General features: G+C 73.9%; 51 protein-coding genes and 1 pseudogene (2 of these 52 cut by a window edge). 23 read left to right on the top strand and 29 right to left on the bottom strand.

Annotation, left to right across the window (positions count from 1 at the left end; genetic code table 11):
* Together ACIGEZ_RS23500 and ACIGEZ_RS23505 are read right to left on the bottom strand one after the other, a co-directional pair.
* Positions 1–575, bottom strand: the 5' portion of a protein-coding gene (locus ACIGEZ_RS23500) for a transcriptional regulator (protein ID WP_399834119.1). Its footprint begins 130 nt before the window's first position; the window shows 575 of its 705 coding nt (coding positions 1–575); it begins with the start codon at positions 573–575; its stop codon lies beyond the left edge, outside the window.
* Between the two features lie 60 nt (positions 576–635).
* Positions 636–2,012: a nucleobase:cation symporter-2 family protein gene (locus ACIGEZ_RS23505; RefSeq protein ID WP_399834121.1), complete on the bottom strand. Its 1,377-nt coding sequence runs from the start codon at positions 2,010–2,012 to the stop codon at positions 636–638.
* A 646-nt stretch (positions 2,013–2,658) separates the two neighbouring features.
* Here ACIGEZ_RS23505 and ACIGEZ_RS23510 point away from each other — a divergent pair.
* The 3 genes from ACIGEZ_RS23510 to ACIGEZ_RS23520 are packed head-to-tail and all read left to right on the top strand — an operon-like array spanning position 2,659 to position 6,124.
* The gene (locus ACIGEZ_RS23510; RefSeq protein WP_399834236.1) at positions 2,659–3,951 is read left to right on the top strand and encodes a uracil-xanthine permease family protein; all 1,293 of its coding nucleotides are present in this window, start codon (positions 2,659–2,661) and stop codon (positions 3,949–3,951) included.
* Complete coding sequence (locus ACIGEZ_RS23515; RefSeq protein WP_399834123.1) at positions 3,948–5,417, top strand: amidohydrolase family protein; 1,470 nt, start codon at positions 3,948–3,950, stop codon at positions 5,415–5,417. The genes ACIGEZ_RS23510 and ACIGEZ_RS23515 overlap by 4 nt, the downstream gene beginning before the upstream one ends.
* Positions 5,414–6,124 (top strand): TSUP family transporter, encoded by a 711-nt coding sequence (locus ACIGEZ_RS23520; RefSeq protein ID WP_399834125.1) that lies wholly within the window; start codon positions 5,414–5,416, stop codon positions 6,122–6,124. Before ACIGEZ_RS23515 ends, ACIGEZ_RS23520 begins: the two co-directional genes overlap by 4 nt.
* A 48-nt stretch (positions 6,125–6,172) precedes the next feature.
* On the opposite strand, the gene ACIGEZ_RS23525 is transcribed toward ACIGEZ_RS23520, so the two are convergent.
* Together ACIGEZ_RS23525 and ACIGEZ_RS23530 are read right to left on the bottom strand one after the other, a co-directional pair.
* The gene (locus ACIGEZ_RS23525; protein WP_399834127.1) at positions 6,173–7,213 is read right to left on the bottom strand and encodes a LacI family DNA-binding transcriptional regulator; all 1,041 of its coding nucleotides are present in this window, start codon (positions 7,211–7,213) and stop codon (positions 6,173–6,175) included.
* 112 nt (positions 7,214–7,325) lie between these two features.
* Positions 7,326–8,123 carry a VOC family protein gene (locus tag ACIGEZ_RS23530; protein ID WP_399834130.1) on the bottom strand — a complete coding sequence of 266 codons (798 nt, stop codon included), beginning with the start codon at positions 8,121–8,123 and terminating at the stop codon, positions 7,326–7,328.
* Positions 8,124–8,281: 158 nt separating this feature from the next.
* On the opposite strand from ACIGEZ_RS23530, the gene ACIGEZ_RS23535 reads away from it, so the two are divergent.
* The 3 genes from ACIGEZ_RS23535 to ACIGEZ_RS23545 all read left to right on the top strand — a co-directional run bounded on the left by ACIGEZ_RS23535 (position 8,282) and on the right by ACIGEZ_RS23545 (position 10,228).
* A complete protein-coding gene (locus tag ACIGEZ_RS23535; RefSeq protein WP_399834132.1) occupies positions 8,282–8,641 on the top strand; it encodes an ArsR/SmtB family transcription factor in 360 nt (119 codons plus the stop codon).
* Positions 8,638–9,048, top strand: coding sequence for an SRPBCC domain-containing protein (locus tag ACIGEZ_RS23540; protein ID WP_399834134.1), 411 nt, complete (start codon positions 8,638–8,640; stop codon positions 9,046–9,048). The genes ACIGEZ_RS23535 and ACIGEZ_RS23540 overlap by 4 nt, the downstream gene beginning before the upstream one ends.
* Before the next feature lie 118 nt (positions 9,049–9,166).
* The gene (locus tag ACIGEZ_RS23545; RefSeq protein WP_399834136.1) at positions 9,167–10,228 is read left to right on the top strand and encodes an NAD-dependent epimerase/dehydratase family protein; all 1,062 of its coding nucleotides are present in this window, start codon (positions 9,167–9,169) and stop codon (positions 10,226–10,228) included.
* Between the two features lie 79 nt (positions 10,229–10,307).
* On the opposite strand, the gene ACIGEZ_RS23550 is transcribed toward ACIGEZ_RS23545, so the two are convergent.
* Together ACIGEZ_RS23550 and ACIGEZ_RS23555 are read right to left on the bottom strand one after the other, a co-directional pair.
* Positions 10,308–11,420: a sensor histidine kinase gene (locus ACIGEZ_RS23550; RefSeq protein WP_399834138.1), complete on the bottom strand. Its 1,113-nt coding sequence runs from the start codon at positions 11,418–11,420 to the stop codon at positions 10,308–10,310.
* Complete coding sequence (locus ACIGEZ_RS23555; protein WP_399834140.1) at positions 11,417–12,187, bottom strand: response regulator transcription factor; 771 nt, start codon at positions 12,185–12,187, stop codon at positions 11,417–11,419. Before ACIGEZ_RS23555 ends, ACIGEZ_RS23550 begins: the two co-directional genes overlap by 4 nt.
* 134 nt (positions 12,188–12,321) lie before the next feature.
* Between ACIGEZ_RS23555 and ACIGEZ_RS23560 the strand changes: the two genes are divergently transcribed.
* The 3 genes from ACIGEZ_RS23560 to ACIGEZ_RS23570 are packed head-to-tail and all read left to right on the top strand — an operon-like array spanning position 12,322 to position 14,359.
* Positions 12,322–13,068: a glycosyltransferase family 2 protein gene (locus tag ACIGEZ_RS23560; protein WP_399834238.1), complete on the top strand. Its 747-nt coding sequence runs from the start codon at positions 12,322–12,324 to the stop codon at positions 13,066–13,068.
* On the top strand, positions 13,065–13,697 hold the full coding sequence (locus ACIGEZ_RS23565) for a DUF2064 domain-containing protein (RefSeq protein ID WP_399834142.1): 633 nt from the start codon (positions 13,065–13,067) through the stop codon (positions 13,695–13,697). The genes ACIGEZ_RS23560 and ACIGEZ_RS23565 overlap by 4 nt, the downstream gene beginning before the upstream one ends.
* Before the next feature lie 2 nt (positions 13,698–13,699).
* Positions 13,700–14,359 carry a class I SAM-dependent methyltransferase gene (locus ACIGEZ_RS23570; protein WP_399834240.1) on the top strand — a complete coding sequence of 220 codons (660 nt, stop codon included), beginning with the start codon at positions 13,700–13,702 and terminating at the stop codon, positions 14,357–14,359.
* On the opposite strand, the gene ACIGEZ_RS23575 is transcribed toward ACIGEZ_RS23570, so the two are convergent.
* Positions 14,332–14,775, bottom strand: a complete 444-nt coding sequence (locus ACIGEZ_RS23575) for a hypothetical protein (protein ID WP_399834144.1) — start codon at positions 14,773–14,775, stop codon at positions 14,332–14,334. The two genes, ACIGEZ_RS23570 and ACIGEZ_RS23575, sit on opposite strands and share 28 nt — an antisense overlap.
* A gap of 1 nt (position 14,776) precedes the next feature.
* Positions 14,777–15,946, bottom strand: a complete 1,170-nt coding sequence (locus ACIGEZ_RS23580) for a molybdopterin-dependent oxidoreductase (RefSeq protein WP_399834146.1) — start codon at positions 15,944–15,946, stop codon at positions 14,777–14,779.
* 113 nt (positions 15,947–16,059) lie between these two features.
* Here ACIGEZ_RS23580 and ACIGEZ_RS23585 point away from each other — a divergent pair, with 113 nt between their 5' ends.
* On the top strand, positions 16,060–17,484 hold the full coding sequence (locus ACIGEZ_RS23585) for a glycosyltransferase 87 family protein (protein WP_399834148.1): 1,425 nt from the start codon (positions 16,060–16,062) through the stop codon (positions 17,482–17,484).
* Here ACIGEZ_RS23585 and ACIGEZ_RS23590 read toward each other — a convergent pair.
* On the bottom strand, positions 17,474–17,746 hold the full coding sequence (locus ACIGEZ_RS23590; RefSeq protein ID WP_399834150.1) for an aldehyde dehydrogenase family protein: 273 nt from the start codon (positions 17,744–17,746) through the stop codon (positions 17,474–17,476). The genes ACIGEZ_RS23585 and ACIGEZ_RS23590 overlap by 11 nt on opposite strands.
* A 557-nt stretch (positions 17,747–18,303) precedes the next feature.
* On the bottom strand, positions 18,304–19,470 hold the full coding sequence (locus tag ACIGEZ_RS23595; RefSeq protein WP_399834152.1) for an aromatic ring-hydroxylating dioxygenase subunit alpha: 1,167 nt from the start codon (positions 19,468–19,470) through the stop codon (positions 18,304–18,306).
* 379 nt (positions 19,471–19,849) lie between these two features.
* Between ACIGEZ_RS23595 and ACIGEZ_RS23600 the strand changes: the two genes are divergently transcribed.
* The 6 genes from ACIGEZ_RS23600 to ACIGEZ_RS23625 are packed head-to-tail and all read left to right on the top strand — an operon-like array spanning position 19,850 to position 22,335.
* Complete coding sequence (locus ACIGEZ_RS23600) at positions 19,850–20,368, top strand: hypothetical protein (protein WP_399834154.1); 519 nt, start codon at positions 19,850–19,852, stop codon at positions 20,366–20,368.
* Positions 20,365–20,670 (top strand): hypothetical protein, encoded by a 306-nt coding sequence (locus ACIGEZ_RS23605; protein WP_399834156.1) that lies wholly within the window; start codon positions 20,365–20,367, stop codon positions 20,668–20,670. The genes ACIGEZ_RS23600 and ACIGEZ_RS23605 overlap by 4 nt, the downstream gene beginning before the upstream one ends.
* Positions 20,667–20,858 (top strand): ferredoxin, encoded by a 192-nt coding sequence (locus ACIGEZ_RS23610; RefSeq protein WP_399834158.1) that lies wholly within the window; start codon positions 20,667–20,669, stop codon positions 20,856–20,858. Before ACIGEZ_RS23605 ends, ACIGEZ_RS23610 begins: the two co-directional genes overlap by 4 nt.
* Before the next feature lies 1 nt (position 20,859).
* Positions 20,860–21,432, top strand: a complete 573-nt coding sequence (locus tag ACIGEZ_RS23615; protein ID WP_399834160.1) for a CoA-binding protein — start codon at positions 20,860–20,862, stop codon at positions 21,430–21,432.
* 57 nt (positions 21,433–21,489) lie between these two features.
* Complete coding sequence (locus ACIGEZ_RS23620) at positions 21,490–21,672, top strand: acyl-CoA dehydrogenase family protein (RefSeq protein ID WP_399834162.1); 183 nt, start codon at positions 21,490–21,492, stop codon at positions 21,670–21,672.
* 48 nt (positions 21,673–21,720) lie between these two features.
* Positions 21,721–22,335 (top strand): TetR/AcrR family transcriptional regulator, encoded by a 615-nt coding sequence (locus ACIGEZ_RS23625; protein ID WP_399834164.1) that lies wholly within the window; start codon positions 21,721–21,723, stop codon positions 22,333–22,335.
* 11 nt (positions 22,336–22,346) lie between these two features.
* Here the strand turns inward: ACIGEZ_RS23625 and ACIGEZ_RS23630 are convergent, their stop codons facing one another.
* From ACIGEZ_RS23630 to ACIGEZ_RS23640, 3 genes are all read right to left on the bottom strand, one after another.
* On the bottom strand, positions 22,347–23,303 hold the full coding sequence (locus ACIGEZ_RS23630) for an SMP-30/gluconolactonase/LRE family protein (protein WP_399834166.1): 957 nt from the start codon (positions 23,301–23,303) through the stop codon (positions 22,347–22,349).
* 110 nt (positions 23,304–23,413) lie between these two features.
* Complete coding sequence (locus tag ACIGEZ_RS23635; RefSeq protein WP_399834168.1) at positions 23,414–25,507, bottom strand: FUSC family protein; 2,094 nt, start codon at positions 25,505–25,507, stop codon at positions 23,414–23,416.
* A 69-nt stretch (positions 25,508–25,576) separates the two neighbouring features.
* Positions 25,577–26,374, bottom strand: a complete 798-nt coding sequence (locus ACIGEZ_RS23640) for a hypothetical protein (protein ID WP_399834170.1) — start codon at positions 26,372–26,374, stop codon at positions 25,577–25,579.
* Between the two features lie 470 nt (positions 26,375–26,844).
* On the opposite strand from ACIGEZ_RS23640, the gene ACIGEZ_RS23645 reads away from it, so the two are divergent.
* Positions 26,845–27,048: a cold-shock protein gene (locus ACIGEZ_RS23645; protein ID WP_030069301.1), complete on the top strand. Its 204-nt coding sequence runs from the start codon at positions 26,845–26,847 to the stop codon at positions 27,046–27,048.
* An 86-nt stretch (positions 27,049–27,134) separates the two neighbouring features.
* Positions 27,135–28,820 (top strand): DEAD/DEAH box helicase, encoded by a 1,686-nt coding sequence (locus ACIGEZ_RS23650; RefSeq protein ID WP_399834173.1) that lies wholly within the window; start codon positions 27,135–27,137, stop codon positions 28,818–28,820.
* Between the two features lie 70 nt (positions 28,821–28,890).
* On the opposite strand, the gene ACIGEZ_RS23655 is transcribed toward ACIGEZ_RS23650, so the two are convergent.
* Positions 28,891–29,286: an iron chaperone gene (locus tag ACIGEZ_RS23655; protein ID WP_399834242.1), complete on the bottom strand. Its 396-nt coding sequence runs from the start codon at positions 29,284–29,286 to the stop codon at positions 28,891–28,893.
* Between the two features lie 184 nt (positions 29,287–29,470).
* Complete coding sequence (locus tag ACIGEZ_RS23660; protein WP_399834175.1) at positions 29,471–29,872, bottom strand: nuclear transport factor 2 family protein; 402 nt, start codon at positions 29,870–29,872, stop codon at positions 29,471–29,473.
* 181 nt (positions 29,873–30,053) lie between these two features.
* Here ACIGEZ_RS23660 and ACIGEZ_RS23665 point away from each other — a divergent pair, with 181 nt between their 5' ends.
* The 4 genes from ACIGEZ_RS23665 to ACIGEZ_RS23680 all read left to right on the top strand — a co-directional run bounded on the left by ACIGEZ_RS23665 (position 30,054) and on the right by ACIGEZ_RS23680 (position 35,358).
* The gene (locus ACIGEZ_RS23665; RefSeq protein ID WP_399834177.1) at positions 30,054–30,890 is read left to right on the top strand and encodes an FAD binding domain-containing protein; all 837 of its coding nucleotides are present in this window, start codon (positions 30,054–30,056) and stop codon (positions 30,888–30,890) included.
* Entirely contained in the window at positions 30,887–33,667 is a 2,781-nt protein-coding gene (locus ACIGEZ_RS23670; RefSeq protein WP_399834179.1) for a molybdopterin-dependent oxidoreductase, read from the top strand. Before ACIGEZ_RS23665 ends, ACIGEZ_RS23670 begins: the two co-directional genes overlap by 4 nt.
* A 138-nt stretch (positions 33,668–33,805) precedes the next feature.
* On the top strand, positions 33,806–34,660 hold the full coding sequence (locus tag ACIGEZ_RS23675; RefSeq protein ID WP_399834181.1) for a metallophosphoesterase family protein: 855 nt from the start codon (positions 33,806–33,808) through the stop codon (positions 34,658–34,660).
* Positions 34,657–35,358 carry a 4'-phosphopantetheinyl transferase gene (locus ACIGEZ_RS23680; protein WP_399834183.1) on the top strand — a complete coding sequence of 234 codons (702 nt, stop codon included), beginning with the start codon at positions 34,657–34,659 and terminating at the stop codon, positions 35,356–35,358. The genes ACIGEZ_RS23675 and ACIGEZ_RS23680 overlap by 4 nt, the downstream gene beginning before the upstream one ends.
* Before the next feature lie 9 nt (positions 35,359–35,367).
* Here the strand turns inward: ACIGEZ_RS23680 and ACIGEZ_RS23685 are convergent, their stop codons facing one another.
* The 4 genes from ACIGEZ_RS23685 to ACIGEZ_RS23700 all read right to left on the bottom strand — a co-directional run bounded on the left by ACIGEZ_RS23685 (position 35,368) and on the right by ACIGEZ_RS23700 (position 38,119).
* The gene (locus ACIGEZ_RS23685) at positions 35,368–35,940 is read right to left on the bottom strand and encodes an SRPBCC domain-containing protein (RefSeq protein ID WP_399834185.1); all 573 of its coding nucleotides are present in this window, start codon (positions 35,938–35,940) and stop codon (positions 35,368–35,370) included.
* 91 nt (positions 35,941–36,031) lie between these two features.
* Positions 36,032–36,724, bottom strand: a complete 693-nt coding sequence (locus ACIGEZ_RS23690) for an alpha/beta fold hydrolase (protein ID WP_399834187.1) — start codon at positions 36,722–36,724, stop codon at positions 36,032–36,034.
* A gap of 40 nt (positions 36,725–36,764) precedes the next feature.
* Positions 36,765–37,208 (bottom strand): type II 3-dehydroquinate dehydratase, encoded by a 444-nt coding sequence (locus tag ACIGEZ_RS23695; RefSeq protein ID WP_399834189.1) that lies wholly within the window; start codon positions 37,206–37,208, stop codon positions 36,765–36,767.
* Positions 37,209–37,333: 125 nt separating this feature from the next.
* Positions 37,334–38,119, bottom strand: coding sequence for a thioesterase II family protein (locus tag ACIGEZ_RS23700; protein WP_399834191.1), 786 nt, complete (start codon positions 38,117–38,119; stop codon positions 37,334–37,336).
* A 214-nt stretch (positions 38,120–38,333) separates the two neighbouring features.
* Between ACIGEZ_RS23700 and ACIGEZ_RS23705 the strand changes: the two genes are divergently transcribed.
* Positions 38,334–39,995: a bifunctional 3-(3-hydroxy-phenyl)propionate/3-hydroxycinnamic acid hydroxylase gene (locus ACIGEZ_RS23705; RefSeq protein WP_399834193.1), complete on the top strand. Its 1,662-nt coding sequence runs from the start codon at positions 38,334–38,336 to the stop codon at positions 39,993–39,995.
* A gap of 66 nt (positions 39,996–40,061) precedes the next feature.
* Here ACIGEZ_RS23705 and ACIGEZ_RS23710 read toward each other — a convergent pair whose 3' ends face one another.
* The 10 genes and pseudogenes from ACIGEZ_RS23710 to ACIGEZ_RS23755 form a co-directional block, all read right to left on the bottom strand.
* Positions 40,062–41,012, bottom strand: coding sequence for an ROK family protein (locus tag ACIGEZ_RS23710; protein WP_399834195.1), 951 nt, complete (start codon positions 41,010–41,012; stop codon positions 40,062–40,064).
* Positions 41,013–41,018: 6 nt separating this feature from the next.
* Positions 41,019–41,717 (bottom strand): HAD-IA family hydrolase, encoded by a 699-nt coding sequence (locus tag ACIGEZ_RS23715; RefSeq protein ID WP_399834197.1) that lies wholly within the window; start codon positions 41,715–41,717, stop codon positions 41,019–41,021.
* Entirely contained in the window at positions 41,714–42,817 is a 1,104-nt protein-coding gene (locus ACIGEZ_RS23720; protein WP_399834199.1) for a Gfo/Idh/MocA family protein, read from the bottom strand. The genes ACIGEZ_RS23715 and ACIGEZ_RS23720 overlap by 4 nt, the downstream gene beginning before the upstream one ends.
* A complete protein-coding gene (gene rifK, locus ACIGEZ_RS23725; protein ID WP_399834201.1) occupies positions 42,814–43,974 on the bottom strand; it encodes a 3-amino-5-hydroxybenzoate synthase in 1,161 nt (386 codons plus the stop codon). Before rifK ends, ACIGEZ_RS23720 begins: the two co-directional genes overlap by 4 nt.
* Positions 43,975–44,177: 203 nt before the next feature.
* Positions 44,178–45,047, bottom strand: a complete 870-nt coding sequence (locus ACIGEZ_RS23730) for a shikimate dehydrogenase family protein (protein ID WP_399834203.1) — start codon at positions 45,045–45,047, stop codon at positions 44,178–44,180.
* On the bottom strand, positions 45,044–46,372 hold the full coding sequence (locus ACIGEZ_RS23735; RefSeq protein ID WP_399834205.1) for a 3-deoxy-7-phosphoheptulonate synthase: 1,329 nt from the start codon (positions 46,370–46,372) through the stop codon (positions 45,044–45,046). Before ACIGEZ_RS23735 ends, ACIGEZ_RS23730 begins: the two co-directional genes overlap by 4 nt.
* The gene (locus ACIGEZ_RS23740) at positions 46,369–47,430 is read right to left on the bottom strand and encodes a 3-dehydroquinate synthase family protein (protein ID WP_399834207.1); all 1,062 of its coding nucleotides are present in this window, start codon (positions 47,428–47,430) and stop codon (positions 46,369–46,371) included. The genes ACIGEZ_RS23735 and ACIGEZ_RS23740 overlap by 4 nt, the downstream gene beginning before the upstream one ends.
* A gap of 119 nt (positions 47,431–47,549) precedes the next feature.
* A complete protein-coding gene (locus ACIGEZ_RS23745; protein ID WP_399834209.1) occupies positions 47,550–48,893 on the bottom strand; it encodes an NAD(P)/FAD-dependent oxidoreductase in 1,344 nt (447 codons plus the stop codon).
* Between the two features lie 64 nt (positions 48,894–48,957).
* Positions 48,958–49,746, bottom strand: a complete 789-nt coding sequence (locus ACIGEZ_RS23750; RefSeq protein ID WP_399834211.1) for an arylamine N-acetyltransferase — start codon at positions 49,744–49,746, stop codon at positions 48,958–48,960.
* A gap of 56 nt (positions 49,747–49,802) precedes the next feature.
* A pseudogene (locus tag ACIGEZ_RS23755) lies at positions 49,803–55,179 on the bottom strand (SDR family NAD(P)-dependent oxidoreductase); its annotated part runs 5,375 nt beyond the window's last position; the annotation flags it as partial.

A 55,179-nucleotide genomic window follows, 5' to 3' on the forward strand; every position in this document is an offset into this window, starting at 1 on the left:
ATGTAGGCCTCGTTGAAACGGCCGTGCTCCTTGTGGAGGGTGCGCAGGGCGCGGGCCACGGTGCGTTCGGGGGCGTTGACGAGTCGGGCCAGGGGGGCCGTGTGCTGCTTCCAGCGGCCTTCCACGGCCTGGCGGAGGAGAGTGTCGAGGTCGCCCGCCTGGCGGATGACGCGCAGCAGCTGGTCGGGTTCCAGGCCCAGGGCCTCCGCGAGGAGGAGGGTCTGGCGGTTGGTTCCGGCCCAGTGGTGGTCCTGCTCGGCGCGGGCGTAGGTGGGCGCGTCCATGCCGATGCGCTCCGCCAGGCGGTCGGCGGTGAACTGCCGGGCCAGGCGGTGTTCGCGCAGGGACCTCGGGTGCAGGGCCATGAGTTCCGGTACGGGGCACCACAACGCACTGGCCAGGGCGAAGAGTTCGGTCTCCGAGGGGGCCAGGACGCCCTGCTCCCACGACAGGACGGCGGCCGCCGGGCGGTACAGCCCCAGTTGGGCCATGGCGGCGACGACCTGGTCGGGGGTCAGGCCGATGCGCAGGCGGGCGGCGCGGGCCTGTGCGGGGGAGAAGGGAGGGTGGGGCACGGGCGGTTCACCTCGGTAGACGGCTCCGCGGAGCGGGGGCTGCGCGGCACGGGAGCGGGGTCAGCGGGCCCCGGCGGACCGCGGTCCCGTCCCGTCGTCGTACGAGGCCAGCGCCTCCCAGTCGATGTCCCGGCGTTTGCGACGGTTCTCGAACAGGTGGAAGAAGAGGTTCAGCAGGACCGCCGACAGCGTGCCGAGGGTGATGCCGCTTCCGAGGACGGCCCGTACCTCGGTGGGCATGCGCTCGAAGAAGGGCGCGACGGCGGTCGGGAGCATCGCGGCGCCGAGGCTGACGGCCAGGATGAGGGCGTTGCGTTCCTGCTTCAGGTCGACCTTGGCGAGGATCTGGATGCCGACGGTCGCGACCATGCCGAACATCACGACGGCCGCGCCGCCGAGCACGGGGTGGGGCACCGAGGCCACCACGGCGCCGGCCTTCGGCACCAGGCCGAGGAGGATCATGAAGACTCCGGCCGCCACGACGACGTACCGGCTGGTGACGCGCGACATCCGGACCAGGCCGATGTTCTCCGCGAAGGCCACGTAGGGGAAGGAGTTGAAGACTCCGCCGAGCACGGTGGCCACGCCGTCGGCCCGCAGCGCGCGGCTGACCGTGTCGCCGTCGACCTCCCGGCCGGTGATCTCGCCCATCGCGTACACGTCTCCGGTGGTCTCCACCATGGTGATGAGCATGACGACGACCATCGCCAGCATGGGAAACACCGAGAAGTGCGGCAGCCCGTAGTGGAACGGCGTGCTGACGCCGAGCCAGTCCGCCTGGTCGACCGTCCCGAGGTCGGCGTCGCCGAGCAGCCAGGCGACGGTGGTTCCGCCGACCAGTCCGAGCAGGACCGCGACGCTGCGCAGGAACGGACCGCCGAAGCGCACCACCAGCAGGATGAACAGGAGGGTGCCTCCCGCGTACGCGAGGTGCGCGGCGTTCCCGTACTGCGGCCCGCCGACGAGCGCCGAGCCGCCTCCGACGTCCTGGAGTGCCACGGGTATGAGGACGATGCCGATGACCGTGAGGAGGGTGCCGGTGACGATCGGGGGGAAGTAGCCGGTCAGTCTCCCGGCGAAGGGGGCGAAGAGGAAGGCCGCGACCCCGCCGGTGATCACGGCGCCGTACACCACGAGCAGCCCTGCGGTGCCGCCTCCCGCGCCCTGGCCGATGGCGATCATCGGCGGTACGGCCGTGAACGTGGCGCCCTGGACGAGCGGCAGCCTGGCGCCGATCCGCCAGAAGCCCCATGCCTGGATGACGGTGGCGATCCCGGCCGTGACCAGGTCGGCGTTGATCAGGTAGACGAGCTCCTGCCGTGAGAGGCCGAGGCTGCTCCCCAGGATGACCGGGACCAGCACCGCGCCGGCGTAGAAGGCCAGGACGTGCTGGATTCCGTAGAGCGAAAGGGTGGGAAGCGGGAGGATCTCGTCCACCGGGTGCGTGGTGGTGCGGGATCGTCGGCCTGAGGCCAGTGGTGCCATCTCTGCCTTGCCTGAGGGTAGGTGAATGAGAGGGGGAGGGCGGCACCGGGTCGCAGGAGAGCGCCGGGCCGCGAGGAGAGCCTCGAAGGAGGGGCATCCGGGCGGCCGCGCGGATCGGGCGGTTCACCGGCTGGCGGCACGGGGTTGCCGGTGCGCGACCAGGCGTCCAGACAGGAGGCATGGGGCCGGGCGGAGAGACCCGGGCCGGACACAGATCCTGGCGGATGGACAGGCCCGCACGCAAGGCGTGTGCTCATGTTTTTGAAGGAACACCGCGCGGTAACTTACGAATCGATGGCAAATCGCCGCTGTGGCTACGGAATCCGTTGTCTCTACCCGGTGAACTCCCGGCAGCCGGAACCCTTGACGCCTCCGGCGCACACTCCCATACTGACGGCCAAATCGATTTGGCCACCTCGATTTGGCTCCCCGTCCAGGGCCGGATCGCGGCTGAACCCCCGACGTGTCGAACGCCGATCGGAGCTCGAACGTGTCCAGTCCCCGCCAGTCCCCGCCCAGCACGGATCAACCGCCGCTGCGGCAGGCCCCCCGCACCGCCGACGTCCACCCCGTCGACGAGTCCCGCCCCTTGGGCCGGATCCTCCTCTTCGGCATCCAGCACGTCCTCGTCATGGCCGCCACACCGATCTCGGCGATCTTCCTCATGAGCGCCACCCTGCGGCTCGACGCCGGCCTGACCGTCGACCTGCTCTCCGCCGCGTTCGTGCTCTCCGGCGTCGGATCCCTGATCCAGTCGCTCGGTCCGTGGAAGTTCGGGCCCCGGCTGCCCTTCATGATGCTGCCGGGCGGCGCCCCGCTCGTGCTCTTCCTCGCCATCGCCGGACAGCACGGGCTGCGCACGGCGTGCGGCGCGGTCATCCTGACCGCCCTGTTCACCTTCGTCGTCCTGCCGGTCTTCTCCCGGCTGCTCCGCTTCTTCCCCGCCCTCGTCATCGGCACGATGATCGTCATCGTCGGCGTCAACCTCGTGAAGGTCGGTGCCGTCCTGGTCACCGGCCGCCCCGGCGCACCGGGCTTCGCCGAGCCGATGAACCTCGTGCTCGGCATCGCGACGATCGGCTTCACCGTCGTCTTCTACCTGCTGTTCAGCGGGGTCGTACGCCAACTCGCGGTCATGCTGGGGCTGCTCGCCGGCACCGCGCTCGCGGCCGCGCTCGGTCGCGTCGACCTCGGCCAGGCCGCCGAGGGCGGCCTGCTCAGCCTGCCACACCTGATGCCGTTCGGCTCCCCGCAGTTCAACCTGCTCGCCGCGCTGCCCCTGATGCTCTACAGCCTCGCCTCCATGGCGGAGGCCACCGGTCAGACCGTCATCAACGCCGAAGCCGTCGGCAAGGAGATCGACCGGCGCACCGACGTACCCAAGACCGTGCGCGGGGACGCCCTCACCTCGCTCTTCGGGGGGTTCTTCGGCCTGCCGCTCATGGTCACCAGCGGCGAGAACATCGGGATCGTCCGGGTCACCGGCGTGCGCAGCCGCTACGTCACCGCCACGGCCGGCCTCGTCCTGATCGCCATCGGCTTCCTCGCCCCGGTGACCCGTGCGATCAGCGTCGTCCCCGCCGCCGTCGTCGGCGGCACCGCCATGGTCGTGTTCGCCGTGATCACCGTGCTCGGCGTCCAGATGCTCGGCCGCTCCGATCTCGACCGGCACACCAGCACGTTCGTGGTCGCCGTCGCCCTCGCCCTCGGCCTGCTGCCGATCCTCGTCCCCGGCGTGTACGGCGGCTTCCCGCCGAACGTGCGCATCCTCCTCGAAAGCGGCGTCGCCGTCGGCGCGTTCGTCGCCGCCGTGCTCAACATCCTCTTCCACCACGTCAGGCCGGGCGTCGCCGCCCGCCTGTCCACCCTCCGCGCGGAAAGCGACCGATGAACCCCCAGCACACCCACGAGCTCCTCCAAGGACCCGGCCCGCTCCTTCTGGTCCCGGACGCCGTCCTGTTGCCCGAAGGCCCCGCGGCCGGCCACGCGGTCGCCGTCGCCGACGGCTCCTTCACCTCGGTGGGACCCGTCGAAGAGCTGGTCCGCCGCCATCCCCGACTCGGCCCCGTCCGTCTGCCCGGACAGCTCCTGATGCCCGGCTTCGTGGACGCCCACCACCACCTCACCCAGAGCTTCGGCTCGGCACTCGCGTTCGGCGAGCCCTCGGAGATCTTCCGCAGGGTGTGGGTGCCACTGGAGGGCGCGCTGGACGAGGAATCGGCGTACGTGGCGGCCAAGTTGGCCGCGCTGGAGGCCCTGCGCGGCGGCTTCACCACCGTCGCCGACGCGGGGACCCGCGCGGACGTGGACGTCGAGGCCGTCGCCTCCGCCACCCGGGACGCGGGCCTCCGCTGCGTACTGGGGCTGGTGTGCAACGACGCCGACGACGGCAAGGCCGCGGCCGGCCCGGAGCGCGGCGGGAGGGACCATGGCGGCAGGGACCGCGCCGTCCTTGACCGCGCGGTCCTGGACGGCACTGTTCTCGACCGCGCCGAGAAGCACCTCGTGCGCTACGAGGGTGACCCCCTGGTCCACGCCTCCCTCGCCGTCTCCGTCCCGGAGGCCGCCACCGAGGAGACCCTGCGGCGCACCGCCCGGCTCGCCGCGGAGGCCGGGGCCGTGGTCCAGATCCACGTCAACGAGCACCTGGCGGCCGTCGAGCGCTCGCTCGTACGCCACGGTCTGCGCCCCCTGGAACACCTGCACGCGATCGGCGCGCTCGGCCCCCAACTGCTGGCCGCGCACGCCACGTTGCTCACCCCGCGCGAACTCACCCTGCTCGCCGACACCGGGACCGCGGTGAGCTACAACCCGGTCGCCAGCGCCTGGAAGGGCAACGCCGTCGCGCCCGCCACCGCGATGGCCGAGCGCGGTGTCCGCTTCGGGCTGGGCACCGACGGGACCCGCGGGGACGGCTTCCGGCTCGCCGAGGCGGCCGAGTTCGCCCAGCGGCTCGCGTACGGGCTCGCCACCGGCGACTCGTCGTGCGGCGCCGGCTGGACGTGGCTGGAGCACGCCACCCGCGGCGGCGCCGACGCCCTGGGCCTCGGCGCGCGCACCGGCACGATCGCCGCCGGCCTGGCCGCCGACTTCCTCCTCGTCGACGTCACCACTCCGGAGCTCGCGCTCTCCTGGGACCTGCCCTGGGAACTCGTACGGCGCGGCAACCGTGACCAGATCACCGCCGTGTTCGTCGAAGGACGGCTGCGCCTGTGGTGCGGCCGGCCCGTGGGCTGGGACGGCGACGCCCTCGTGCGACGCGCGGCCCGGCTGGCCCACGAGGCCGTCGGCCGGGCGGCCATCACCCGGGTGCACCCCACCTCCACCACGGCACGGGAACGGAACACCGCGCGGTGACCGGCGAGACGCTGGCGGTGCTCGCCGTCACGGTGACCGCCGCCTCCTTCGTCCAGGGCAGCAGCGGGCTCGGTTTCGCCCTGATCGTCGCCCCGGTGGCCGGGATCCTCGATCCCGGTCTGCTCCCGGTGTTCGTCCTGGCCTCGATGGTTCCCCTCAACCTGTACGTCGCGTGGCGCGAACGGGCCGCGCTGGACCTGCGCGGCGCGGGCTGGATCACCGGCGCGCGGCTGGCCGCCACACCCGGTGGTCTGGCGCTGCTGTGGCTGATCCCGGACCGCGGTCTCGGTCTGTTCGTAGGTCTCGCGACGGTGCTCGCGGCCGTCGTCAGCCTGGCGGCTCCCGTCTTCACACCCGGCAGGGCGGCCTATCTGAGTGCGGGCGTGGTGACCGGCCTGACGGAGACCGCGACGGGTGTCGGTGGCCCGCCGTTGGCGCTGGTCTACCAGCACCGGCCGCCGGGCGAGCTGCGCTCCACCGTCGCCCTGTGCTTCCTCGTCGGTGAAGTCGCCTCGCTGGCCCTGCTGTTCGCGACCGGGCAGGGCGACCCGGCGGACCTCGGGTGGGCGCTCGCGCTGACGCCGGCGATCGCCGGCGGCGCATGGCTGAGCCGCCTGGTCCACCACCGGGTCGACGCGCGGCGGATGCGCCTGTTCGTGCTCGTGTTCGCCCTGGTGTCGGGCGTGGTCCTGCTGCTCGGGCTCTGACCGTACGAGTGCCCGCGCATGCCCTCGCCCCGCGATCCGGTGCGGGGGTCAGGTGCCGCTCGTACGCCGCAGCGACGATCCCCGGGCGATCACCGTCGGCACGGGCACCGAGGCGACCGGGGCGGCGCCCTCTCCGCGCAGCCGGCCGAGGAGGAGGTCCACGGCCGCGGCCGCCGCCCGGTCCAGGTGGAGGTCGACGGCGGTCAGCGGCGGCTCGCAGGTGCGCGCGCGGAGGCCGTCGTAGCGGGTGACGACCATGACGTCGTCCGGGACGGCGCGTCCGCTGTCCCGGATCGCCCGCACCGCGCCGACCGCGAAGGCGTCCACCAGGGCGCACACCGCGTCGATGCCGGGGTGCTCGGCGAGCAGGGCGGCGCAGCACTCGTAGCCCGCCCGTTCGCCGCCCGCCTCCGGGGCGGTCGCCACGATCGGCTCCCAGCCGTGTTCCTTCGCGAGCCGCTCGAAGGCCGCGCGGGCGTCCACCGAAGAGTGCCGCGCGCCGGAGCCGACGACGAGGGCCGGCCGTTCGGCCCCCTGCTCGCGCAGGTGGGAGAGCAGCACCTCGGCGACGAGGCCGCCGCGCAGGTCGACGTACGGCACGTCCTCGTCCGGCGGGACGGGCCGGCCGAGCGCCACGTACGGCAAGCCCCGCTCCTTCAACTGCGCCGCAGCCGCGTCGTCGACGTCGGGCTCGACGACGATGGCCCCGTCGATGTCCAGGGAGTACAGCGCCGCCCCCGACTGCACGGGCGGCACGAGCACGAGCGCGTACTCGTGCAGCAGGGCGCTCTCGGCGGCGGCGGCGGCGACCTCCATGTAGAAGCCGAGCCGGGACGGCCCTCCGGCCACCGCGAACGGCATCGACGAAGCGAGCGCGATGGCCTTGGCCTCACCGCGCCGCAGCCGCTGCGCGCGCAGGTTGGGCCGGTAGCCCAGTCCGGCGGCGACCTGTTTGACGTGCTCCCGGGTCCGTGGGTCGACCTTGCCGATCCCGTTCAGGGCGTGGGAGACCGTCGTACGGGACACGCCGGCGGCACGAGCGACGTCGGCGATGGTGACCGGTCTCGGACCGGACCCGGAAGGAGGCATCTGCCGTCGCTCCTCGTGTGCTCGGAACAGGTGACGCCCCTATCTTCGCCGACGCCCGCGGCAGTGGCGCCGGCCGGGTGACGACGGCCGCGGGCGGGTGGCGTCGCCGGTCTCAGCCGGCGACCGGGGTGAGGAGCACGAAGTCGGCCTTCGACGGGTCGAGGCAGACGGCGAGGCGGCCCACGCCCTCCGCGTCGACCGGGCCCATCTGGACGCTGCCGCCGTTCTCGCTGACCTTGGCGACCGTGGCGTCGCAGTCGGCTACGGCGAACACGGGGTGCCAGTACGGCTTGCCCTTGGCGAGGGCGAGGGCCTCCTCGGACACCTGCATGAGGCCGCCGTGCATGCGCGCCTCCGGCAGGCCCTCGGGGGTGATGAGGGTGTACGTGCCCTCGCTGCCCGGCATCTTCATGTCGTTGAACTGCCAGCCGAGGACGCCGCCGTAGAACTCCTTCGCGGCAGCCGCGTCGCTCGTGTACAGCTCGGTCCAGGACAGCGAGCCCGGCTCGTCCACCAGCTCGAAGCCCGTGTTCGTACCGGGCTGCCAGACCGCGAACTGACCCCCCAGCGGGTCGCTGTACTGCGCCATCCGGCCCCACTCCTCGAGGTCCATCGGAGCGACCCGGACGGTGCCGCCCGCCCGCTCCACCGCCTGGGTCGTGGCGTCCGCGTCGGCGACGGTGTAGTAGATCATCCAGGCCGAGCGCGCGCCCTCCTCGGTGAGCTTGCCGAGGCCGGCCACGGTCTTGCCGTCCTTCTTGAACATGCCGCCTTCCATCTCCTCCCCCTCACCCATGGGCTCGTAGTCCCAGCCGAGCACCGCGCCGTAGAAGGCCGCGGCGGCAGGGACGTCGGGGGAACCGAGGTCGAGGAAGCAGGGGGAGCCGGGGACGAAGTCAAGCGTGATCATGGCATGGGCCTTTCGCAGATCCGGTACGAACTCAGCCTTCCACCGGACACCGCCCCTCGCCCGTCGGCCGTCCACGACGGACACGACGGACACGACGACCACGACGAACGCGTCGGGAAAAGTTGACACGTCGGAGAATTCCGACGCATCCTGTCGGCATGCCCTCAGTCGACGTCTACAGCGCGCTGGCCAACCCGGTCCGGCGCAAACTGCTCGAAGGACTGATCGGTGGACCACGCCCCGCCGGCGAGCTGGCCGGGGAGTTCTCCCTGAGCCGTCCGGCCGTCTCCGAGCACCTCGCCGTGCTGCGGAAGGCCGGGCTCGTACGGGAGGAGCCCCGCGGGCGCCACCGCTACTACCACCTGCGGGCCGAGCCGCTCGCCGAGGTCGGCACGTGGCTTCACCCCTTCGAGCACTACTGGCGCGCCCGCATGGGCGCCCTGCGCGACGTGCTGGACGAGATCGGCGACAGCGCCGCCACCGACGACATCAGCGACAGCAAGGACGACACTCCATGACCGCGGAACTCCGGACCATCCACTGCGACCAGTTCATCGCCCACCCTCCCCGGGCCGTCTGGCGCGCCCTCACCGAGCCCGAGCTGCATGCCCGCTGGTGGGCCGCCGGGGACGTCCGCGCCGAGGTGGGGCACCGGTTCACCCTCGACATGGGGCAGTGGGGCCGGCAGGAGTGCGAGGTGCTGACCGTGGAGCCCGAGCGCCTGCTGCGCTACACCTTCGCCCCGGGCAGCCTGGACACCACCATCACCTGGCGCCTCGAGGCCGAGGGGACCGGCACCCGCCTCTTCCTCGAACACTCGGGATTCGACCTCGACTCCCCGCTGGGCAAGGCCGCTTTCGAGGGAATGGGACGCGGCTGGCCGGGCCTCCTGGGCCGGATCCAGACGGTGCTTGACACCCCCTAGTCGCCGCACTTCCGTCCTCCCGTGGGCGCACCCGCCGGTGAACCTACGGGATGACGGAAGTCTTACGGCACGGCGTGGACCCCTCCGCCGCGCGCTGCCCGTCCGTAGCGTCGGGTCCATGCGCGTACTCGTCACAGGAGGGGCCGGTTTCATCGGCTCCCACGTCGTCACGGCGCTCCGGCGGGCCGGTCACGAACCGGTCGTCCTGGACGCACTGCTCCCCAGCGCCCACCCCACCGCCCCGGAACCGCCCCCGGCGGAGCTCCTGCACGGAGACGTGCGGGACCCGCAGGCCGTCAGGGCGGCGCTGTCCGGGATCGACGCGGTCTGCCACCAGGCCGCCCTGGTCGGCCTCGGCAAGGACTTCGCCGACGCCCCGCAGTACGTGAGCTGCAACGACCTCGGCACGGCCGTGCTGCTCGCGGCCATGGCGGAGACCGGCGTGCGGCGACTCGTGCTCGCGGGGTCCATGGTCGTGTACGGGGAAGGGCGGTACGAGTGCCTCCGCCACGGTCCCGTCCGGCCCGGTGCCCGCCGGCCCGAGGACCTGGCCGCCGGCCGCTTCGAGCCGCGCTGCCCGGCCTGCGGCGCCGCGCTCGTACCCGGCCTGGTCGGCGAGGACGCGCCCGCCGATCCGCGGAACGTGTACGCCGCGACGAAGCTCGCCCAGGAGCACCTGGCGGCCGCGTGGGCGCGTTCGGTCGACGGCAAGGTCGTCGCGCTGCGCTACCACAACGTGTACGGGCCGGGGATGCCCCGGGACACCCCGTACGCGGGCGTGGCCTCCTTCTTCCGCTCGGCGCTCGCGCGCGGCGACGCACCCCGCGTCTACGAGGACGGCGGGCAGCGCCGGGACTTCGTCCACGTACGGGACGTGGCCACGGCCAACGTGCTCGCGCTCGAAGCCGGCCCCGGCCTGCCGGCCGGCGCCCTCACCGCGTACAACACCGGCAGCGGCGACCCGCACACGGTCGGCGAGATGGCCGCCGCGCTGGCCCGGGCCCACGGCGGCCCGGAACCGGTCGTGACCGGCGAGTTCCGGCTCGGCGACGTCCGGCACATCACCGCGGACTCGTCCCGGCTGCGCCGCGACCTCGGCTGGCGACCGGAGATCGGCTTCACCGACGGCATGGCCGACTTCGCCCGCGCGGGACAGCGGGCCTCGGCGATCCCGGGGTAGCGCGGGCGTACGACGTGCGGCGCCGCACGAACGGTGGCGCCGCACGCACCGTGGCGCCGCACCGGTAGGGGCGCCCCGTTCAGCCCGCCGCCGCAGGCAGCGTCACCTCGAAGCGGCAACCGCCCGGGACGTTGCGCACCTGGGCGCTGCCCGCGTGGGCCTCGACGATCCCTCGGACGATGGCGAGGCCGAGGCCCGCCCCCGCCGGAGGGGTGCGGGCCTCGGTGCCGCGCCAGCCGGTGTCGAAGACGCGGGGCAGATCCTCCTCGGGGATGCCGCCGCAGCCGTCGGTGACGGACACGACGACGGCGCCGTCGCGCCGCTCGGCCGCCACCGCGACGGTGCCGTCGGCCGGCGTGTGGCGGATGGCGTTGACGAGGAGGTTGGCGAGCACCCGGGTCATCTCCTTGCCGTCCACCTCGACGGGCACGGCCTCGACCGTCTCCCCCACCAGGCGGACGCCGTTCTCGCGGGCGAGCGGGTGGGCGCCGCTCAGGGCGTCGCCGACCAGGTCGTATACCGACAGGCGGCTCGGGCTCAGGGTGAGCGCGCCCGCGTGGATGCGGGAGAGTTCGAACAGGTCGGTGACCATGGCGGTGAGGCGTTCCACCTCGGTGCGGATCTGCCGGTGGTAGCGCGCGGGATCGGCCGCCATGCCGTCCTCCAGAGCCTCCGCCATCGCCCGCAACCCGGCCAGCGGGGTGCGCAGATCGTGGGAGATCCAGGCGACGAGCTCCCGGCGCGACGCTTCGAGCGAGCGCTCGCGGCGCCGGGAGGCCGCGAGTCTGTCGCTGGTGGCGGCCAGTTCGCGGGTGAGGGCGGCGAGTTCGGCGGTGGCGGCGCCGTCGGGCGCGGAGAAGCTTCCGCCGTCTCCGAAGTCCCGTGCCGCGCGGGCGAGGGCGCGGCTGCGCGTCACCACCCACCGGCCGAGGACGAGCGCGGTGCCGAGCGAGACGAGGGCCGCCATCGCGATGACGACGGTCACGACCCACAGGTCGTGCGAGGACAGGAACATCGCCCGGGCGACCGCGAGCGTCCCGCCCAGCATCGCCGTCACGGTGACGGCGGCGACGACGGTCAGCGAGAGGGCGACCGAGCGGTGCCGGACGAGCCGGAGGACCACCGCTCCGGCGAGGCCCGCGCAGACGGCTCCCCCGAGTGCGAACGCGGCGATGAGCAGGACGTCCTTCATCCTTCCGCACCCCCGGCCGTCGTCCCTTCCTTCCCGCCGGCGTTCTCGCCGCCCCCCGGTTCGAAGCGGTAGCCCACGCCCCACACCGTCTCGATGAGCCGGGGCCGCGCCGGGTCCTCCTCGATCTTGGCGCGCAGGCGCCTGACATGGACCGTGACGGTGGACAGGTCGCCGAAGTCCCAGCCCCACACCCGCCGCATCAGCTCCTCCCTGGTGTGCGCCGTGCGGGGGTGCTCGAGGAAGTGTGCCAGGAGGTCGAACTCCCGGAGAGTCAGGGCGAGTTCGCAGTCCGCCCGGAAAGCCCTGCGCGTCACGGGATCGACGGCGAGCGTCCCGGCGCGCAGCACGGGCCTGGTGGCCACCGGGCCGGCGCCGGCCCTCCGGGTCCGGCGGAGCACGGACTCGACGCGCAGCACCAGCTCGCGCGGGCTGAACGGCTTGGTGACGTAGTCGTCGGCCCCCACCTCCAGGCCGGTGATCCGGTCCTCCTCGTCACCGCGCGCGGTCAGCATGATCACCGGCACGGGGCCGGCCGCGCGCAGCCGGCGGCAGACCTCAAGGCCGTCCAGGCCCGGCAGCATCAGGTCGAGCACGACCAGGTCGGGCCGCCGCTCCGCCGCCCTGCGCAGGGCGGCGGGTCCGTCGGGCGCGTGCTCGACGGCGCAGCCCGCCCGTTCCAGGTATCCGGTCACCACCTCGGCGACCGTCGGGTCGTCGTCCACCACCAGGATCCGGGCCGGGCTCACCGGGGTGCGGGTCTCGCTCATGACGCACAGCCTCGCATCCGTACCCGTGGGCGGCCACGGCCACCCGGGGGTACGCGGCTCGACGTCCGCGTTTCGTAAGGAGTGGAAAGGCCACGATCGGGCCCGCGGTTCCTACGGTGAGACGCGTGACACCCATGACCGCAGATGTCGTCCTTCCCTGTCTCGACGAGGTCGAGGCCCTCCCCTGGGTCCTGGCCCGGATCCCCGCCGGCTGGCGGGCGATCGTCGTCGACAACGGTTCCACCGACGGCTCGGCCGCAGTCGCGGCCGAGCTCGGCGCCACCGTCGTGCACGAGCCACGGCGCGGCTTCGGCGCCGCCTGCCACGCCGGGCTGCTGGCCTCCGAAGCAGAGTTCGTCTGCTTCTGCGACTGCGACGCCTCCCTCGATCCCGGCCTTCTGCCCGGGTTCGTCCGCGAGGTGGCCGACGGCTCCGCAGACCTCCTCCTGGGCCGCCGCCGGCCCACCGGACCAGGCGCCTGGCCGGCCCACGCGCGGGCCGGGAATCTCGCCCTTTCCTGGCTGCTGCGCCGCCGTACCGGGCTTCGGCTGCACGACCTGGGGCCCCTGCGGGCCGCCCGCCGCGAGGCGCTGCTCGGCCTCGGCCTCACCGACCGGCGCAGCGGCTACCCGCTCCAGATGGTGGTGAGGGCCGCGGACGCGGGCTGGCGGGTGCGCGAGGCGGATGTGCCGTACCTCCCCCGGGCGGGCCGGTCGAAGGTCACCGGCACGTGGAAGGGCACCTGGCAGGCCGTGCGCGACATGCGCCGCGTGCTCGACGAGCCCGTAGCCGTGTCCGCGGCCGTGTCCGCACCCGCGGCCGTACGCGGATCCGCACGCACCGGACCCGCGTCCGCACCGACCGGGGGTGACCGGCCGTGACCACGCTCCTCGTCATCGCCAAGCAGCCGCTGCCGGGCCGCGTGAAGACCCGGCTCACTCCCCCGTTCACCCCGGCGGAAGCCGCCTCCCTCGCCGAGGCCGCGCTCGCGGACACGCTGGACACCGCCGTTGCCGTCCCCGCCGACCGGCACGTCCTCGTGCTCGACGGGGAGCCCGGGCCATGGCTGCCGCCCGGCTTCGTCGTCGTGCCCCAGGTGCCGGGCGGCCTCGACGTGCGGCTCGCCGCCGCGTTCGCGGCCTGCGCCGGGCCGGCGCTGCTCATCGGCATGGACACCCCGCAGGTCACCCCGGAGCACCTGGCCCCCGCCCTGTGCTGGGACCGCCACGACGCCTGGTTCGGGCCCGCGGTCGACGGGGGATTCTGGGCACTCGGCCTCGCGGTCCCCGACCCCGCTCTCCTGCTGGGCGTGCCGATGTCCCGGCGCGACACGGGGACCGTGCAGCACGAGCGGCTGCGGGCAGCGGGTCTGCGGATCGGTGGCCTGCCGGTGCTCCGCGATGTGGACACCGCGCAGGACGCGCGGCGGGTGGCGGCCCGGACACCCGGGACCCGCTTCGCCGCCCTGCACGCCGCATTGACGGCCGCGGCGGCGGGAGCAAGCGCGTGACCATGACGACGAGCTGGCGCTCCGACCCGTACACCGACGCCCTGCGCACCGGCCGCGGTCCGCTCTTCCTGCGCCGGCACGACGGCTGGCTGCTCCCCCTGGAGGTCGAGCGCTGGTGCGAGGCGCCGGACGCCGCCGACCGGTCGGTCCTGGAACGCTGCCACGGCACGGTCCTGGACATCGGCTGCGGACCGGGGCGGCTCGTCGCCGCCCTCGCCGTCGAGGGCCGACGCGCGCTGGGCATCGACATCAGCCCGGAGGCGGTCGCCCGCACCGAGCGGCTCGGCGGGACGGCCCTGTGCCGGTCGGTCTTCGACCCGCTGCCCGCCGAGGGACGCTGGGACACGGCGCTGCTGATCGACGGCAACATAGGGATCGGCGGTGATCCGGCCGCCCTGCTGCGGCGGCTTCGCCGGGTCGTGTCCCGCAGCGGGCTGGTCCTCGCCGAATGCGCGCCCGTGGACGTCGACGAGCGCTGCGAGGTACGGGTCGACGACGGCCGGGGCGGTCGGGGAGCGCCGTTCTCCTGGGCCCGGGTCGGCACCCGGGCCCTGTCCGACCATGCGGCTCGGGCGGGCTGGCGGGTCGTGGAGAGCTGGACGGCCGAAGGCCGCCCGTTCCTGGCCCTCGCGCCTCAGTCGCCGGTGGCCGTACGCCTCTGACGCCGCTCCCGCCACCGTCGTACGGGCTGCCGCCCTCGCCGTACGAGAGACACCGCCAGCGTCGCCACGGCGACGGCCGCGAGCACGATCACGAGGTTGCGTGCGTACGGCAGGGGCAGCGCCGACGCGTTCGGCGGCTCCCCCGGCCGTACGAGCAGCGGCAGCGTCACGAGGACCACACTGCCCGCGACGATCAGCGCCCCGCGCCACAGGCCCCGTTGGGACCGTGCCACGAGGAGCAGTCCGACGGCCAGGACGAGCGGGGCGAGGATCCCGTCGTGCAGGACGACGGCCCCGGCCAGCCACACCAGCACGCCCCACGGGTCCGGTTCGACCGCCACGAGCCATGCCCCGAGGCCGGTCAGCGCGACGCCGATCGCGCCGACCGTGTACCGCAGCACCTGTGTCGTCGTCACCTCACAGCACCTCCAGCCGGTGGACCCATTTGGTCTGCAGGACCCCTGGCCGGTTGGGGGCGATGATCCTGGCCGGGAAGCCGTGGTCGAGGGTGAGCGGCTGCCCGTTGAGCGTGAGGGCGAGCAGGGTGAGCGGATCGTCCACGTACTCCGTGCCCATCTCCATCACCCGGTAGGCGCCGCTCACCTCGAGGGACGTCACCCGGACGGCGTCCCGGCCGGGCCGGCCGCCGGCCCGCTCCACCAGGTCGCGCACCCGTACCCCGCCCCAGTCGGCCTGCACGGTCCAGCCCTCGACGCAGGCGATCGGCAGCCGCGCCCGCGCTCGGGCCATCGCCCGCAGCGCGTCGAGCGTGAGGGTGTACGGGCGGGGGCCGGCGACCTCGAGCCGCCACTCCCCCAACCCCTCCGCCGACACGCCCGCCGCGGCGGCGGTCCGGTTGACGGGCAGTCCCTGCGGCCCGTGGTCGGGGTGGCGGGGCGCGAGCAGATCGAGCGCCTTCAGGGGAGGGAAGGCCTGCCCCGCGGTCGTCAGCGTGACCACCCCCACGGCGGCTCCCATGCCGAGCAGCAGCGAACGGCGGTCGGCGCCGTCCTCGGCCGGCAGCGCGAGTGCGCCCGCCGATCGCTTGCTCCAATGCGCCATGATCTCGGGGGCCTTGACCGCGATGTGCAGCAGGATCGAGCCGGTGACGACCCAGGCGACGGCGAAGTGCACCGGGACGAACGAGAACGGCCACGGGTACCACTCGGCGATGTTGAGCAGCCCGGTCAGCAGCTCGAAGACGGCGGCGGCCACCAGGACCGCGACGGACAGCCGTTCCAGGGCGTGCCGCACCGACGTCACCGGCGGCCATGCGAACAGCCGCGGGTACACCGCCCAGAGCTTGACGAGCAGCAGCACGATCGCCGCAAGACCGGTGGCGACGTGCAGGCCCTGGGTGAGCCAGTAGCCCCACACCGGCCGGGCGGGCAGGTCGTCGGCGAGCCAGCCGGGCGGCTGCTGGAGGTAGTGGCTGACGAGACCGGTCACGAAGCAGACGGCGAAGGCCACGCCGAGCCACCGGCCGACGGACGTCGCCGTGCGGGCGTCGTGCAGCCGCCCCTTGAACTCGGGCGGCCGGATCCGGGGCACCTCGGGACGCGGAAGCCTGGGCATGCGGAAGGTCATGCCGTCCATCACACCGCTGTGAGCCGCCGCGCAGGCCCTCCGACACCTTACGAAACCCGAACGCCCCGACGGGTCGCCCCCTGCGCGGCCGACGGCACTGTCAGGCTGCGGCCATGCCCCGCCGCACCCGCCCCGCCGTCCCCGCCGCGCCACCGCCCGGCACCCGCCCCATCGCGCCACCGCCCCGCACCCGCCCCGTCGTCGTCACCGCGCTGCTGCTCTGCGTCCTGATCGCCGCCCTCGCCGGACTGCTTCGGGGCGACGCGCGCGGCGCCGGGTTCCTCACCGGATACGCGGGGGCCTGGGCGCTGTTCGCGGGGGCTTTCGTCGCCCTGCGCCGGGTCCCCGCGCGGGCGGCCGTCCCGCTGGTCGTCGCCGGCGCGGTCGCGGTCACGCTCACCGGGCTCGTGGCGGCGCCGCGTACGAGCACGGACGCCTACCGCTACGCGTGGGACGGCCGGGTGCAGGCGGCGGGCATCTCCCCGTACGACCACGCACCCGCCGACCCGGCCGTCGCCGGACTGCGCGACACGTGGCTCTTCCCCGGAGCGGCGGTCTGCGCGCGGAGCGACGCCGACCTCGCGCCCCTCGACGCCGGCCGGTGCACCCGCATCAACCGGCCGGCCGTCCACACGATCTACCCGCCGGCCGCCGAGGGCTGGTTCCTGCTGGTCCACGCCGTCTCGCCGGCCGACGCCCGCCACAAGGCCCTCCAGACCGGTGCCGCCGTCCTCTCCCTCGCCGTCACCAGCCTCCTCGTGTTCGCCCTGCGCCGCCGGGGCGACCCCCGCCAGGCAGCCCTGTGGGCCTGGTCCCCGGCCGTCCCCGTCGAGGCCGTCAACAACGCCCATGTCGACGTCCTCGCCGTGCTGTTCTCGGTCGCCGCGCTCCTCCTCGTCGCGCGCCGCCACCTCACGGGCGGCGTGCTGCTCGGCCTGGCGATCGCCGCGAAGCTGTTGCCCGCCGTCCTGCTGCCGGGCGCGCTGTCCGGCGTACGGCGACCGCGTACGGCCCTGGCGGTGCTCGCACCGGCAGCGGCCACGGTCGGGCTGCTGTACCTGCCGTACGTGCTGCTCTCCGACGGCTCCGTCCTCGGCTATCTGGGGGGCTACGCGCAGGAGGAGGGATACGACGACGCGGGCGCCGGCGGCCGCTACCTCCTGCTCCGGCTCGTCCTGCCCGACACGTGGGCGCTCCCGGCCGTGCTGCTCGTCATCACGGCCGTGGCGGCCGCGGTCTGGTGGCGCGGCGATCCCGAACGCCCCTGGCGGGGCGCCCTGGTGACCACCGGCACGGCCTTCCTCCTCACGACGCCCGGATACTCGTGGTACGCCCTCCTCCTCGTCGCCCTCGTGGCCCTGGACGGCCGCTGGGAGTGGCTGGGTGCCGGACTGGCCGGCGCCGTCGCCTATCTCGTGGGCGGCGGTGCGGCGACGGCCGCGTACGCGGTGGCCGCGGTGCTGCCACCCGGCGCGGCATGGGCGCGGGCGTACGCGTCGCGCCAGAGGGACCGGCCTCCTTCCGGCGTCACAGCATGACGTGTTTGGGGTGGGTGTAGTCCAGGAGGCCGGCCAGGGAGAGGTCGGTGCCGTAGCCGGAGTGGCGGACGCCGCCGTGGGGCATCTCGGAGACCGTGGTGCCATGGGTGTTGACCCAGACGATGCCCGTGCGCAGGGCGCGGGTGGCGCGCATCGCCCGGTCGTGGTCCGTGGTCCAGACGCCGGCGGCGAGGCCGAAGCGGACGTCGTCGGCCAGGTGGAGGGCCTCCTCCTCGGTGGCGAAGGGCTGGACGGTGACCACGGGTGCGAAGGTTCCTCCTGCACGATCTCGTCGTGCTGGCGGACCCCGACCACGACCGTGGTCTGGTGGCAGAAGCCGGGGCGCGGGACGGCCTTGCCGCCGGTGACGATCTAGGCGTGAGCCGGGGGCAGCTCAAGAGGGCTTCCACAGCCGCCAGTTGGGCAGCGTTGTCCAGGGGGCCGAAGGAGGCCTCGCGGTACGTGGGGGTGGCCGCGACGGCTGTGAAGGCCGCGAGGAACGCGTCGTGCACGCGCTCGTGGACGAGGAGGCCGGTGGCCGCGGCGAAGTAGACGAGGTCGCCGTCGACCTTGACGTCGATAGGGGCGTCCGCTCTCGCCCGGGCGGCGGCGGGATCGTCGGCGGCGGCGAATCCGCAGCCGGCGGAGGTGAGGGCGAGGGCCGCGGCGGTCCCGGCGCGCAGGAGGGTACGCCGGGACAGGGGTGGTGACGGGGTGCTGACAGCGGTGGTGCCTCGGGGGACATGGGGGTCCTCTTCGTAGGGGCGGCGGCGGGGGCGGCGGGGGCGCGCCGGCGGGAGTTGCGGGCGGAGCGGCGGCTCAGTGCTCCGCGGCGGCGAGGTCGGCTCGGATCCGGTCGGCGAACCAGCCGACCGCGGACTCGCGCCGGGACAGCGGTCCTGGCTCGAACCCCGGAGTGGAGAGCCCCCGTTGGACGCGGGCGACGAGTTCGGCGTCCTCGTCGTTGGTGATCCAGCCGATGTGCATGTTGAGGCGCCGGGCCAGCCGGGTGCGCGGGCCGGTGCCGCGGCGGGTGTAGAAGCCGCCGGGTACGGCCACCCGGTCCACCGCCGTCGGGACGGCGGTCCAGGCGAGCACGTGGTCGGGGTAGAAGTCGATGAGGGTGTTGGGGTAGATCACCGCGTACCGCCACACCCGCCGGTCGGCCTCGGTGAGGCCGGGCATGGGGGAGGCGACGCGCTGGTAGAGGCGTTCCGCCCAGTTCGAGGACGGCTTGTCCCGCAGCGGCGAGGTGAACAGGACGTAGGAGTCCTCGATCTCGCTGCGGTAGCCCTGGTAGTCGAGCAGCCGCATCAGGCCGGGGTGGGCGACGGGTACGTGGTATCCCTCCAGGTAGTTGTCGACCGTCACCTTCCAGTTGGCCTCCTGCACTTCGGCGCGGGCCAGGTCGTGGATCCGGTCGCGGCCGACCGGCACCAGATCGGCTCCGGCGTAGTGGCCGACCGCCTCGGCGAGGCCTGCGCAGTTCTTGGCGAGCGGTACGGCGCCGGGGTCGAGGTTGACGAAGACGAAGCCGAGGAAGGACTCGACGCGGGCCGGAAACAGGCCGAGCCGCGGCTTGTCGAGGCAGGGGATCTGGCGTGCCTCCGGGGCGCCCACCAGGGTGCCGTCGAGTCGGTAGGTCCAGCCGTGGTAGGGGCAGCGGATCGCCTTGCCGGCCGGTTCGGGGGCGGCGACCAGGCGTGTTCCCCGGTGGCGGCACACGTTGAGGTGGGCGGCCAGGCCGCCGTCCTCGGTGCGGACGACGAGGACTTCGCGGTCGGCGACCGTGGCGGCGAGCCGGGCACCGGGGCCGGGCAGGTCCGACTCGTGGCACACGAGCTGCCAGGACAGGGCGAAGACCTGCCGCGTCTCCGCGGCGGCGATGGCGGGATCGGTGTAGTGGCGGGCCGGCAGGGCGGGGCCGGGAAGGCGGCCCTGGGCGGGCTGGTCGAGCGGTGTGGGTGCGGGGGCTCCGGACTGCATCGGTGACTCCTCGTGCCGCGGGAGCGGCGATCGGTGTCGGGTGTCGATGGCCTGGCGAACCGGCGGTGGACAGGCGGGCGGGGCGGTTGCCGCGACCAGGCTGACCGAGTGGACAGCCAGAGGGGTGGCTGAATTCCGCCGGGTCAAGACTTGTACGCTGACCGATCGGTCAGCTACCGTTGTTCTTGCCTGACCGATCGGTCAGTAAACCTGTCTCCCTGTCGCTGCTCCGCCGCCACACCGCCTCCGACCTGCGAATTCGCTCGTCGGTCCGGAAGTCTCCCCGGCCCGGAAGCAGCCGGCGCCGGCCCCCGCGCCGGCGGTCGAGCGCGCCCCGGCACTCCCCGGGCCGCGCCCCCTCTCCCTCCCGGAGGCACGCATGAGCGGTCGTCGGCGTCTGGACTGGCTCGGACTCACCCCCGAACCGGAGCGGGAACTGCCCGCGGCGGTCGCCGCCCTGCGTGCCTCCTCGCAGGCGGCGCACCGCCCGCCCGCGAACCGGGAAGAACTCGCGGCCGCCGAGCGGCGCCGCGTGGAACGCCTGGTCCTGCGCGGCAGCCGGCACAGCTGGCTGCGCTACCTCGCCGAGGTCACCGCCCTCGTGACCACCGTGACCGCCCGGATCGACGAAGCCCCCGACGCGGACCGGGGCGAGGACCAGGGCGAGGACCCCGCGGCCTCGGCCCTGCTCGCCGCCGAGGTCCTCCTCGACCACCACCGCATGCTCATCGGCCTCCCGGGAGCGGGATACGGCCGCACCGCCGGGGACCGCACCGCGCTCGAAGCCGCGGTACGGACCCTGCGCACCCACCCCCGTACGGGCCGTGGCTCCCGCAGAGCCCGGGCAACCGACCCACCCCGGACACCCCGCACACCCCCCACAGGAGACGCCCGATGACCACGATCCGCTACCCGACGGCGACGCCCCTCGGCTCCCTGCTCGGAGCGACGCCGTACGTGACGGAGAGCGCCGAGGCGTACCGGGCCACCGGCGGCTACGCCGGCGTCACCGTCCCGGACGAGCTGCTGCACCACCTCGACTCCTCCGACCTGCGCGGCCGCGGCGGCGCGGGCTTCCCGGCCGCCGTCAAACTGCGCGCCGCACGAGAGCGCGGCGCCGCCGGCGCCGTGGCCGCGCCGATCGTGAACTCGTCGGACGCCTCCGCGCACCCCACGCCCGTGCTGAAAGGAACGCCATGAAACTCCTGCTCGACGCCACCCTCTGCCAGGGCTACGGGCTGTGCCCCGACCACGCTCCCGAGCTCGTCGAGCTCGACGAGTGGGGCTATGCGCGGGTCGTCGCCGCCGAGGTCCCGCCCGCCGCCGAGGAGCAGGCCCGCGCCTGCGTCGACGGCTGTCCCAACTCCGCCCTCCGCGTGGAGGGTTGACATGGCACGCGACATGACCGCGCTCTTCGACCCCCGCTCCGTCGCCGTGGTCGGCGCCAGCGACGACCCGGCGAAGTACGGCCACGCGGTCGCCGCCCAGGCGCTGCGCGCCCCCGGCCGGCGGCCCGTGCACCTGGTCAACCGGCGCGGCGGCACCGTCCTCGGCCGGACCGCGGCCACCTCGCTCGGCGAGCTCGGCGAACCTCTCGACCTGGTGGTGATCTCCGTCCCCGGCGCCGGCTTCGAGACCGCCGTCGACGACGCGCTGGCGTGCGGGGCGAAGGCGATCGTGGCCATCACCACGGGCTTCGCGGAGGCCGGCCCCGCCGGACTGGCCCGCCAGCGGGCGGTCGCCGAGCGTGTCCGGGCCGCCGGAGCCGTGCTCGTCGACCCCAACTGCCCGGGCGTCGCCGACAACACCACCGAGCTGTACCTCGCCTCGGACCGATCGACCCCGGCGCTGTCGCCCGCAGCGCCCAGTCGCACACCGGAGCGCTCCCCACGTCGGCCGACGTGGTCGCCGCCGCCTGCCGGGACGCGGGCGTGGAACTCGTCCGTACGCCACGGGAGATGACCGTGGTGCTCGCGGCCCTGGCCGGGAGGGGGCGTACGGGCGGACGGGGCCGGCCGGGTGGTCGACCGCTGTCTGCAGACCTTCGGCGGGCGCGGCTACGACCGCTCGTACCCCGTCGAGCGGCTCTACCGCGAACTGCGGGTGGACCGGATCTGGGAGGGCACCTCCGAGATCCAGCGCCTGATCGTCGCGGGGGAACTCGTCAAGCGCGGCACGGGCGTTCTCCAGATGCCGGCGTGACGGGGGATGATGGTGCGACCTGCGACACCGATACGGGGAGTGGCGAACGTGACCAAGGCCGAACGGGCACTCGAGACGCGGGAGCGGATCCTCGGCGCCGCGTGCGAGGTGATCGCCGAGATCGGTTTCGAGAACGTGAGCATGCGCAAGGTCGCCGAGCACGCCGGCGTGTCGAAGGCCCTGCTGCACTACCACTTCGACACCCGCGAGAAGCTCTTCGCCGAGGCGATGACCCACTCCTTCGCCCAGACCGGCACGGACCTCGAAGGCGAGGACGGCGCGTCGGTCCCGGCCACCGTCCTCCTCGCCCGCATCGTGCGCACCATGCTCCCGACGGACGCCGAACTCCGCCAGGACTGGAAGCTCTGGCAGGAACTGTGGGCCCGCGCCCAGCGGGACCCGGCGGCACGTCACCTCGCCGTCGACCTGTACGACCAGCTCCACACCTGGGTCGCCGGCGCCGTCGAACGGGGCATCGCCTCCGGCGAGTTCCAGCAGTGCGACGTCCCGGCGCTCAGCACCCTGGTGCTCGCGCTCAGCGACGGCCTCGGCATCCGCGTGATGCTGGACGACCCGAGGGTCGACCTGGCCACCGCCAGGTCGACGATCTGGGCGGCGATCGCGCCCGCTCTCGGGATCGGGCCGGAGTTCCCGGAGGTCTGAGCGGGGGCGGCTCACGGGATCTCGTAGATGCCTCCGTCGGCCCCCGCCCGGTAGAGCCGGCCGGCCGAGAAGCCGCGGTCGCCCTGCCCGTACGTGATCTGCGTGGACAGCGGCAGTCCCGAGGCGACGGCGCACAGGGTGCCGCCCTCGGCCCGCCAGATCTGGCCCGCGGTGTGGGTGGCGATCAGCGGGCGGCCGCGGTCGTCGAGGGTGAGGCCGTCGGGGAGGGCGAGGGTGTCGGTCCCCTCGGTGGAGATCCAGCGTCGCGGGTGGGCCGGGTCGGCCACGGGGATGCGGTGGAGGCCGGGGGCGACGGTGGTCTGGACGACGTACACCTGGCTCCCGTCCGGCGAGACGGCGATCCCGTTGGGCTGCGCGACGCGCGCCCAGTCGTGGTCGACCCGGCCGTCCGGGGTGACGCGGCCGATGGTCCGGCCGCCCAGCGTGGTCGTGTACACGGTGCCGTCGGGCGCGAGGGCGACACCGTCGATGCCGCCGAGCCCCGAGGCGTACGTGCTCACCGCCCCCGAATCCGGGTCGACCAGCAGGAGCTTCGACGCCGGGAGGACGTCGCCGGTGAGCGAGTGGAGGAGGTCGTTGCCGGTGCCCACGAGCAGTCGCCCGTCCGGACGCACGACGATCCCGCCGTTCGCGCCGATGCCGCCGGTGAGGGGGAACGGGGTGCTGCCCGGCGCGTCGATGCGGTACACCCGGCCCGAGTAGAGCGCGGTGGCGAACATCCGGCCCCGCCGGTCGACGGCGATCGACTCGGCCCAGTCGGGGATGCGGGCCACCTGGACGGGCTCTCCGCCCGTGACCCGGTCCGCGCAGACGGGCGCCGCCCGCGCGGGAGTCGGCGCCGGCACGACCGCCACCGCCGCGAGGACGGCTGCCGCTGTCACGGCCCTGCGTAAGCGGCGGCGAGACGCCCTGGTGGTGCTGGTGCTGGTGCCGGTGCTGCCCTTCATCGGACTCCCTCGATCGTGGGGTGGCTTCGCCCCCGTCGCCTACCCCCCAGAGGTCGCTCGCCGAACCCCCGGATACGACCCGAACGACGATCCCGGGCGGCCAGGCCCGGTCACGGCGGGTGCCGTTCCGAAGGCACACCCGTACGCGGCGCCGCGCCGGAGAGCCGCTCCAGGTCCGCCATCAGCGAGGCGAGCCACGCGATCGCCGCGTAGTACAGGCGGGGCGCGCCCGGGGGCTCCGCCGAGAAGGCATCGGAGGACGGCCCCCGCAGCGGTACGGGGGTGTCCGGGGTGTCGCCGGTCGGGTCCAGGCGGGCGGAGGTCAGGAGCATGTTGGCGGCCACCCGGTCGCCGATGCCGGTGACCGCCGCCGCCGGGTCCGCCGGCATGGGCGGGACGACGAGCGGTTCCGGGGGAACGAGGAGGCGGTCCGCGCCCCAGAGGGTGTGGTGACCGGTGAGCAGGGCCGCCTGCCAGTCGTGGTGGCCGTCCGGCGCGGCCAGGCCCTTGGGCTCGCTGTGGTACTGGGCGTACGCCGACTCCGCCATGATCAGGGCGTGTTGCAGCGAACGGTGGCCCGGCGCTGTGGTAACCGGCTCGCGCGGGCCGCCCGCCGCCGCCTGGGCGGTGGTGGCCACCACGATCTCCGCCGCGATCCGCAGCAGCACCGCCACGGACCTCCGGAGCTCGTCGTGGGCGCCACGGGGCCAGGCAAGGAGTCCGAACGCGGCGCCGATCGCGCTGCCGGCCAGCACGTCGAGAAGCCGGAACTCGGCCAACTGCCAGGTGGCAGGGGCTAGTTGGGCGAAGACGAGGGCGACCACGACCGTGAACATCGCCTGCGCCCAGCCCACCCCCTTCACCGGTCCGACGGCGAACGTGACCAGCATCAGCGGGGGCAGGGCCGCCGCGTACACCGCGATGTCCGCGCCGACGAGGCCCAGGAGCCCGGCCGCCACGAGCGCCCCGACCAGGGTCCCGGTGAGCGCCACCCGCACCGTGGACCGGGTCTCCCGCACCGTCGTACGGGTCAGGGTCAGCGTGGCGAGGAGCACCCAGAAGCCGTGCGGCAGCGTGTCGAGCCCGGCGATGGCGCGGGCCGCGGCCAGGGCGAGGCCGAGGCGCACGGCGTTCTGGAAGAACACCGACCGCCCGCCCGCGTGGCCCGCCAGCCGGTGCCACCACAGGCTGGGCGCCGACCTCCGCGCGTACCAGAACCGGCCCGGCGCGGCCGCCGTGGCCGCCGCCCGGCCCCGTACGGCGATGTCCGCGGCGGTCGACACCGCCAGGGCCGCGTCGGCCACCTCCAGCTCCGCCGCGTGACGGCGCAGCACGGCGGGCGGGGCGTCCTCGGCCGGGCCCGCCGCCAGGGCCGCCCTGACCCGCCACAGCTCCGCCCGCGCGTCCCCGGCGGGCGACCGGCCACGGAGGCGGGCGGCGGCCTCGCGCACGGCGGCCCCGACCGCCTGGAGCACGTCGAGATCGGCCCGTGCCGACACGGGTCCGCCGGAATTCCGCGGGAGCAGCACCAGCCGGGCCAGCAGGGTGCGGGTCGCCAGGCCGGTGTGGGCCAGTGCCCGCTCCCGTACGCCGGGCCCGGCCGGCCGGTCGGCCTCCGGCACCTGCGAGGAGCGCAGGCTCCCGCTCCGCTCCCGGGCCGCCCGCAGGGTCCCGTCCGCGAGCGCGTACGGCGGCGCCGCCAGCTCGTCGGCGCAGCGCCCCGCGGTGTCGACGGCCCGGGCCGCGAGCTCCCGGTACGGCACCGTCGGCGGATCCGGCAGCAGGAAGGCCTCGGCGAGGATCAGCAAGGCCAGGCCCACCGTCGCGCCCGCGAGGCGCTCCCCCAGCGACCCGGGGTCGTACGGCGGGAAGGACGGCAGGATGTACATCAGCTGCAGCCCCGGCCCGGCTCCGGCCGGGCGCGGCCCGCCCACGGCGGCGAAGGCCAGCGCGAACCCGATGACCAGCATCCCCAGGACCGCGCTCCACGTCCGTACCGACAGGTAGGTGCCGATGACGATCAGGACCCAGCAGGCGGGCACCGACGGCAGCAGCACCGCCGCCCGCTGCCGACCGCTGCCGGGGATGTGCGACAGGCCCGCCATGGAGATGGCGGCGAAGAGGGCGTAGGTGGCGGCGACGGCCGACTCGAACCCGTACAGGAACAGATAGAACCCGGCGCCGGCGGCCACCGTGACACGCACGGACCGCCGTGCCGTCGCCGCGTAGGCGGGAGGCAGGCGTACGCCGCGGACGCCGACGCCGTTCACCGGTCACCCGCTCTGCCGCAACGCCTTCGTCAGCAGCACTCCGGCCACGATCAGCGCCACGCCGGGCCACCACACGCTCTCCAGGATCAGGACGGCGATCCCGACGGGAACGAGCAGTCCGGCCAGCGGGACGAGCATGCCGGACAGGCCCGGCGGGTCCGGGCCCGGCAGACCCGCCGCGCGCCGGGCCCGGGCGCGGGCGACCGCCGGGTACCAGGCGGTGAAGCGCAGGGCGGCGATGATGGCGAGGATCTGGATGATCCATCCCGTCCAGATGTTGTCGGGGTTGTGCAGGACGAGGTCGCCGTACGCGCCCGCGAGGGCGGCGACGAGGAAGGCCAGGCCCCACACGCCGGTGATGACGTAGTTGGCCCGGACGAAGGTGGGGGTGTGCCAGTACGCCGGATCGACCTGTTCCCGCGCGTACTGGAGGGTGAACGGCATCCGGAAGGCCATCGACCCGAAGGCGATCACGACGAGCGCGATGTTGGAGACCTCCCCGGCGTACGTCTCCAGCCAGCGGAGGGTGCCGTCGCTCGCGACGGCGCCCACGACCGCCAGCAGGGCGAAGAAGACGGCGTCGGCGACCTCGAGGAGCTTCCAGGAACTGCCCCGGTCGACCATGCGCCCGGCCGCGACGAGCACGATCGTCGTCGCCAGGGCCAGGGCGACCGCGATCTCGAACCTGCCGGGACCGACGAGCAGCGAGAAGATGATCCACGGCGCCATGCCGACGACCGGATTCTCCAGGAACCCGGCGACGACACCCCGGCGGGCCGTGGCGGGTGCGTCGGCCTTCATCCCTCCAGACTGCGCGCCGCGGGCCCGCCGCTCCACTCGGCAAACGAGCCCGACTGACGAACAAGACGTACCACCTGATCCATCCGCCGGGCCTGGCGGCCCCGGACCGCTGGGGTCTGCCGGGCCGGGTGACCGCCGGTGACCTACCGGAGATCACCACGGGGACCGCTGCGTCGACGTTCCTCTCCGGCCCGGCCCTGGCTCCCGACCGCGCGGCGAGCCGGGACGAGAGCCAGCGGGCGTCTCCTCCTGGCGGGGCCCTGACCTGGCTCGCGGTCCTGATCGGGGCCCGCCTGCCTCCGCTCCGATTTCGTTGATCCACCCGGAGGGGCTGCCTGTGCTACATTGAAGGAGTTGCAGTTGTGGTACCCATGAACCTATGTGCGCCTGACGGGAATGCTTTCCTTCGGGCGCATTATGTTTTTCCGGCATTCTCCGGATGGGGCCTCTGCCTACAGAAGGAGACGGTCATGGCACAGGGAACCGTGAAGTGGTTCAACGCCGAAAAGGGTTTCGGCTTCATCGAGCAGGACGGCGGCGGCCCCGACGTCTTCGCCCACTACTCGAACATCGCGACGCAGGGCTTCCGTGAGCTCCAGGAGGGCCAGCGGGTCTCCTTCGACGTCACGCAGGGCCAGAAGGGCCCGCAGGCGGAGAACATCGTCCCCGCCTAATCGCCGGACGCGTATCCGCTTGCCGGGGTCCGCACCTTGTGGTGCGGACCCCGGTTTGTGCTGTTTTCAGGAAGGCAGACCACCGCATGTCCCGCAGGGCCCAGAAGCCGACCCGGCGTAAGTCGTCGACCCCCACCATCGTGGCGCCGAAGGAGTTCCGCCTGCCGGAGAGCACCACCCCCGCTCTCCCCGCAGTCGAGGACTTCGGCGCTCTCGGCATGCCCGCGGGGCTGCTGAAGACGCTCACCGCGCAGGGCGTGACCGAGCCGTTCCCCATCCAGGCCGCCACGCTGCCCAACTCGCTCACCGGCCGTGACCTGCTGGGACGCGGGCGTACGGGGTCCGGCAAGACGCTCGCCTTCGGGCTGGCCCTGCTGGCGCGTACGGCCGGACTGCGCGCCGAGCCCAGGGCGCCGCTCGCGCTGGTGCTCGTGCCGACCCGTGAACTGGCCCAGCAGGTGACGGACGCCCTGTCCCCCTACGCGACGGCCGTGAACCTCCGGCTCGCCACCGTCGTCGGCGGGCTCTCCCTCACCAAGCAGGCCGCCACGCTCCGCCGCGGCGCCGAGGTCCTCGTGGCCACGCCCGGCCGGCTCAACGACCTCGTCGAGCGCGGCGACTGCGTGCTCGGCAGCGTCCGCATCACGGTGCTCGACGAAGCCGACCAGATGACCGACATGGGCTTCATGCCGCAGATCACCAGGCTGATCGAGCAGGTCGAGCCCGGCGGTCAGCGCATGCTGTTCTCGGCCACCCTGGACAGCAACATCGACCGCCTGGTCCAGCGGTACCTGACCGACCCCGTCGTGCACTCCGTGGACCCGTCCGCCGGCGCCGTCACCTCGATGGAACACCACACGTTCCACGTGCTCGACGAGACCGACAAGAAGGCCGTCACGACGCGCATCGCGGCGCGGGACGGCCGGGTGATCCTCTTCCTGGACACCAAGCGCTCCGCCGACCGGCTCGCCAAGCGGCTCCTGAGCTCCGGCGTACGGGCGGCCGCCCTGCACGGCGGCCGCTCCCAGTCGCAGCGCACCCGCACCCTGGAGCAGTTCAAGAACGGCCAGGTCACGGCACTGGTGGCCACGAACGTCGCCGCCCGTGGCATCCACGTCGACGACCTCGACCTCGTGGTCAACGTCGACCCCCCGACCGACCACAAGGACTACCTCCACCGGGGCGGCCGCACGGCGCGCGCCGGCAGTTCCGGCAGCGTCGTCACGCTGGTCCTGCCCGAGCAGAAGCGGGAGGTGGCCCAGCTGATGTCGCACGCCGGCATCCAGGCCCGCACCTCCCGCATCACGTCGAGCGACCCGCTGCTCACCAGCCTCACCGGTGCCCGCGAGCCTTCCGGCGTCGCCGTCACCATCGAGGTCCCCCAGCCCACGCAGCCCAAGGCGTCCCGCCCGGGCCGCAAGCCCGCCGGCGAGCCCGGCACCCGGCCGCCCCGCCGACGCCGTGGCGGCGGCGGTGAGGGAGGCGGCGGAACGACCACGGCCGGCTCCGCCGGCGGACGCGGCGGGCGCGGACAGCAGACCTCGGAGCGCGCTGCGGGATCCCGTAGCACCGGCGGACGCCCTGCCGCGGCCGAGGGCCGCGGCTCCGGCCGCGCCGCCACGGAGGGTCGCGGCTCCGGCCGTGCCGCCGCCGACGGTCGCGGCTCCGGTCGCAAGCCCGCTGCGGGTCGAGGCGCCGGCAACGGCGGTGACACCCGTGGCCGCAGCGGCGGCGCGGGCCGTACGAGCAGCCGGCGCACGTCCGCTTCGTAGACGAGACCCGAACGAGCCGGGCCCCCTGGGGGCCCGGCTTTCGTCCGCCCGGAGTCGTCCTCGCGCCGCCTCAGCTCACGGCCCGCTTGACCAGCTCCCCGATCCGCGCCTCGTCGGCGGCGGTCAGCTTCGTCAGCGCGAAGGCGGTCGGCCACATGGCGCCGTCGTCGAGGTTCGCCTTGTCGTTGAAGCCGAGGGTCGCGTACCGGGCGTTGAACTTCTGCGCGCTCTGGAAGAAGCACACGACCTTGCCGTCGAGGGCGTACGCGGGCATCCCGTACCAGAGCTTCGGCGCGAGCACCGGGGCGTTCTCCTTGATGACGGCGTGGATCCGTTCGGCCATGGCCCGGTCGGAATCCTCCATCTCGGCGATCTTCGCGACCACGGCGGCCTCCTCCTCCGCCGCCTTGCCGGCACGCGATCCGCGGCGCGCGGAGGCCCGCACCTCCTTGGCGCGCTCCTTCATCGCGGCGCGCTCCTCGTCCGTGAATCCCTCGGCCGTCCTGGCCGCGGCCGCCGCGGCCCTGGTCGTCTTCGTGGACTTCTCTGCGTTCGTCACAGGGGGTTCCTCCCGGTATGCCGATTGATGGACCGGTCGAGTGCGGACTGGTGGACTCGGAGGCGTTCGGGCTGCTCGCCGGGGGACCCGCTCACCTGCTGACCGTGTCGCCGTGACGGTGGGCGACCCGCCAGTGCCCGTCCTCGCGGCGGTAGACCTGCGTGACCCGCAGCGTGTAGGTGCGCGGCTCGCCGTCGACGGAGGCCGAGACGTGCTCGAGGCCCGCCGTGTACGCCATGTCGTCCCGCACGTCGTACGCCTGAAGCTCGAAGGCGTACGACGTGCAGTCGGAGAAGCTCTGCCCGAGCCCCGCGAACAGCTTGTCGAGCTCCTCCTGCCCGTACGCGTTGCGCCAGGCCCCCAGGACGCTCACGGGCTCGTCGCGCGACCAGAGCGCCCGGCGCGGGGCCGGGTCACCGTCGTGCAGGGCGAGCTCCGCCTCGTACAGCGAGGTCCTGACCCACTCCAGGAACCCCTCGGGATCGGTGGTCATGGCTTCATCATGCTCCAGCTGCGGGTCCGCTGCGCCTCTTGGTCGATCCTCCAGTGCCCCGCGCCAGGCAGGAGGGCTATTCCGGGTCGCGGACCAGTCGTCTCCCGCGCCCCCGCACGGCTTCACTGGCGGGAACGCACCGGCCGGAAGCCGTCGGTGGCTCGGCGGGAACGGGGGAGACATGGACCTGAACACGGTGGTGGACGTACGCGACGCGCGGCTTCGCGAGCCGTGGCGGAGCGGGGACGCGTGGCTCGGCGGAGGCACGTACCTGTTCTCGGAGCCGCAGCCGCACCTGCGCCGGCTGGTCGATCTGAGCCGGATGGGCTGGGAACCGCTCGTGCGCCACGCGGACGGGTCGCTGGAGATCGCCGCGACCTGCACCATCGCCCGGCTCTCCCGTTACGGGCGGCGTGGCCTGGACGCGCCCGCGGCGCCGCTCTTCGAGCAGTGCTGCCGGGCCTTCCTCGCCTCTTTCAAGATCTGGAACATGGCGACCCTCGGCGGCAACCTCTGCAACGGCCTCCCGGCCGGCCCCATGATCTCGCTGACCGCCGCGCTCGACGGCGTCTGCCTCCTCCAGGCGCAGGACGGCACCCTCCGGCGCGTGAAGGTCGTCGACTTCGTCACGGGTGCCGGCCGCAAGGACCTCGCCGAGGGCGAACTGCTGCGTTCGGTCACGCTGCCCGGCCGGGCGCTCGGGTGCCGTACGGCGTTCCGCCAGGCCTCGCTGTACGGGCTCGGCCGCTCGGGTGCGCTGGTGACCGGTGCGCTGGACCCGGTGGACGGCGCGCTGGCGGTGACGATCACGGCGGCGACCGTACGTCCGTTCCGGCTCTGGTTCCCGCTGCCGCCGGACCGCGCGCAGCTCCGCCGGGCGGTCGAGGCGGCCGTCGCCGACGACGAGTGGTTCGACGACATCCACGGACTGCCCGAGTGGCGCAGGCACATGGGCCTGCGCCTCGCAGAGGAGGTCCGCGACGAGCTGACCCTGAGCTTCGAGGAAGGCACCCGATGAGCTTCCGCCTCCGCATCAACGACCGGCTCTTCGAGGGCGAGCCCCGCGCCGGCCAGTGCCTGCGCACCTATCTGCGCGAGCGCGCCTGGTTCGGGGTGAAGAAGGGGTGCGACGCGGGTGACTGCGGTGCCTGCACCGTCCATGTCGACGGCGAGCCGGTGCACAGCTGCCTCTATCCGGCGGTGCGCGCGCGGGGGCGCGCCGTCACCACGGTGGAGGGTCTCGCCTCGCCGGAGGGTGAACTCCACCCCGTACAGCAGAAGTTCCTCGACGCGCAGGGCTACCAGTGCGGCTTCTGCACGGCCGGCTTCCTCATGACGACCGCCGCACTGGAGGCCGAGCGGGGTACGGCGCACGACGACGGCAAGCTCGACGACCTGCCGCGCGCCTTCAAGGGCAACATCTGCCGCTGCACCGGCTACCGGGCCGTCGAGGACGCCGTACGGGGCGTCAAGCACACCGAGCGCCCCTGCGCGGGCGAGGCCGTGGGCCGTAGCGTCGGCGCGCCGGCCGGACCCCAGGTCGTCACGGGCACCGCCCGCTACACCTTCGACGTCGAGGTCCCGGGGCTGCTCCACATGAAGCTGCTGCGCTCCCCGCACCCGCACGCCCGGATCGTCGCGATCGACACCTCGGCCGCGCTGCGCGTGCCCGGGGTGCACGCCGTGCTCACCCACGAGGACGCGCCGCCGACCCTGTACTCCAGCGCGCGGCACGAGCACCCGACGGAGGACCCCGACGACACCCGCGTCCTCGACAGCGTCGTGCGGTACGTCGGGCAGCGGGTCGCGGCCGTGGTAGCCGAGAGCGAGCAGGCGGCCGAGGAGGGCTGCCGGCGGATCGAGGTCACGTACGAGGAGCTGCCGTACGTGACGGACGCGGAGGCGGCGATGCTGCCGGGCGCCCCGGCGCTGCACGGCGACAAGGGGCCGGAGTGCCGGATCGCCCGCGCCGCGGACAACGTGGCGGGCGAGGTGCACGGCGAGATCGGCGACGTCGAGCGGGGGTTCGCGGAGGCCGACGTCGTGTACGAGGAGACCTTCCGCACCCAGCGGGTGCAGCACGCCAGCCTGGAGACGCACGGCTGTGTGGCGTACTTCGAGCCGAAGGACGACTCCGGCGCCGGCACGGGCGAGCGGCTGACCGTCCGGTCCTCCACGCAGACGCCGTTCCTCACCCGCCGGGCCCTGTGCGCGCTCTTCGGCCTGCCCGAGGACGAGGTGCGGGTGGTCGCGGGCCGGGTGGGCGGCGGGTTCGGCGGCAAGCAGGAGATGCTGACCGAGGACATCGTGACGCTCGCGGCGCTGAAGCTGCGGCGGCCGGTGAAGCTGGAGTACACGCGTGCCGAACAGTTCTACGGCGCGACCACCCGGCACCCCTTCGTCATCGGCATCAAGGTGGGCGCCCGGGCCGACGGCACCCTGACCGCCGTACAGATGCGGGTGGTGTCCGACACGGGCGCGTACGGCAACCACGGTCCTGCGGTGATGTTCCACAGCGTGGGCGAGTCCTTCGCCGTCTACCGCGCCCCGCACAAGAAGGTCGACGCCTACTCGGTCTACACGAACGTCGTACCGGCCGGCGCCTTCCGCGGGTACGGCCTCGGTCAGGTCACCTTCGCCGTCGAGTCCGTGATGGACGAGCTGGCCCGCAGGCTCGGCATGGACCCGCTGGCCTTCCGGGAGAAGAACATCATCGGCCCCGGCGAGGCCATGCACAGCCCGATCGGCGAGGAGGAGGACCTGCACGTCGCCTCCTACGGCCTCGACCAGTGCCTGTCGGTGGTCCGCCGGGCGATCGCCGAGGACCGCAGCGCCGAGGAGGCGCCCGAGGGCTGGCTGGTGGGCCAGGGAACCGCCATGGCGATGATCGCCACCGGGCCGCCCGGCGGCCACTACGCCGACGCGCGGGTCTCGCTGCTGGCGGACGGCACGTACGACATCGCCGTGGGCACCGCCGAGTTCGGCAACGGCACCACCACCGTCCACCAGCAGATCACCGCGGAAGCCCTGCACACCACCGAGGACCGCATCGCCATCCGGCAGTCCGACACCGACGTCGTACGCCATGACACCGGCGCGTTCGGCTCGGCCGGCACCGTCGTCGCCGGCAAGGCGGTCCTGCTCGCCGCCGAGTCGCTCGCCGAGCGGCTGCGCACCCTGGCCGCCCGCCATACGGGGGTGGCCCGGCACAGGTGCGTGCTCGGGGCCGAGGCGGTGGACTGCGCGGGGCGGCTCGTGACGCTGAAGGAGCTGTACGAGGCGGGGCACGCCCTCGGCGCGGCGGAGGAGCTCGCGGCCGACGGGCACTGGGGCGGCTCGCCGCGGTCGGTGGCCTTCAACGCCCAGTGGTTCCGTGTCGCGGTCGACCCCGGCACCGGGGAAATGCGCATCCTGCGCAGCGTCCACGCTGCCGACGCCGGGAAGGTGATGAACCCGATGCAGTGCCGGGGCCAGGTCGAGGGCGGCGTGGCGCAGGCGCTGGGCGCCACCCTCTTCGAGACCGTCCGGGTCGACGGGCGGGGCGAGGTGACGACGGCCGCGTTCCGCCGCTACCGGCTCCCCCAGTACGCCGACGTCCCCCGCACCGAGGTCCACTTCACCGAGACCAGCGACGCGATCGGCCCGCTGGGCGCCAAGTCCATGAGCGAGAGCCCCTTCAACCCCGTCGCCCCCGCCTTCGCCAACGCCCTGCGCGACGCGACCGGCATCCGCTTCACCGAGCTGCCGGTGACGCGGGACCGCGTGTGGCTGGCCATGGAGCGGCACGTCCGGTAGCCGTCGTGGACACCCGGCGGCGCGCCCGGCTGGGTGTCGTGGACACGTATTCGACCACGTCGTAGGCTGGCCGCAGGCACCACCAGACCCACCCAACTCGCACGGAACGCGCGGAAGACGGGGAACGGACGAACGCCCATGCCTGAGGCACAACTCCTAGCTGTCAGCGATCTGCACATCGTCCATCCGGAGAACCGCGCCATCACGGAGAGCCTGCAACCGCACTCCGAGGCCGACTGGCTGATCGTCGCCGGCGACATCGCCGAGCGGTTCGAGGACGTCCAGTGGGCGCTGAAGCTGCTGGCCGCGCGGTTCGCGAAGGTGATCTGGTCACCCGGCAACCACGAGTTATGGACACACCCCGAGGACCCGTGCGAGCTGCGCGGCAAGGCGCGCTACGAGCATCTGGTCGAGACCTGCCGTTCACTCGGCATCCTCACGCCCGAGGATCCGTACCCGGTGTGGCAGGACGAGGACGGCGGGACGGCGATCGCGCCGCTGTTCACGCTCTACGACTACACCTTCCGGGTGCCGGGCGCGCACAGCAAGGAAGAGTCGTTGCGCCGTGCCCGCGAGGCCGGCGTGATCTGCACCGACGAGTACCTGCTCCACCCGGACCCCCACCCTGGCCGCGACGACTGGTGCCGCGAGCGGATCGCGTACACCGAGGGCCGGCTCGGCGCGCTCGACCCCTCGCTGCGGACCGTGCTCGTCAACCACTGGCCGCTGACCCGCCACCCCACGCGCATCCTGCGCTATCCGGACTTCGCGCAGTGGTGCGGCACCGAGCTCACCGCCGACTGGCACCGGCGCTTCCGCGCCAAGGCCGTGGTGTACGGGCATCTGCACATCCCCCGGGTGAACTGGCTCGACGGCGTCCGCTTCGAGGAGGTGTCGGTCGGGTACCCGCGCGAATGGCGACCGCGGCCGCCGCGCGAACCGCTGCGCCGGATCCTGCCGCTGCCCGCGGACGCGCCGGGAGCGGCCTGGTGATCGAGGACCTGGTGCCCTCGTGGACCGTCTGCGAGCACACCTTCGCCACCAGCCTCGGCGACCCGGACGCCCTCCTCTTCCCCGAGGAGGCGGCCAGGGTGGCCCAGGCCGTGCCCAAGCGCCGGCACGAGTTCGCGGCGGTGCGGGTCTGCGCCCGCACCGCGCTCGGGCGGCTCGGCCTTCCGCCGGTGCCCCTGCTGACCAGCAAGCGGGGCGCGCCGCAGTGGCCCGACGGCGTGGTCGGGAGCATGACGCACTGCGAGGGCTACCGGGCGGCCGTCGTCGCCCGCAGCTCGGAAGCCGCCTCGATCGGCATCGACGCCGAGCCCAACGGGCCGCTGCCCGACGGCGTCCACGGCCTGGTGATCCTGCCCTCCGAGCAGGAGATGCTGCGCCGGCTGGCGGCGCTGGATCCCGCCACACACTGGGACCGGCTGCTGTTCAGCGCCAAGGAGACCGTGTTCAAAACCTGGTATCCGCTCACCGGCCGCGAACTCGACTTCACCGAGGCCGAGTTGACCATCGATCCGGCGGCAGCCGATCCGGCCGCGGGGACCTTCGAGGCCCGGCTGCTCGTACCGGGGCCCGTCGTCGGGGGCCGGCGGGTGGACGCGTTCACCGGGCGCTGGAAGGCCGACAAGGGGCTGGTGCTGACGGCGGTCGTGCTGCCGGCCCCGGGCGCCCCCGAAGCGGGCTGACCGGTCCGCTCAGTTCCAGGGGTGCGGGAGCGAGAAGGGGCCCGGCCTGGGCCCTTCCGCGACGGCGAGGGACAGGCCGTTGAGGAGGAGCCGGGTGCCGCCGCGCAGGTGCGCGAAGTCCTGCTCCCCGTCCGCACTGCTCAGGACCAGGTAGGTGTACTGCTCGATCCACTCCAGGCGGGTCCCGCCGTCCTGCGGGGCGAGCCGGATCGTCACCAGGGAGACCCAGCGGCGTACGTCGTTCACATGGGCCTCGTAGACGTACACGAGGCGCTCGGCCGGCTCCAGGTCGACGAAGCGCGAACGGTATTCGAGCCGCTCGTCCATGTCGCCGGACAGGAAGTGGTTGCGGGCGGTCTCGCCGCCGCCGACCCGGAAGTCCAGCTCGTGCTCGGCGGTACGGGACGGGCCGGGCAGCTTGAACCAGCGGGTGCGCAGCTCGGGTTCGGCGAAGGCCGCGAAGACCCGCTCCGGCGGGGCCGGGATGTCGACTCGCAGCTCGAACGAACCGTGTCTGACCGGTGCGTTCTCGTCGGCCGTGGAGGTGTCCGCAGTGACGTGATCGATGTTGCCCGCGCTCATGTCGGCGACCCTAACACGCCCTCCGTGCGGCGCCCGGCAGGCCGGACACCGCACGGATGAACGGGAGTTGACGTGCCATCAGACGAGGCGGTCAGATCCAGCCATCGAGGGACGCGAGGAAGCCGTCCAGGTCGTCGCGGTGGATGCAGTGACCGGTGTCCGGAACGTAGCGGACCTCGAAGGCGGCCGCGCGCAGCCGCTCCGCGAGGTCGTCCGGGACGAGGTGGTGGTCGCCCGCGCCCTGGACCAGCGAGGGGACGACGGGGCGCTCGGGGACGTACGCGACGGAGCTGTCCAGCCAGTCCACGGCACGGGTGTCCCAGCGCGCGTAGCCGGCGAGTTCGGCCTCGACGTCCCCGGGCGTCCAGCGCGGGAACATCTGCTGGACCATCTCGGCCGTGGTCGCCTTGGTGAACTGCGCGAACTCCTTGATCTCGGCCACCGCCTTGTCGGTGAACCGCCACGCCGGGTCGCTGTAGACCACCCGGGAGGGGCGCAGACCGGCCACCGCGAGGGAGAGCACGGAGGCGCCGAAGGAGTGGCCGATCGCGAGATCGGCGCCGGCCGGGAGCGACTCCACCAGGTCGGCGGCGAAGAGTTCCGGCGTGTACTCCTCGGCGTGCGGGCTGTCGCCGTGGCCGCGCAGGTCCGGCATGATCACCCGGTAGCCGCGTTCGGCGAGGCGTGGCGCCACCCGGCTCCAGGTGTCCGCCGACGAGATGATGCTGTGGACGAGCAGGGCGACCTTGTCTCCGTCGCCGACCTCGTGGAGCGTGAGTCTCATCGTCCAGGGCTTCCTTTCCCGACGTGCTTGTGTGGCGTGGTCATCGGCCGGCGCCGGTCACGTGCAGCAGGGCGCGGGCCGCCAGGCGGTAGCCGAACGCGCCGAGGCCGACCACGACGCCGGAGGCCAGCGGGGCGATGACCGACTCGTGCCGGAACTGCTCGCGCGCCCACACGTTGCTCAGGTGCACCTCGATCCACGGGTGCTCGTAGCTGGCGAGCGCGTCCCGCAGGCTCCAGCCGGCGATCATCAGGGCGCCCGGGTTGACCACGGCGCCGACGCTGTCGGGGCCGTACTCGTGGATGGCGCTCACCAGCTCGCCCTCGGACTCGCGCTGGACGGCGTGGACCTTCCAGCCCTGCTCGCCCACCTCGTCGGCGACGGCCCGCTCGATGTCGGCCAGGGTGTCGGTGCCGTAGATCTCCGGCTCGCGGCGGCCCAGGATGCCGAGGTTGGGACCGTTCAGAAGGAGCATCGTGCTCATGTGTCACCTCGCTGTTCGAAGGCCCGGACCGCGTCCGGGCCACGGTCCGACGTGGAGCGGGAAGCCCAGGAGGTCGTGCTGACCGATCGCCGGCACGGCTGCGGCGAGGACCATCTCGGCCTCCCTCACGTGGAGGTTCGGCGGTCGCCGGCGCGGGCCGGGCCGCTCAGCCGCCGGGCCACCAGGTCGATGACCTCGGCGGCGCGGTCGGCGAGGAAGAAGTGGCCGCCCCGGAAGACCTCCACCTCGGTCGCCCCGGTGGTGTGCTCCGCCCAGGCCTCGGCCTCGTCGAGCGAGACCCGGGGGTCGCTGTCGCCGGTGAGCACGGTCACCGGGCAGTCGAGGCGCCGGCCGGGCTCGTGCCGGTAGCGCTCGATGGCGGTGTAGTCGCTGCGGATGGCCGGCAGGATCATCGCGAGCACCTCCGGGTCGCCGAGCAGCGCCTCGTTGGTGCCGCTCAGCGCCCTGAGCTCGGCGACGACGTCGGCGTCACTCGCCGCGTGCACCCGCTCGTCGCGGTAGCGGGAGGGGGCACGGCGGCCGGACGCGAACAGCCGTACCGGTGCGGGCAGTCCGGCGTCCCGCATGCGCAGCGCCACCTCGTACGCGAGGACCGCGCCCATGCTGTGGCCGAACAGCGCCAGCGGCTTGTCGTCCAGGTGGCGCAGCGCGGCGAAGATCTGGTCCGCGAAGTCGGGGATGTTGTCGATCCCCGGCTCGTGGCGCCGGGTCTGCCGGCCCGGGTACTGGACGGCCAGCACCTCCACCGAGGGGTGCAGGGCCCGGGAGACCGGGAAGAAGAAGCTCGCGGAGCCGCCCGCGTACGGCAGGCAGGCGAGTCGCACGGGGCTCTGCGGCGCGGGATGCGAGACGCTCACCCACTTCTCGAAGTGCGCCGTTGCTTGAGGCATGCCGGACGAGCTCCTCGCGGTCGGTGGGGGAATGCCGGAAGAGTAGGCCGGTGCGGGCGGGCCCGGGTATCCCCCGATCTGATAGCGCTGCCCTTCGAACGGCCCGATCGGGTGGACGGATGGTTAGTCTTTCGCCGTTCCCGGCAGCGTTCCGGGAGCGTTCCCGGCACGGCCGTCGTGCCTGCGTCAGCCACCCTGCGACGAGGGGTTCCCCATGCCCGAGGTGTCACCGCACGAGCCGCCCACCCGCGCGACCCCCGCCACCGGCGCGGGCCCGGGCGCGGACACGGACACGGACGTGATCGTCGTCGGCAACGGGCCCGTCGGGGCCGCGCTCGCGGTCCTGCTGGCCGGGCGGGGCCGGCGGGTGACCGTCCTGGAACGCCGCCGGCGCCCGTACACCCTGCCCCGGGCGACCAGCTTCGACGGCGAGACGGCGCGACTGCTCGCCGACTGCGGGACGGGCGCGGAGCTCGGCCGGATCACCGAGCCCGCCAGCGGCTACCAGTGGCGCACGGCCGGCGGTGAGACCCTGCTCGACATCGCGTTCCGCACCGAGGGCCCCTACGGGTGGCCGGACGCCAACACGATGCACCAGCCCGCCCTCGAGGAACTCCTCGCCGCCCGGGCGGCCGAACTGCCCGGGGTCACGATCGAGCGTGGCCGCCAGGTCGTGGGAATCCAGGAGCGGGGCGACCGGGTCGCGGTCACGGCCGAGGACCAGGACGAGACGGCACGGACGTACACCGCCCGGTGGGTGGTGGGCTGCGACGGCGCCAACAGCTTCGTCCGGCACCACCTGGACGTGCCGGTCACCGACCTCGGCTTCTCCTACGAGTGGCTGCTGTGCGACGTGGAGCTGCGCGAGCCGGGCGAGTTCGTCCCGACCAACGTCCAGATCTGCGACCCCGCCCGGCCCACCACCCTGGTCGGCAGCGGTCCCGGTCACCGGCGCTGGGAGTTCATGCGGCTGCCCGGGGAGCGGGCCGCGGAGCTGAACCGCGAGGAGACCGCCTGGCGGCTCCTCGCCCCCTACGGGGTCACCCCCGACACCGCGAGGCTGCTGCGCAGCACCACGTACATCTTCCAGGCCCGCTGGGCCGAGCAGTGGCGCGCGGGCCGGGTGCTCCTCGCCGGGGACGCGGCCCACCTGATGCCGCCGTTCGCCGGGCAGGGCATGTGCTCGGGCATCCGCGACGCCGTCAACCTGGCGTGGAAGCTGGACCTCGTGCTCGGCGGCCTCGCCCCGGACTCGCTCCTCGATACGTACACGGAGGAACGCCGCACCCAGGTACGGGAGTCGATCCTGTCCTCCGTCCAGCTGGGCCGGGTGATCTGCGTGACCGACCCCACGGCGGCGGCCGAGCGCGACGCCACGATCCTGGCGGGCCGCCGCGGCCGCGGCCCCGCTGTGCCGGACCCGGCGAAGCCGCTCGCGCAGGGGCTGTTGTACCGGGGGGAGGGCGACTCGCCCGTGTCCCCGGCCGGCGAGGTGGTCCCGCAGGGCCGGGTACGCGGCACCGAAGGCGGCGGGCTGTTCGACGACGTGGTCGGGCGCGGCTTCGTGCTGCTGCTGGCGGAGGGCGCGGACGCCGACCTCGGCGAGGAACGGTCGGAGTTCCTCGCGGGTCTGGGCACGCACGTGGTGCGGCTGCTCCCCGAGGACGGGACGCCGCGGGCCGGGGCGGTGGCCGACGTGGAGGGTGTCCATCGCGCCTTCCTGGCGCGGTACGGGGCTGACGCCGTGCTGGTCCGGCCGGACCATCACGTGTACGGCGCGGCCTCGGGCGCCGGAGCGGCGGCGGTCCTGGTGGACGGCCTGCGGGCGGCCCTGGACGCGGCTGTTCCGGCGGGCGCGGGGGGAAGCGGCGGCTGACGGGCCGGAGTCGGCCGGGGGCCCGGCGGGCGCCAAGTGGCGCCTGACGGGCCGGAGTCGGCCGGGCTACCCGGTCGCGTCGGTGAGGGACCGGGCCAGGAGGACCGCCCCCCGGAGCGAGGACAGGCCGCCGAGGCGGCCCGGGGCGACGGGTGGGGCGGGGCGGCCCGGGCGGGCCAAGGGCGTCAGGTGGGTGGCGACACGCTCGACCAGGTCGTCCAGGCCCGCCGCGAAGCCGCCGCCGATCACGGCGAGGCGGGGGTGGAGCAGTTCGGTGACGGTCATGACGGCGGCGGCCAGTGCCCGGCAGGTGCGGTCGAGGGCGTCGGTCGCCCAGGGCTGTCCCGTCCGCAGGGCCGCGCGTAGTTCCTCGTAGGTGACCGGGCGGGCGTACGGGTGAGCGACGGGGCCGGCGCCCGGGTGAGGGGCCGGCTCGCCTCGGAGCCCGGCGGCCCTGGCCAGCGTCGCCGGGCCGGAGGCGATCGCCTGGAGGCAGCCCCTTCGGCCACAGACGCAGGCCGGGCCGTCCGGCTCGACGACCGTGTGGCCCAGTTCGAAGGAGCCGCGGCCGGGTCCGGGGCACGGCCGCCCGTCCAGGACGAGGCCGCCGCCGATGCCGGTGCCGACGCCGACGTAGAGCAGGTCGGCGCAGTCGGCCGCCTCGGCCTCGGCCAGGGCGGCCACGTCGCCGTCGTCCGCCCAGGCGACGGCCGCACCGGGCACCAGGGCGCGCAGGGCCGGGCCCAGGGCGAGGCCGGTCCAGGAGGGCCGGCTCGGCCAGGCGGTGACCCGCTCGTCCGGGCCGACCGTGCCGGGCATGGCGACCCCGACGGCCCGGAACCCCTCACCCGCACGGGCCCTCAGCACCTCGACCCCGGCCGCCAGGAGGGTCAGGTCGCGGTCCTGGTCCTCGTCGCGAGGCCAGGTGAAGGTGTGCTCCTCGGCTCGGCCGTCCGCCGACTCCGCCCGCAGGGCCACCTTCGTACCCCCGACGTCGATGCCCAGGTGCCACCCCATCCCGGCTCAGTGGCCCGGCAGAGCCGGGCAGAGGGCCAGCAGTTCGGCGGGGTGGCGCAGGACGATGTCGGGGCCCGCGGCGAGAAGTTCCGCGCCGTCGTGGCAGCCCCACAGCGCGGCGACGGAGGTGACGCCTGCGCCCTGGGCGCTGGCCAGGTCGGTGGGGGCGTCGCCGATCATGACGGCGCGGTCCGCGGGGACGTCCAGGAGTTCGAGCGCGCGCCGGACGATGTCGGGGGCCGGCTTGGGCCTGGGCACCTCGTCGGAGCCGATGACATGGGCGAAGTACGGGAGCAGGCCGAGGACGTCGAGCAGGGAGCGGGCTCGCTCGCCGCTCTTGCCGGTGGCGATGGCGAGCCTGAGGCCGCGCTCGTTCAGCGTCCGCAGCACGTCGACGACACCGTCGTACACCTGGACGTGCTCGGCGAGCCGGTAGCTCTCGCGGACGAAGGGCTCCTCCATCTCCAGCGGGAGGCCCATGATCCGCATGATGTCGGGGAAGTAGCGGCCCTGGTGGCGCTGGTACTCCTCGAAGGGGGCCGGGCCGTCGCCGACGACCTCGGCGTAGGCGAGGGAGAACGCCTCGCCCATCACCGCGAAGCTGTCGACGATCACCCCGTCGAGGTCGAACACGACGGCCTGCCTGGGGACCGTGGGGTGGTGCTCGGTGGTCGCTCCCGCGTGGTGTTCCGGCGCTGTGGTCATGCGGTCCTCACCTCCTTGTGGGCGGTGGAGTCGGGGGCGCGGTCCGCCGGTCGGGCGGCGCGCGCCGATGCGTAGAAGCTCTCGACGAGCCGGACGGTGCCGCGGGCCTGGGCGACGGCCAGGCCGCGACGGCCGGGGTCGGCCAGGAGCCCGGCGAGGCCGTCGAGCTGACGTCCGTACTCGATGCCGATCGGCTCGGCGGGCAGCGGGATCCGCTGCGTGGTGCCTTCCCGGGTGAGGGTGAGCACCGGTTCGGGGGCCCGGTTGGGGCTGAAGCCGAAGGTGCAGTGCAGGCGTGCGGTTCCGGCGCTGCCCTCGACGGCGATCACGGAGGCGTCCAGCGCCTCGTGGGAGGCCCAACTGGCCCGCAGGGAGACCGAGATGCCGTCCTCTCGGACCAGGAAACCGCGGGCGGTGTCCTCGACGTCGCCGGCGGGTGCGTCGGTGGGACGGTCCTCGCGCCAGGCGGCGGTCCAGGCTCCGCTGTTGACGAAGTCGTCGGAGACGGAGCCGATCACCTGGGCGACGGGGGCGGGGCCGAGGAGGGCGGTGAGGACGTCGAGCAGGTGCCAGCCGAGGTCGACGAGCACGCCGCCGCCGGCCTTGCTGCGCTGGGTGAACCAGCCGCCGGGCTGCGGCACTCCGCGGGCCCTCACCCAGGCCAGGTCGACATGGCGGATCCGGCCGAGCCCGGGCAGCAGCCCGGCGAGCTCGCGTACGTCGCCGCGGTGGGCGGCGGCGCTGCCGGCGAGCAGCGTCCCGCCGTCCCGTTCGGCCGCGGCGAGGGTGTCGGCCTCGGCGGTGCTCAGACAGACCGGTTTCTCCAGGAAGACGGAGATGCCGCGGCGGAGCAGGGCCGCCGCCACCTCGGCGTGCAGGTGGTTGGGCACCGCGACGACGGCGACGTCGACCGAACGGGGGTCGAGGTCGGCGACGCCCGCGTGGGCGGGCAGGCCGGTCGCGGCGGTAGCCGCCGCCCGGGAGCCCGGGTCGGGGTCGACGACGGCGACCACCTCGAAGTCCTCGTGCTCGCGCAGCAGTCTGAGCCACAGTTCGCGGCCCGCCCAGCCGAGTCCGACGACGGCGGCCCTGACCCTCACCGGGCGGCCACGGCGTCGGCGATGATCTCGGCCGTGGCGTGGAGGGCCTCCTCGGAGGCGAGCAGCACCCGGTGGTGCAGCCAGACGCAGTCGGTGCTGATCGCCTCGGTGTTCGGGCAGAGTCCGGCGAGCTTCTCGACGGTCGTGTCGGGGGCGGCCGTCTCCCAGAACGCGTCGGTGCGGTAGATCGCCCGGAACGCGGCGAAGGCGGGAATCCCGGCGTCGACCAGGGCGTCGACGAGGGCGTTGCGGCCCTCCTCGGAGATGCCGGGGATCCGGAACATGGCCATGTAGTGGGAGTTCCGGTCGGCGCGCGGGTCGCCGCCCTGGGGCACGACGCCGTCGATCCCGCCGAGCAGCCGGGACAGCAGCGTCCAGCGCTGCTCGCGCAGCGCGGTCTGGGCGTCGAGGCGGCTCAGCTGGGCCCGGAGCACGGAGGCGGAGAACTCGTTCAGCCGCATGTTGGTGCCGGCGGTCTGGTGCATGTAGCGACGGTCGGTGCGCGGCCGGCCGCAGCTGTGCCGCAGGAAGGCGGCCTCGTACGTCTCCTCGTCGGGGAAGAGCAGTGCACCGCCCTCGCCCGCGGTCATCAGCTTGCCGTTCTGGAAGCTGAACGCGGCGACCGTGCCGAACTCGCCGACCCGCTTGCCCTGCCAGCGCGCGCCGTGCGCGTGGGCGGCGTCCTGCAGCAGGGCCACACCGGTGTCGGCGGCGAGCTTGCCGAGGGCGTCCATGTCGGCGATCAGACCGGCCATGTGCACGGGCATGATCACCTTGGTGCGGGAGGTGACGGCGGCGGCCGCGGCGGTCACGTCGATGTTGTACGTGTCGAGGTCGACGTCGACGGGGACGGCGACCGCGCCGAGCCGCTGGGCGGCCTGGGACGAGGAGATGAAGGTGAAGGCCGGCACGATGACCTCGGTGCCGGGGCCGACGCCCAGGCACTGCAGCGCCAGTTCCAGGGCGTGGGTGCCGTTGGTGACGGCCAGGGCGTGCGGGGCGCCGTGGAAGCCGGCGAACTCGCTCTCGAAGGAGTCCACCTCCGACCCGCCCATGCGCCACCACTGGCCCTGCTCCAGGGCCCGGATCAGGCCGTTGCGCTCGCCGTCGTCGTACTGCGGCCAGGAGGGGAACTCCGGTGCCGGTCGCGCGTTCATGTGTCTCCAAATCTCCGCTTCGGACATTTCTCGGCCGGTGACCGACGGGCGACGTAGAGCGGGCGGGGCGCGTGGCCGACGGAACGTTTCACCCCGGGTGATCGCACACAGGAGAGTGCGAATTTCACCGTAGGCAGCGCCCTTGTCGCCCCGCATCCCCCGGTCTGGTAGTCGTCGCCGGACAGGCCGTCGGTCGTCGGGTCTCAGCCGGTCGTGGGTGCGCGCAGGCCGAAGAACGCGCAGTACGACTCCACTTGACCGGTCAGCATGTGGATGCCGTGGTGGACGTGGTGGCCCAGGGCGGCGGCCTGCCGCAGCAGGGGCGTCTCACGGGGCTTCATGATGATGTCGGCCACCACCGCGCCGGGGGCGAGGGCTCCGGGCGCGAAGGGCAGCGGGTCGCCGGGCCGCAGCCCGAGCGGGGTCGCGTTGACCACGAGGTCGCTGTCGTACAGGGGCGGTTCGGCGGCGGCGTGGACTTGGCCGGGCCAGTACACGGCGAGCCGGTCGACGAGCGCGTCCCGCTTGGGCCGGTCCGGGTCGGTGAGGGCGAGCCGGTCCGCGCCGGCCGTCAGGAGCGCCGCCGCGATGGCGCTGCCCGCTCCCCCGGCCCCCGCGAGCGCGACCCGCCGGCCGCGTATCTCGTGCCCGGCGCGGGCGAGGCCCGCCACGAAGCCGGAGCCGTCGAAGTTCTCGGCGAGCCAGCCGCCGTCGGCCTCGCGCCGCAGCACGTTGGCGGTGCCGGCGATCTCGACGGTACGGCTGCGCCGGTCGGCGAGCCGGGCGGCGTCCGCCTTGTGCGGGACGGTGACGAAGATGCCGTCCAGGTTGCCGATCTGCTGCAGGCCGCGCACGACCCGCTCCAGGTCGTCGGGCCGGACCTCCACCGGTACGAGGACGGCGTCCACGCCCTGTTCGGCGAAGAGCGGGTTGAGCAGCCCGGGCGACTGGACCTGCGCGACCGGGTCGCCGAGAACGGCGTACAGGCGGGTGGTGCCGCTGATGGGGGCCTGCGGCGGAATGCCGGGGTGGGGTTCGGATTGGGGTTCGGAGTGGGGTTCGGTGTCGGTCATCTCGGGATCCTCGGGCTCCTCGGGCGGTGGTGGGTCTCCGGTGGGGCCTCGGCAAGCAGCTCGGCGACGATGCAGGCGAGTTCCATGGCCTGCTCGGCGTTCAGGCGGGGGTCGCAGGCGGTGCGGTAGCGGGCCGGCAGGTCGTCCTCGCCCAGACCTCGGGGCCCGCCCAGGCACTCGGTGACGTCGTCGCCGGTCGCCTCCAGGTGCAGGCCGCCGGGGTGGGTGCCGAGGGCACGGTGGACCTCGAAGAAGCCGGTGGTCTCCGCCACGATGTCGTCGAAGCGGCGGGTCTTGCGACCGTCGGCCGTCGTACGGGAGTTGCCGTGCATCGGGTCGCACTGCCACACCACCTGGTGGCCGGTGGCGGTGACCTTCTCCACGATCGCCGGCAGCACCTCGCGGACCCGTGCGTGGCCCATCCTCGTGATCAGCGTCAGCCGCCCGGGCGTCCCGTGGGGGTCGAGCCTGCGGACGTACTCGACGGCCTGCTCCGGGGTCGTGCCGGGGCCGATCTTCACACCGACGGGGTTGGCGAGGAGTTCGGCGACGGCCAGGTGCGCGTCGTCGAGGCCACGGGTGCGCTCACCGATCCAGAGGAAGTGGGCGAGCGGGCTGACGAGTCGGGGATCGGGGTCGGTGGCCGACCGCGCGACCGGGAGCTGTGCGGACTCGTAGTCGAGCAGGAGCATCTCGTGGCCGACGTAGATCTCGCCGGCGGGCTGGGCATGCGGGCCGGCCGCCTCCTCCGCGGCCACCCGGCGCGCGAGCGCCATCGCCCGGGCCGCGTGGCCGTGGGCGAGCAGCATCCGCTCCGGGTCGGGGGTGCGGGCGGCGAGGGTGGGGGCCGCGGAGTTGACGATGTCGCCGCGGTAGACGGGCAGGCCGTCGGCGTCGACGGGCTGCGAGCGGGGCTTGGCGTACTGGCCCGCCATCCGGGCGAGTGGCACCACCGGCAGCCGTGCCGCGCGGGCGAGGACCGGCGCCATGCGCCGCAGCAGCCCGAGATTGGCCCGTACATGCGCTTCGGTGGCCTCGGCGAAGGTCTCCGCGCAGTCCCCGCTCTGCAGCAGGAAGGCGTCGCCCCGGGCGACCGCAGCGAGCCGCTCGGAGAGCCGGGCGGTCTCCGCCTCGTCCACGATCGGGGGCGCGGCGCGCAGCCGGGCCAGCACCGCCCGTGCCCGGACAGGGTCCGGCCAGGCGGGCTGCTGCGCCGCGGGCCTGGCCAGCGCCGCGGCGAGCCGCTGCGCGAGCCGTCGCTCCCGGGCGGCGCTGACCCGGGCCGCGCCGGGCGCGTGGCGCGCTCCCCCTGATGAGTACGTCATGCCACCGGGGCTCCCGTTCCGTGCGGGCCGATCAGCCGGTCGAGCGGCTGTCGCGGCATCCGCTCCAGGACCTCGGCGACGACCCGCTCGGGCACGTCGTGGACGAGCTCCGCTCCCCCCGGGCCGTCGAGGACGAACGCCAGGCCGGCCAGCGCCTTCTTGTCCCGCCGCATCAGGCGGATCAGCTCGGCCGCCTCGATCCCCTCGGGCAGCGCGGTCGGCAGGCCGTAGAACCCGACGACCTCCCGGTGCTCCGCCACCCGCTCGGGACCGATCCGGTCCAGGGCGCCGGCGAGCAGACCCGCGAAGACCGTGCCGATGGCGACGGCCTCGCCGTGCCGGAGGGCGAAGCCGCCGGCCACCTCCAGGGCGTGGCCGAGGGTGTGGCCGTAGTTGAGGATGTGCCGCAGGCCGGTGTCCCGCTCGTCCGCGGAGACCACGCCGGCCTTGAGGGTCACGCCGGCCGCGATCTGCTCCGCCAGGCCGAGGCCGCGCAGGTCGCCGGCGCCGATGAAGTGGCAGCGGGCGATCTCGCCGAGGCCGTTGAGCAGCTCGCGCCGGGGCAGGGTGGACAGGTAGTCGGTGTCGCAGAGCACGGCGGCGGGCTGCCAGTAGGCGCCGACCAGGTTCTTGCCGGAGGGCAGGTTGACCGCCGTCTTGCCGCCGACGCTCGCGTCCACCTGGGCGAGCAGCGTGGTCGGCAGGTGCACCACGGGAACACCCCGGTGGTAGAGGGCTGCGGCCAGGCCGACGACGTCGGTGGTGGTGCCGCCCCCGCAGGACACGACGGCGTCGGTGCGGGTGAGACCGAAGCGTACGAACTCCGCGCACAGCGCCTCGACGGTGGCGAGGTTCTTGTCCGGCTCGCCGTCCCGGGCGGGCAGTAACAGGGTCTCCACCCCGGTGTCGGGCACCCATTGCGCGGGCCGGGCCGACACGACGGCGACCCGCCGGGCGCCGATGCCCTCGATGACCTCGGCCAGCGAGGAGCGCACCCCGGGGCCGATCAGCACCTCGTAGGAACGCTCGCCGATGCGTACCGGTATCTGTTCTCTCACGCCGCCTCACCCTGTCGTCTCGTCAGCCGGTCATGCACCGGGCGGCACCCCGCCGGGACCCCGGCGGCGGACCGCCGCCAGGACCCCCGGGGCACCACCGGGCTCTCCACCGCGGGCCGCTACTGGCCGGAGGTCACCCGCAGGATGCGGGCCTCGGCCCGCTCCTTGCGGTCCTGCTCGTCGAGGTGCGGGTAGGCCGGGCAGCCGAAGACCCGCTGGAACGGCGCGAAGGTGTCCCACTCCGGGCGCCGGCGCATCTCCTGCGCGACCGCGTTGTGCTCGCTCCAGAAGTCGCCGCCGATCAGCCGGATCAGGTACCGCTCCAGCGCGTCGCGGGAGGTGGTGCGCCCGGCGTCGGCCGCCACCGCCACCAGCTCGCCGTCGTAGAAGGCGTGGATGAGCCGGATGTAGGTGTCGTAGCCCGTCTTGAAGTAGTTCGCGTACTCCTCGATCAGGCGGTCCGCGTCGGCCGGGTCCTTCAGCGCGGCGCTGATCGTCTCGGCGGCGCGCGCCGCGGTCGACGTCGCGACCAGCACACCGCCGGAGAACATCGGGTCGCCGAAGCAGCCCGCGTCGCCGACCATGACCCAGCCGGGGCCGGTGACGGTGTCCGCGTGGTAGCAGTAGTCCGTCTCGATCTTGAGGTCCGTGGACGGGGTCGTCCCGGTGAGCCGCGCGGTGATCCGCGGCACCCGGTTCAGGTGCTCGTCGAAGGCCTCCTCCGGTGTGCCCTTGCGGAACACGTCGCGCGGCATCACCGTGCCGACGCTGATGACGTCCTTGGAGATCGGGATCGCCCACACCCAGCCGTCGTCGTGCGCGCCGACCTGGATGTCGCCCTCGTTGCCGAGGTTGTGCCGCTCGTCGAGGCCGGTGTAGTGGCGGAACACGCCGACCATGCGGAGCTTCTCCAGCGTCTTGCGCAGCCCGAACCTGTTGGCGATCCTGCCCGCCCGGCCGCTCGCGTCGATCACGTACGACGCGTCGATCCGGTGCTCCTCGCCGTCCTTCTCGTACGTGACGCCCGTGATCCGCTCGCCGTCGAGGAGGAGGTCCTTCACCGGCGTGCCCAGGTGGACCTCGGCGCCGGCCTTCTCGGCCTCCTCGACGAGCATGGCGTCGAACCGGGCCCGCTCGACCTGGAAAGCCCGGTCGAAACGGCCCTCGCCCTGCAGGCTGAAGTCCGCGCGGAAGACCCCGGAGAAGAACTTGGTCTCCGTCGGGTCGATGAACTCGCCGCCGAACTTGGGCACGTAGCCCTTGGTCTCGAGCGCCTCCCGCAGGCCGATCCGGTCGAACAGGCCCATCATGTACGGCAGCAGCGACTCGCCGATGTGGAACCGCGGGAACTCGTCACGCTCCAGGAGCACGACGGAGTGACCCTGGCGGGCCAGTACGTAGGCGCTCACCGCCCCCGCGGGACCGCCGCCGATGACCACCACGTCAGCCGTCTTCTTCGCCATTCTGAATTCCTTTCCAGCCTTCGTCATTTCCGGATTACGGATGTTCAGGGGATTACAGAGCCTTTCAGGGCGTTTCGGGGAGGTCCCCGGAGAGGATCCGCGTCACCAGGGCCCGGTGCTCGTCGTCGTCGACGACGGTGCGGGCGCGCTCGCGGCCGTCGCGGACCGTCAGGTGCCGGCGGCCCTTGAGGACGACCTGACCGTTGTCGAAGCTCCGGCCGTACAGCACGCCCTGCGGGTCGCCGTCCGGCGCGGGAGCGGGGTTCGCGCGGGCGCGGTCCTCCAGCTCCCTCCAGTCGTCCCACCGGCGTTCGAGCAGCCGGAAGACGTAGACGACGCCCCACCGTCCGACCCGCGCCCGCCGCTGCAGCGCGTACCCGCCGTCAGCCTGCTCCACGAGCCGGAACTGACTGCCGTACTGCGTCTGGACGGCGTCGGTGACGAGGAGCGGTTCGAGGTACGAGGGTCCCGGATAGCCCGCGTCGACGAGCCACTCGGCGCCGTCCAGCGCGACCCGGATGAACATGTGCTCCACGTCGGTGCCGAAGTTCTCCCGGCCCTCGGCCGTGCTGGCCGCCATCAGGGTGGCGTCGTACCCCAGTTCGCGCAGGAGCCGGAAGAACAGGCGGTTCAGCTGGAAGCAGGTGCCGCCGCGACCGTCGAGGACGACCGTCCGGAACATCGCGTCCTCGTCCAGGTCGACCAGGTGGATGCCGTCCGCGAAGTCCTGGGCCGCGATGTTGTACGGGATCGCCATGAGGTGCCGCTTCTGGAGCCTGCGCAGCGTCTCGATGTCGACCCGGGTCTCGCCCTGGCAGCCGATGCGCCGGAGATACGCCTCCGCGTCGAACACGTCCTTCTCCCCTTCCGTCGTTCGTCTCTTCCTCGTGGCCGGTGTGTCCGGTGTCGTCACACGGCCACCCCCGTGGGGCCCGGAGCGTCCTCGCCGAACAGCCGCTCGTGCAGGTGGGCGACGAGCAGGGTGGGTGTCGGGTGGTCGAAGACGAGGCCGGTCGGGAGCTTGGCGCCGATCAACTCACCGATCCGGTTGCGCAGTTCGAGCGCGGTCAGCGAGTCGAAGCCGATCTCGAAGAGACCCTGGTCGGCGTCGATCCGCTGGTTCGCCCCGTAGCCGAGGACGACCGCCACCTGGGTGCGTACGAGGTCGAGGAGAGCCGTCACCCGCTCGGCCGGGGGCAGCCCCGCCAGCCGTTCGGCGAGCCGGCGGCGCTCGTCGCGCGACACGACCGGGCGGGCCGCCTTCCGCTGGGCCGCGACCAGCCCCCGCAGCAGCGCGGGCGTCTCCCGGCCCGCGGCGGCTTCGGCGCGCAGCGCACGCAGGTCGAGACGGGCGGGGACGAGGAGGGAGCGGTCGCTGCGCAGGGCGGCGTCGAACAGGGCCAGGCCCTCGGCGGGGGTCATCGACTGCAGACCACCGCGTCGGTTCAGCCTGCTGCGGGTGAGGTCGTCGGTGCCGGCCGCCATACCGGTGGACTGCTCCCACAGGCCCCAGGCGAGGGAGAGAGCCGGAAGGCCGTCGGCGCGGCGCCGGGCCATCAGGCCGTCCATGTACGCGTTGGCTGCGGCGTAACTGCCCGTACCGGCGCCGAGGAAGACGGCGGAGACGGAGGAGTAGACGACGAACGCGTCCAGGTCCGGGACGAGTTCGCGGGTGAGCTCGTCCAGCTGCCGGGTCGCCGTCACCTTCGCGGCGAACACGCGCTCCAGCCGGTCGCGGTCGATGTCGCCGATGACTCCGGCGTCGAAGAGACCGGCGGCGTGGACGACGGCGGTGAGGCGAGTCCGTGAGAGTTCCCGGAGGAGGGACCCGAGCGCCGCCGGGTCGGTCACGTCGCAGGCCGGGACGGCCACCGACTCCGCGCCCAGGGACAGCAGTTCGGTCACGAGGTCGCGGGCGCCGTCCGCCTCCAGGCCGCGCCGGCTGGTCAGGACAAGGCGGCGGATGCCGTGCTCCGCGACCAGGTGCCGGGCCAGCACCGCGCCCAGCGAGCCGGTGCCCCCGGTCACGAGGACGGTGCCCTCCGGATCCAGGACCGGAACGGGCGGAACGGAAACGTCGGCACGGGTGAGCCGGGGAACGTGCAACGTGCCGCCACGGACCGCGAGCTGGGGTTCACCGAGGGCCAGGACGGCACTCAAGTCCGCCTTGAACCCCTCCTCTTCTGTGTCGAGCTCTTCTGTGTCGAGCTTTTCTGTGTCGAGGAGGACGATCCGGTCGGGGTTCTCGGCCTGAGCGGCCCGGACGAGGCCCCAGACCGCCGAGCCCGCCGGGTCGGTGACCGCCGCGTCGCCTCCGGCGGCGACGGCGCCCCGGGTCACGACCACGAGGCGGGTGCTCTCCAGTCCGCCGCCGGCCAGCCAGGTCTGGACGACCTCAAGGACCCGGTCGGTCAGGTCCAGCGGGGTGTCGTCGGCACCCTCGGTGACGGCCGCCAGGATCGCCGCTTCGGGTGCGACGGCCGCCCCGGTGAGCACGTCGTCGGCGAGCGTCGCCACCTCCTCGGCGGTGGACAGCCGTACCCAGGAGGGCGGTTCGGCCGTCGGCGGCTTGGCCGTCGGCGGTTCGGCGTCGAGGGGAACCGCCGACCAGTCGACCCCGAACAGTGAAGCCCCGCCGCTCCCGGCCGTAACCCCCAACTGGGCGGCCGTCACCGGGCGGAAGACCAGCGACCGGGCCGTCAGGACCGGCTCGCCCGTCTCGTCGAAGGCTTCCAGGGCCAGGGAGTCGGCCGTCGGCTGTACGACGCGGACCCGGAGCGTGGCGGCGCCGGCGGCGTGCAGGGTGAGGCCGTTCCAGGCGAACGGCAACATCGTGCGCCCGTCACCGGCGGCGAGGAACGCCTTCGCGTGCAGGGCCGCGTCCAGCAGGGCCGGGTGGATGCCGAAGCCCGCGGCGCTCCCCCGGTCCTCCTCGGGCAGGGCGATCTCGGCGAAGACCTCGTCGCCGCGCCGCCACGCCGCCCGCAGGCCGCGGAAGACCGGCCCGTACACGTAGTCGTGCGCGAGGAGCTCCGCGTAGAAGGCCTCGGGGGCGATCCCGACCGGCTCGGCGCCGGGCGGCGGCCACGCGGTGTGGTCGAAGCGGGGCGCGGGGGCGGCGGGGGTCGCCGTGAGGGTGCCGGTGGCGTGACGGGTCCATGGCTCGCCGGTGGCGTCCTCGGGGGTGGAGTAGACCGCGACGGTACGGGCGCCGGTCTCGTCCGGACCGCCGACCGTGACCTGGACACGGACGCCGCCCTGCTCGGGCAGGATCAGCGGCGCCTCGATGACCAGTTCCTCCAGTGTGCCGCAGCCGACCTCGTCGCCCGCGCGGACGGCCAGTTCGACGAGTCCCGTGCCGGGTACGAGGACGGTGTCGCCGACGGCGTGGTCGGCCAGCCAGGGGTGCGTACGCAGAGAGAGCCGGGACGTGCAGAGCAGGCCGCCGGTCTCGGGCACCTCGACGAACGCGCCGATCATGGGGTGGTCGGTGCCGGTCAGGCCGAGCGAGGCGACATCGCCGGCGGCACCGGCGCCGCCCGCCGGGAGCCAGTAGTGCCGGTGCTCGAAGGCGTAGGTCGGGAGGTCGAGGTGGGGTGCGGCGGCGGAGGTGGCGTTCCCCGTGCCGGTGCCCGTGACGGTCGGCAGGGTGCCGCTCCAGTCGACGGGGACGCCCCGGACGAAGAGTTCGGCCATCGAGGTCAGCAGGCGGCGCGGGCCGCCCTCGCCGCGGCGCAGCGTGCCGGTCACCACGGCGTCGGCGTCCGCCTCGTCGACGATCTCGTTCACCGGCTGGACGAGGACCGGGTGGGCGCCGGCCTCCACGAAGACCGTGTGCCCCTCGTCGAGGAGGGTGGCGACGGCGGCACGGAACCGGACCCCGCCCCGCAGGTTGCGGAACCAGTAGCCGCCGTCGAGCGCACCGGCCTCGCGGATCCACTCGCCCGTCGTGGTCGACAGGAGGGGAATCCGGGGGGCCTTACTGCGGATGTCCGCGAACGCCTCGGTCATGGCCTGCTCGACGGGATCGACGTGCCGTGTGTGGGAGGCGTAGTCGACCTTCACCCGCCGGACGCGGACCCCGTCGGCCTTGAGGGCGTCGACCGCCTCGTCCAGGCTCGCCACGTCCCCCGCGATCACGACGGAGGTCGCGGTGTTGACGACGGCGATCTCAACCCTGTCTGCCCAGCGCTCGAGCCGCTTGGCCGTCTCCGCCTCCGACAGGGCGACGGAGGCCATGCCACCGTGCCCGGAGAGGGTGTCGGCGATGATCCGGCCGCGTACGGCCACGAGCCGGGCCGCGTCCTGGAGCGACAGCGCGCCGGCGGCACAGGCCGCCGCGATCTCGCCCTGCGAGTGGCCGACGACGGCGTCCGGCACGACGCCGACGGACTCCCAGACGGCCGTCAGGCCGAGCATCACCGCGAAGCACACCGGCTGGTGGACGTCGACCCGGTCGAGCGTCCCGTCCGGGACGGCGCCGCGCAGGACGTCGATCAGCGACCAGTCCACCCAGGGATCGAGCGCCGCCGCACACTCGGCGATCCGCTCGGCGAACACCGGGGAGGAGTCGAGCAGTTCGGCGCCCATGGCGGCCCACTGCCAGCCCTGCCCCGGGAAGAGGAAGACGGTCCGCCCGGCGGCCGCGGCGGAGTGCCCGGCGGACGCGGGGGAGGACGTCGGCGAGGCCGCCGAGGACGCCGTCGGGGCGGACACCGGCGCGCCGGTCACCACGGCGGGGGAAGCCTCGCCGCGTGCGAGGGCGGCCAGACCCGCCAGGGCCTCCTCCCGCGAACCGCCCACGACGACCGCGCGCTCCGCCAGCACGGCGCGCTGCGAGACCAGCGCGGCCGCGAGCGCCGGCAGGGGTGTGCCGGCGGTCTCCGTCACGTACGAGGCGAGACGCTCGGCCTGACCGGCCAGCGCCTCGGGGGTCTTGGCCGAGAGGACCAGCGGCAGCGCCGAGGAGGGCGCGGCGACACCGTCGGCAGGAGTAGATAGCGGCGCTTCCTGCTCCTGCGGAGCCTGCTCCAGGATTACGTGCGCATTGGTGCCGCTGAGCCCGAAGGAGGACACCGCCGCCCTGCGGGGGCGCGCGAGCTCGGGCCACGCGCGGGCCTCGGTGAGCAGTTCGACGGCGCCGGCCGACCAGTCGACCTGCGAGGAGGGTGCGTCCACATGGAGGGTCGCGGGCATGACGCCGTGCCGCAGCGCCTGCACGGTCTTGATCACGCCGGAGACACCGGCGGCCGCCTGGGCGTGGCCGATGTTGGACTTCAGCGAGCCCAGCCACAGCGGCTGACCGGCGGCCCGGCCGCGCCCGTAGGTGGCCAGCAGGGCCTGCGCCTCGATCGGGTCGCCGAGTACGGTGCCGGTGCCATGGCCCTCGACCAGGTCGACGTCGGCTGCGGAGAGACCGGCGGCCGCGAGGGCCTTGCGGATGACGCGCTGCTGCGACGGGCCGTTCGGGGCCGTCAGGCCGTTGGACGCGCCGTCCTGGTTGACCGCGCTGCCGCGCAGTACGGCCAGGACGGGGTGGCCGTTACGGCGCGCCTCCGAAAGGCGCTCCAGGACGACGACGCCCGCGCCCTCGGCCCAGCCCGTACCGTCGGCGGCGTCCGCGTACGACTTGCAGCGGCCGTCGGCCGCGAGGGCCCGCTGCCGGGAGAACTCCATGAACATGCTGGGGCTGGACATCACCGTCGAACCGCCGGCGAGCGCGAGCGAGCACTCGCCCTGCCTCAGCGCCTGGGCGGCGAGGTGGAGGGCGACGAGCGAGGACGAGCAGGCCGTGTCGACGGTCACCGCCGGTCCCTCGAACCCGAACACGTACGAGATCCGGCCGGACGCCACGCTCGCTCCGGCGCCGGTGAGGGCGAAGCCGCCGAGCTCGGCGGGAACGTTGCCGCCCGTGTAGTAGTCGACGCCCATGATGCCGTTGAACACGCCGACGTCCGTGCCCTTGAGCGCGCCCGGGTCGATGCCGGCCCGCTCGAGGGCCTCCCAGGAGGTCTCCAGGAGCAGCCGCTGCTGCGGGTCCATGGCCGTGGCCTCGCGCGGGGATATCCCGAAGAAGGCGGGGTCGAAGAGCCCGGCCTCGTGCAGGAAGCCGCCCTGGTCGACGTACGAGGTCCCCTCGTGCTCGGGGTCGCTGTCGAAGAGCTCGTCCAGACCCCAGCCGCGGTCGCCGGGGAACCCGGACACGCCGTCCCGGCCCTCTGCGACCAGCCGCCACAGGTCCTCGGGACTCGCGACCCCGCCGGGCAGGCGACAGGCCATGCCGACG

Origin of the sequence: Streptomyces sp. NPDC085481, from assembly GCF_044541845.1 — a bacterium.
Taxonomy (GTDB): Bacteria; Actinomycetota; Actinomycetes; order Streptomycetales; family Streptomycetaceae; genus Streptomyces.

What these genes read in the sequence shown, in the direction of transcription:
- ACIGEZ_RS23580 (WP_399834146.1), bottom strand. Translation starts at nt 15,946, where the DNA reads ATGACCTTCCGCATGCCCAGGCTTCCGCGTCCCGAGGTGCCCCGGATC.
- ACIGEZ_RS23670 (WP_399834179.1), top strand. Translation starts at nt 30,887, where the DNA reads ATGAGCTTCCGCCTCCGCATCAACGACCGGCTCTTCGAGGGCGAGCCC.
- ACIGEZ_RS23515 (WP_399834123.1), top strand. Translation starts at nt 3,948, where the DNA reads ATGAACCCCCAGCACACCCACGAGCTCCTCCAAGGACCCGGCCCGCTC.
- ACIGEZ_RS23710 (WP_399834195.1), bottom strand. Translation starts at nt 41,012, where the DNA reads ATGGGGTGGCACCTGGGCATCGACGTCGGGGGTACGAAGGTGGCCCTG.
- ACIGEZ_RS23630 (WP_399834166.1), bottom strand. Translation starts at nt 23,303, where the DNA reads ATGAAGGGCAGCACCGGCACCAGCACCAGCACCACCAGGGCGTCTCGC.
- ACIGEZ_RS23655 (WP_399834242.1), bottom strand. Translation starts at nt 29,286, where the DNA reads ATGAAGGAGCGCGCCAAGGAGGTGCGGGCCTCCGCGCGCCGCGGATCG.
- ACIGEZ_RS23745 (WP_399834209.1), bottom strand. Translation starts at nt 48,893, where the DNA reads ATGGCGAAGAAGACGGCTGACGTGGTGGTCATCGGCGGCGGTCCCGCG.
- ACIGEZ_RS23730 (WP_399834203.1), bottom strand. Translation starts at nt 45,047, where the DNA reads ATGACCGACACCGAACCCCACTCCGAACCCCAATCCGAACCCCACCCC.
- ACIGEZ_RS23535 (WP_399834132.1), top strand. Translation starts at nt 8,282, where the DNA reads ATGCCCTCAGTCGACGTCTACAGCGCGCTGGCCAACCCGGTCCGGCGC.
- ACIGEZ_RS23735 (WP_399834205.1), bottom strand. Translation starts at nt 46,372, where the DNA reads ATGACGTACTCATCAGGGGGAGCGCGCCACGCGCCCGGCGCGGCCCGG.
- ACIGEZ_RS23545 (WP_399834136.1), top strand. Translation starts at nt 9,167, where the DNA reads ATGCGCGTACTCGTCACAGGAGGGGCCGGTTTCATCGGCTCCCACGTC.
- ACIGEZ_RS23550 (WP_399834138.1), bottom strand. Translation starts at nt 11,420, where the DNA reads ATGAAGGACGTCCTGCTCATCGCCGCGTTCGCACTCGGGGGAGCCGTC.
- ACIGEZ_RS23585 (WP_399834148.1), top strand. Translation starts at nt 16,060, where the DNA reads ATGCCCCGCCGCACCCGCCCCGCCGTCCCCGCCGCGCCACCGCCCGGC.
- ACIGEZ_RS23695 (WP_399834189.1), bottom strand. Translation starts at nt 37,208, where the DNA reads ATGAGCACGATGCTCCTTCTGAACGGTCCCAACCTCGGCATCCTGGGC.
- ACIGEZ_RS23715 (WP_399834197.1), bottom strand. Translation starts at nt 41,717, where the DNA reads ATGACCACAGCGCCGGAACACCACGCGGGAGCGACCACCGAGCACCAC.
- ACIGEZ_RS23540 (WP_399834134.1), top strand. Translation starts at nt 8,638, where the DNA reads ATGACCGCGGAACTCCGGACCATCCACTGCGACCAGTTCATCGCCCAC.
- ACIGEZ_RS23610 (WP_399834158.1), top strand. Translation starts at nt 20,667, where the DNA reads ATGAAACTCCTGCTCGACGCCACCCTCTGCCAGGGCTACGGGCTGTGC.
- ACIGEZ_RS23530 (WP_399834130.1), bottom strand. Translation starts at nt 8,123, where the DNA reads ATGATCACGCTTGACTTCGTCCCCGGCTCCCCCTGCTTCCTCGACCTC.
- ACIGEZ_RS23665 (WP_399834177.1), top strand. Translation starts at nt 30,054, where the DNA reads ATGGACCTGAACACGGTGGTGGACGTACGCGACGCGCGGCTTCGCGAG.
- ACIGEZ_RS23645 (WP_030069301.1), top strand. Translation starts at nt 26,845, where the DNA reads ATGGCACAGGGAACCGTGAAGTGGTTCAACGCCGAAAAGGGTTTCGGC.
- ACIGEZ_RS23525 (WP_399834127.1), bottom strand. Translation starts at nt 7,213, where the DNA reads ATGCCTCCTTCCGGGTCCGGTCCGAGACCGGTCACCATCGCCGACGTC.
- ACIGEZ_RS23555 (WP_399834140.1), bottom strand. Translation starts at nt 12,187, where the DNA reads ATGAGCGAGACCCGCACCCCGGTGAGCCCGGCCCGGATCCTGGTGGTG.
- ACIGEZ_RS23570 (WP_399834240.1), top strand. Translation starts at nt 13,700, where the DNA reads ATGACGACGAGCTGGCGCTCCGACCCGTACACCGACGCCCTGCGCACC.
- ACIGEZ_RS23640 (WP_399834170.1), bottom strand. Translation starts at nt 26,374, where the DNA reads ATGAAGGCCGACGCACCCGCCACGGCCCGCCGGGGTGTCGTCGCCGGG.
- ACIGEZ_RS23700 (WP_399834191.1), bottom strand. Translation starts at nt 38,119, where the DNA reads ATGCCTCAAGCAACGGCGCACTTCGAGAAGTGGGTGAGCGTCTCGCAT.
- ACIGEZ_RS23675 (WP_399834181.1), top strand. Translation starts at nt 33,806, where the DNA reads ATGCCTGAGGCACAACTCCTAGCTGTCAGCGATCTGCACATCGTCCAT.
- ACIGEZ_RS23595 (WP_399834152.1), bottom strand. Translation starts at nt 19,470, where the DNA reads ATGCAGTCCGGAGCCCCCGCACCCACACCGCTCGACCAGCCCGCCCAG.
- ACIGEZ_RS23600 (WP_399834154.1), top strand. Translation starts at nt 19,850, where the DNA reads ATGAGCGGTCGTCGGCGTCTGGACTGGCTCGGACTCACCCCCGAACCG.
- rifK (WP_399834201.1), bottom strand. Translation starts at nt 43,974, where the DNA reads ATGAACGCGCGACCGGCACCGGAGTTCCCCTCCTGGCCGCAGTACGAC.
- ACIGEZ_RS23605 (WP_399834156.1), top strand. Translation starts at nt 20,365, where the DNA reads ATGACCACGATCCGCTACCCGACGGCGACGCCCCTCGGCTCCCTGCTC.
- ACIGEZ_RS23705 (WP_399834193.1), top strand. Translation starts at nt 38,334, where the DNA reads ATGCCCGAGGTGTCACCGCACGAGCCGCCCACCCGCGCGACCCCCGCC.
- ACIGEZ_RS23560 (WP_399834238.1), top strand. Translation starts at nt 12,322, where the DNA reads ATGACCGCAGATGTCGTCCTTCCCTGTCTCGACGAGGTCGAGGCCCTC.
- ACIGEZ_RS23615 (WP_399834160.1), top strand. Translation starts at nt 20,860, where the DNA reads ATGGCACGCGACATGACCGCGCTCTTCGACCCCCGCTCCGTCGCCGTG.
- ACIGEZ_RS23690 (WP_399834187.1), bottom strand. Translation starts at nt 36,724, where the DNA reads ATGAGACTCACGCTCCACGAGGTCGGCGACGGAGACAAGGTCGCCCTG.
- ACIGEZ_RS23685 (WP_399834185.1), bottom strand. Translation starts at nt 35,940, where the DNA reads ATGAGCGCGGGCAACATCGATCACGTCACTGCGGACACCTCCACGGCC.
- ACIGEZ_RS23660 (WP_399834175.1), bottom strand. Translation starts at nt 29,872, where the DNA reads ATGACCACCGATCCCGAGGGGTTCCTGGAGTGGGTCAGGACCTCGCTG.
- ACIGEZ_RS23650 (WP_399834173.1), top strand. Translation starts at nt 27,135, where the DNA reads ATGTCCCGCAGGGCCCAGAAGCCGACCCGGCGTAAGTCGTCGACCCCC.